The organism is Arthrobacter sp. 05T45 (genome assembly GCF_056395875.1).
Genome location: NZ_JBFTKI010000012.1, coordinates 1 through 55,968, shown reverse-complemented (window position 1 = coordinate 55,968; position 55,968 = coordinate 1). Strand labels below are relative to the sequence as shown.

The window sequence follows — 55,968 nt, the reverse complement described above, 5'->3', positions numbered from 1 at the left end:
CGCGCGTCGGGCCGGTGCTGGCGCAGCGGATCGTGGATTGGCGCCAGCAGCACGGGCGGTTCAAGACAGTGCAGGAGCTCGACGCCGTCGACGGGATCGGTCCGAAGTTGCTCGAGGCCCTGCTCCCGTTGGTGGGTATCTGACGTGGCAAATCCTGAGATGGAAAAGCCTGACACTGCACAGCCTGGCACTGCACGGCGTGGCGTGGACCGGACCGGCCCGCTGGGTTCTGTGGCGGTCCCGCAGAGTCGCTGGCAGCGCTACGTCGATGCGGCCGTCGATTCCCCGGCGCGTGCGGAGCACGAGGATCCGGTGGCCTCCGGCCGGATCCGCGGATCCGGTAAACCCGCGCGAGACACCGCCGCGCGTCGGCGCCCGATCGAACGGACACGACGGACGGACCTTCGTCTGGTGCTCCCGGCACTTCTTGTCTGGGGGACCGCCGTTGCCGGAAACTGGCTGTCCCCTGCAGGGCTGGCCGGTCTCTGCACGGCGCTGGCGGCGGCCGGAGGCATGCTCTTCCTGGCCGGTCGCGTCATCCTCGGCCGTTCTGGGCTCCGCCCGGCGAGGGAGCGGGGCGCCAGGATTGGGCGGGGTGGCCACGGGCGCGGCCGCAGCGCCGGGCAGGCGGTTCCGCGCAGCATTCGCGCCACAGTGGCAGCGGCGCTGCTGTTGTCCTCCGCGGCAGGCTCACACGCCGCCGTCGAGGCCTCCCGGCGGCACGACGGCGCCATCGCAGAAGCTGTGGCCGCCCGCGCGGCCGTCGTCGCGGAACTGGAAATTGCAGGCGCCCCACGGCCGCTCAGGATTCCCGGTGCCGGTGGCCTGCCGGACCGCTGGGCAGTTCCCGTGATCCTGACGGCGATGACCTTCGGCGGCCACAGGGTCGCCGGGGACGCACGGATCGTGGTCATGGGCGGGGCCACCTGGGGAGACGCCGTTCCGGGCCAGCTCCTGCGCGCCACAGGCAAACTCCGTCCCGCCGCGCCAGGGGAGTCGGAGGTCGGACTCCTGGCAGCGACGTCTGCGCCAACCCTGCTGCGGGGACCCGGGCCCTGGCAGCAGGGTCCCGGGGAGCTTCGCCGCGCCTTCACCGCCGCGGCGGCAAGGTTCGGGGGCGACGCCGGCGGGCTGCTGCCCGGCATGGTCACCGGCGACACCAGCGCCCTGGACCCCGAGTTGGAAGCCGCCATGAAGACCGTCGGGATGACGCACCTGACCGCCGTCAGCGGGGCCAACTGCAGCCTGATCCTCGGGACGCTGCTGCTCGCCGCCCGCACGCTCCGCCTTCCGCGCGCGGCCGCCGCCGCGGCCAGCCTCGCGGGGCTGGCGCTGTTCGTCCTCATGGTGGGACCGGATCCGAGTGTGCTGCGGGCCGCACTCATGGGCAGCATCGGCCTCGCGTCCGTAGCTCTTGGCCGGGCGGGGCGCGGACTCAGCCTGCTCTGTGTTGCTGTCATCGGCCTGCTGCTGGCGCAGCCGGTCCTGGCTGCCAGCTTCGGATTCCTGCTCTCGGTCCTGGCCACGCTGGGAATCGTGGTCGCCGGACGCCGCATCATGGACTGGCTGCCGCCTTCGGTTCCGCGCTGGGCGGCAGCCGGCGTCGCCGTACCCCTGTCTGCCCAGCTCTTCTGCGCCCCGGCGATCGTGTTGTTGCAGCCGCAGTTCGGCGCCTACGCCCTGCCCGCGAATGTGGCCGCCGCAGCGCTCGTGGCGCCAGTTACACTCCTCGGCACGGCCGCCGTGGTGCTCCTGCCCGCTCTCCCGGCCGCAGCGGGCCTCCTCATGGCCGCCGCTGCTGCCTTCGCAGGTGCGGTGGCGGGGGTCGCCCGGTTCTTCGCGGCACTCCCGGGCGCCGCCCTGCCGTGGCCGGAAGGAGTCTTTGGTGCAGCCACCATGGGAATCTTTTCCGCGGCTGTGCTGGCGGCGGCGTGGCTCGCCCTGCACCCTGCCGCGGCCGCCCGTGGCGTCCTCGCGGCACACGCACGGGTGGTCGCCGTCCTCGACGGACGCTCGCATGCGGCGGCACGGTCAGCCGTCCGGCGGGCCGTCAGCCGCGGCTTGGAGCACCGGTCCGGGCGTGGGACGCTTAGAGTCCGCAAACCAACTTCCGGGAGGAATCGAGAGTGGCTGCTGCCCAGACCCAACGGCCCAGGACCTCGGCGTCGAACACCGCCACCTGGCGCGATGTGACACCTGCTGCCGTCGTCCTGGTGGGCGGTCCGGAAGACTACATAGGTGCCCGGGCCATGGACCGTATCCGCGCGCAGGTCCGCGCGGTGGCGCCCGACGTCGAAATTACGCGGCTCAATGCCGGCAGCTACACGGCCGGGTCCCTGGCCATGAACGTCAGCCCTTCACTGTTCGGCGAACAAAAGCTCATCGAGGTCGACGGGCTCGAGGCGATGAACGATGCCTTCCTCGCCGATGCCCTGAAGTATGTGGTCCAGCCCGAACCGGAGGCCTTCCTGGTGCTCCGCCACGGCGGGGGAGTCCGCGGCAAGAAGCTGCTGGACGCCATCAAGGCCGCGGGCTGGCCCGTTGTCGACTGCCAGCCGCTCAAGAAAGACGCCGAGAAGATCGCCTTCGTCACGGCCGAGTTCCGGGCGGCCTCCCGGCGTATCGACCCCGACGCCGTGCACGCCCTGGTCAATGCGGTTGGCGCGCAGCTCGCGGAACTCGCCGCCGCCTGCAGCCAGCTGATCGCTGACGCCACCACCGGCGTGGACGCGGCCATGGTGGACAAGTACTACGGCGGCCGGGTCGAGGCAACAGGTTTCAAGGTCGCCGACGCCGCGATGGCCGGCAACGGCCCGCTGGCCCTCTCCACACTTCGCCACGCCCTGGCCACCGGCGCGGACCCGGTGCCGATCGTGGCTGCCCTGGCGTCGAAGTTGCGTTCCCTGGCCAAGGTGGCCGGCGCGCAGGGGTCGTCCTCGCAGATCGCCAAGCAACTGGGTATGCAGCCCTGGCTCGTCGAACAGGCCCAGCGGGAAGTCCGGCGCTGGACGCCCGAGGGGCTGGTCCGCTCGATCCAGGTCACCGCCGAGGCCGACGCCCAGGTCAAGGGCCTCTCCCGGGATCCTGTCTATGCCGTGGAACATGCGGTAACGGTGATTGCCACCTCGGCCAGGAGTTCCTGACACCCGCGTTCGAACCCAGGGGCCCGGCGTGTCGGCCCTGCGAGTCCGGCCGGACCGGGGCCCGGCGTGTTGGCCCTGCGAGTCCGGCCGGACCAGGTGCGGCGTGTCGGCCCTGCTGGCGCGGACCCGGCAGCGGGCAGCCGGCGGGGTACCGGAGTAGTACGAGAACGGGTGCGGAGTCGGCCCCTTGCGGAACCGGTTTAACTGGATGTGGCCGGCACCCCAGGGGGTGCCGGCCACAATCATCAGTTCAAGTGAACTGGAAACCTTAGAGCGCGTTGACCTTCTTGGAGATGGCCGACTTGCGGTTTGCAGCGTTGTTCTTGTGGAGAACACCCTTGCTGACGGCCTTGTCCAGCTTGCGGCTGGCAGAAAGCAGTGCAACAGCCGCAGCATCCTTGTCGGTGGACTCAACGGCGGTGTTGACGGCGCGGATGGCCGTCTTCAGCTCAGACTTGACTGCGTTGTTGCGCAGGCGAGCCTTTTCGTTGGTCAGGATGCGCTTCTTCTGGGACTTGATATTAGCCACGTGTGAACTCTCTTTTTCAATGCGGAAAATGGTCTAGAGGGCTTTCAGATTGGCCATTGACTGAGCGGCGTGGGGATACCTATGGCGACCAACCATCTGTGGCCGTCGACCTGCACGGACACACAGCTGTAAATAATAGCAGAGATCAACGTACAGGCACGAGTGCGCGTGGCGATCCGCCGTCGCGCACGGTGTCCGCCGGGTCAGCTCCAGCCGTGCCGCTGCCGCAGCGCGGCCGCGATGTGGTTGAAGCGGCCTGCGTCCAGGATCGCTCCTTCGCGCCGGATGTCCTTCGCGTTGATCTGCAGAACCCGGTCCAGCTTCGCTTCGCTGGGCCGCCACTGGCGGTCCCAGGGTCCAGTGCCGATGTCCACGTAGTCATCCGACCGGCGGGAGTCGCCGTCGTGGTCCTTGCTCGTCAGCATCAGGCCCAACAAATACCGGCCGCTGGTGCCCACCAGCAGCACCGGACGGTCCTTGCCCTGGGAGTAGTCCTCTTCGTAGGGCACCCAGGTCCAGACGATTTCGCCGGGCTCGGGCAGGCCGTTGGGTGCGGGGGCATAGCGGACGGCGGCCCGCCCCCGGAAGTCGCCGGGATATGTCCCGGTCAGTCCGGCGGCCGGGGCGCCGCCTGTGGAGCGGGCCGGGGTGCCGGGACGCGCCTGGCCCGGACGCCGCTTCGCCGCAGGCTTTCGGGCGGGTTTTGCCGCAGGACCAGGGGTGGTTCCCGGTGCGGAGCCGCCAAGTTTATCCAGGAAGCGCAGGGCATCGCGGACCGCGCCGCTGATCGATCGTAAGTTCCAAGCCATGGGGAAACCATACCGGCAACCCCTGCAGAGAACCGGGGCAGGGAATGAGCGGGGGAGAGGTGGGGCAGAGGGTGGCCGCAGTCGGCTGGCGGCCAGGCAGGGGCGGACCCAGTCGCGGCGCAGCACGCAGCCAGATCCGCGGGCCAACCGCAGCCGAGCCGAGGCCAGATCCGCGGGCGGAATCCCGCCGAGAGTCCACCGGACCCAGGAGAGTCCGCAACGCAACGCAGGGATGCACTGCCACTGGCCCGGACGTGGGAGACTATAGGGACAGAAACGCGCCACGTCGCAGGATGGCATACGAGCATCCGCACCGAGCCGTGGAAAAGCCAACCGTAATGCCAACAGTAAGGACCCTGCGTGTCTCCCATGGCCCGCACCGCCCCGGTGCCCGCCGCAACAGATCCGGCCATCATCCGGAACTTCTGCATCATTGCGCACATTGACCACGGCAAATCCACACTGGCCGACCGGATGCTCCAGTTCACCGGTGTTGTCCAGTCCCGTGACATGAAGGCCCAGTACCTGGACCGCATGGACATTGAGCGCGAACGCGGCATCACCATCAAATCCCAGGCCGTCCGCATGCCCTGGGAACTCGGCGGCACCAGCTACGCGCTGAACATGATCGACACCCCCGGGCACGTCGACTTCACGTACGAGGTCTCCCGCTCGCTCGCGGCCTGTGAAGGCGCGATCCTGCTGGTGGACGCGGCCCAGGGCATCGAGGCCCAGACTCTCGCCAACCTCTACCTGGCGATGGAAAACAACCTCACCATCATCCCGGTCCTGAACAAGATCGACCTCCCGGCAGCCCAGCCCGAGAAATACGCGGCGGAACTCGCCAACCTGATCGGCGGCGACCCCGACGACGTGCTCCGCGTCTCCGGCAAGACCGGCATGGGCGTCGAAGTCCTGCTGGACAAGATCGTCCGCGACCTGCCGGCACCGGTGGGCGACCCGAACGCCCCCGCCCGGGCCATGATCTTCGACTCGGTCTACGACACCTACCGCGGTGTGGTCACCTACGTCCGCGTCGTCGACGGCATGCTGCACCCGCGTGAACGCATCCAGATGATGTCCACCCGTGCCACGCACGAGCTCCTTGAGATTGGTGTGAGCTCCCCGGAACCCACCCCCTCCAAGGGCCTTGGCGTCGGCGAGGTCGGCTACCTCATCACCGGTGTGAAGGACGTCCGCCTGTCCAAGGTGGGCGACACCGTCACCAACCTGGCCAAGCCTGCCACGGAGTCCCTCCCCGGCTACGCGGACGCCAAGCCGATGGTCTTCTCCGGCCTGTATCCGCTCGATGGCACGGACTATCCGGTGCTCCGCGATGCGCTGGAGAAGCTGATGCTCAACGACGCCGCACTGGTGTACGAGCCCGAAACGTCCGCCGCGCTGGGCTTCGGCTTCCGGGTGGGATTCCTGGGCCTGCTGCACCTGGAAATCACCCGCGAGCGGCTCGAACGCGAATACAACCTGGACCTCATTTCCACCGCGCCCAACGTGGAATACGAGGTCACGCTGGAGGACAAGAAGGTCGTCCACGTCACCAACCCCAGCGAATACCCCACCGGCAAGATCGCTGAGGTCCGTGAGCCGATGGTGTCCGCCACCATCCTTGCGCCGAACGAGTTTGTCGGCGCCATCATGGAGCTGTGCCAGAGCCGGCGCGGCGTCATGGGCGGCATGGACTATCTCTCCGAGGACCGGGTGGAAATCCGCTACCGCCTGCCGCTGGCCGAAATCGTCTTCGATTTCTTCGACATCCTCAAATCCAAGACCCGCGGCTACGGGTCACTGGACTGGAAGGCCGACGGCGAGCAGGTGGCCGACCTGGTCAAGGTGGACATCATGCTCCAGGGCGAACAGGTTGATGCGTTCTCCGCCATCACCCACCGCGACAAGGCCTACGCCTACGGCGTGATGATGACCGGCAAGCTGCGCGAACTCATCCCGCGCCAGCAGTTCGAGGTGCCCATCCAGGCCGCCATTGGCTCCAGGATCATCGCCCGCGAAAGCATCCGCGCCATCCGCAAGGACGTCCTTGCCAAGTGCTACGGCGGTGACATCACCCGAAAGCGCAAGCTGCTGGAAAAGCAGAAGGAAGGCAAGAAGCGCATGAAGATGGTGGGCCGCGTCGAGGTGCCGCAGGAGGCTTTCATCGCCGCGCTGACAACGGACGAGTCCAAGGACAAGGCCAAGAAGTAACGGTGCAGGTAATGATTGTTGCTGCAGTATCGGCAGGCCGGGCCCGTGCCTAGCGTTCTTCCCCTCGGCGACCCGGCGCCGGCGGACGGGCTGCTGCCCGCCCAGGCGGGCGAGGGCGCCGATCAGCGAGCATTCGGGCTGTACGTGCACATCCCGTTCTGCGCGGTCCGCTGCGGGTACTGCGACTTCAACACCTACACCGCCACGGAGCTGGGCGGCGGGGCCTCCCAGGACGCCTACGCCGCCACCGCGATCGCGGAAGTGGAGTTCGCCGCCGCGGCCCTGAAGGGCAGCGGCCTGCCCGGCCGCCCCCTCAGCACGGTCTTCTTCGGCGGCGGCACTCCCACCCTGCTGCCGGCGGAGGACCTGGCGCGCATCCTCAGCGCCGCGATCGACGCCTGGGGACTGCAGCCCGGCGCCGAGGTGACCACCGAGGCGAACCCCGATTCCGTCACGCCCGCATCCCTGCAGCTGCTGGCCGACGCCGGGTTCACCCGCGTTTCGTTCGGCATGCAGTCGGCCGTGCCGCACGTCCTGAAGGTCCTGGACCGCACCCACACGCCCAGCCGGGTGCCCGAGGCGGTGCAGTGGGCGCGTAATGCCGGGCTCTCGGTCAGCCTCGACCTCATTTACGGGACGCCGGGGGAGTCGTTGGCGGACTGGCGCTACTCGCTCGAGACCGCACTGTCCTACGCCCCCGACCACATCAGCGCCTATGCCCTGATCGTTGAAGACGGCACCAAGCTTGCCGCGCAGATCCGCCGTGGCGAAGTGCCGGAAATCGACGACGACGACCACGCCGCCAAATACGAACTCGCCGACGAACTGATTTCCGCCGCCGGGCTCAACTGGTACGAGGTCAGCAACTGGTCCCGCACCCCCGAACAGGCCTGCCGGCACAACCTCGCTTACTGGCGTGGGGACGACTGGTGGGGCATCGGGCCGGGGGCGCACTCGCACGTGGGCGGTGTCCGCTGGTGGAACGTCAAGCACCCCACCGCCTACGCCAACCGCCTCGGCGCCGGCGCCTCACCCGCCGCCGGACGCGAAACGCTGGACTCTGAAACCCGTAACGTGGAACGGGTCATGCTCGAGGCCCGGCTCAATTCCGGGCTCGACATCCCAAGCCTCGGCGGCCTGGGGGACACCGGCAGGCACGCTGTGGCGGGGCTGATCGCGGACGGCCTCGTGGACCCCGCGGCGGCTTTCAAAGGCAGGCTCATTCTCACCCTTAAGGGCCGGCTGCTGGCCGACGCCGTCGTCCGCAGGATCCTGCCGGACTAGTCTGCCGGCAAAACTTCCACGACTTGGCTGCCCGCATCAGCGGCCACAACACCCTGCCGCACAAAAGAGAGCCGGCCGCTGCCCCTGACGGGCGGCGGCCGGCTCTCGTGCTTGGGTCCGGGCCGGCTATTTGATCCAGCGCAGGTTGAACTCGTAGCGGTGCGGCTGGCCGCGGTTGACGTGGATGCCTGCCGCCACCGAGAAGCACGTCACGGCGATCCAGATCACCGTGGCGAGCACGGCGAAGAGGTTGCCCACCACCGGGATGAAGACCAGCAGATTGGCCAGTACCGCGGCCAGGGTCGGCGGCAGGGTGAAATTGAGGGCTTCCTTGGATTCCTGTGCCGTGAACGGGCCGCGGTCCTTGAAGATGAGGTAGATCAGCAGCGACGGCACGCAGCCCAGGATGCCGCCGAAGTGCGCGAGCGTGGCCCACTGGCGGTCCTCGCTGGCCGTCAGCGGCAGCGCGTTTGCCGGAACGCCATGGTACGGGGGCTGGCCATGGCCAGCCTGATTGCCCGTGTGTTCGCGTGCGTTATCTGCCACGGTGTAGCCCTTCGGATTGCGGTGATGCGTTGCTGCCTGGGTTGTGCCTGAAATAGCCGGGACCGCACTGGAAGCGCGGCCGCCGTTTCAAGAATACTTGCTCGGGCAAGGAAATGGAGATCAGGGGCGGCCGCCGCGGCGGACTAGGGCACGGTGAGGAAGTCAATGACCTCTTCCACGCGGCCAAGCAGCGACGCCTCCAGATCAGCGTAGCTGCGGACAGCCCCCAGGAGTTTCTGCCAGCCGAGGCCGATGTCCTCCTTCGTGGAGTGGGGCCACCCGAAAGCCATCAGGATCCCGGTCTTCCAGTCCGTGCCGCGGGGGATCACGGGCCACTGCTCGATCCCCAGGACCGAGGGCCGGATGGCCTGCCACACGTCCACGTAGGGGTGCCCCACAATCAGGACGTTGCCTGCGGCGCCCGGTGAGGCCATGACGGCGTCGGCGATCCGCGACTCCTTGGAGTCGGCCACCAAGTGGTCTACGAGCACGCCGAGGCGCCGGCCGGGGCCCGGGCCGAAGTCCGCCACGGCGGCCGCGAGGTCGTCAATGCCGTGCAGGGGCTCGACGACGATGCCCTCCACCCGGAGGTCATCGCCCCAGACCTTCTCCACCAGCTCGGCGTCGTGCTTTCCTTCCACCCAGATGCGGCTGGCCTTGGCCACCTGTGCGCGCTGCCCCGCCACCCGCACCGAGCCCGACGCCGTGCGGCCGGCACCGGCGGCCGGTGCCGTCTTCTTCGGGGCCGGCGGCATCAGGCGGATGGGCTGGCCGTCCAAGAGGAAGCCGAAGCCGAGGCGGAAGGACCGCGACTTGCCCCGCCGGTCCTCCAGCGCCACCACGTGCATGCCGCCGGACTTCTCCACCCGGGTTACGGCGCCCACCCAGCCGGACTGGACCTCCTCGAGGACCATCCCGCGTTTCACCGGGACTTCCGGCAACTGGGTCTTGGCGGGGGCGGACAGGTCCTGGGGTCCCCAGTTCTGGTACGACATCTCTTCACGCTTACTTTGCACTCGGAATGTACGGCGGTCGGTGGAACTCTCCGGGGGCCGGAACCGGACCGCGACGGCGCGGCAACGGCAGCATCTGCCACGGTCTCGGCGCCGGCGTGACGGGAATCGCGTTCCCGCGGGCCACGCCTGGAGCGAATCCAATGCTAACAACGCGGCGACTCATATTAGACTGGTTAGCACTTAGGCATGTCGAGTGCTAACCCTTGTCCTGTGGCGGGCCGTCCGTGCACCACTGGTGTACCCGGACCGGACGCGGGGGGTGGCACCGGCTGCGGGACAGTCGATTGGAGGTGGAGCGTGAGCGAACCGCGCAAACTCGAAGTGCTGCGCGCCATCGTGGAGGACTACGTCCATTCGCGTGAGCCCGTTGGTTCCAAAGCGCTCGTTGAACGGCACCATCTCGGCGTCTCGAGCGCCACGATCCGAAATGACATGGCGGCGCTGGAAGACGAGGGCCTGATCACGGCACCGCACACGAGTGCAGGCCGGATCCCCACTGACAAGGGCTACCGGTTGTTCGTCGACCAGATCTCAGCGGTGAAGCCGTTGTCCCAGGCCGAGCGCCGGGCCATTCAGGCGCTGCTGGAAGGATCCGAGGACCTTGACGACATCCTTGACCGGACCGTGAGGCTCCTCTCGCACCTGACCAACCAGGTCGCCGTCGTGCAGTATCCGCTGCTCAGCCGCGCCCGGGTGCGGCACATTGAGTTCGTGCTGCTGGCGCCCAGGAAAGTGCTGGCTGTTCTGATCGCTGACACCGGCAAGGTGGAGCAGCGCGTGATCGACGTCGGGCAGGACATTCCCGACGACGCGCTGTCGGAATTGCGGAGCAGCTTTCTGGCCAGCCTCTCCGGTACGCCGCTGAGCCTGATGCCGCAGCTGCTGCCCGCCGTCGTTGCCGGTGGCCCGCCCGCGCGGCGCGGAGCAGCCCAGGCGCTGGCCCGCGGCCTTGAGGCCCTGGCCACGAGCAGCCGTGAAGAGCGCATGGTCATGGCCGGCACCGCCAACCTGGCCCGCTCCAATGTGGACTTCCCGCTCAGCATCGGACCCGTGCTGGAGGCCCTCGAGGAACAGGTGGTCATGCTCCGCCTGCTCAGCGAAATGGCCGAAGACCCGCGCGGCGTGACCGTCAGCATCGGCCGGGAAAACCCCTACGACGGTCTCGCCGAGGCCTCGGTCGTGGCCACCGCCTACGGGCCGGACGCCACGGCCAAGGTCGGAGTGCTTGGGCCCACCCGGATGGACTATCCCACCACCATGGCCGCCGTCCGAGCGGTGGCCCGCTATCTTTCGAGGATCCTGGGGCCCTGACGGGTCCGGGACCGAATACGACTTCTTGCCCCACAGGCAGTGCCCCACAGGCAGTACAACAAGGAAGAGATACACACTTTGAGCAGCCACTACGACGTTCTTGGAGTCTCCCGCGACGCATCGGGGGAGGAGATCAAGAAGGCCTACCGGAAACTGGCCCGGACCCTGCACCCGGACGTGAACCCCGGGGAGGACGCCTCGGACAGGTTCAAGGCCGTCACGCACGCCTACGAGGTCCTCTCCGATCCGCAGAAGCGCCGGGTCTATGACACCACCGGCAACGAGAACGGCACCGACAACGGGTTCGGCGGCGGCAGCTACTCGGGCCAGGGCTTCGCCTTCCAGGACATCTTCGAGACCTTCTTCGGCGCCGGTGGCGGCCAGGGCGGCCCGGCGTCCCGGGTCCGCCGCGGCCAGGACGCGCTGATCAGCGTCCGGATCGACCTCCGCGATGCGGTGTTCGGCGTGAACAAAAAGCTCGAGGTCGACACGGCCGTCATCTGCCCCACCTGCGAGGGGTCCTGCTGCCGGGAGGGCACCCACCCGGTCCGCTGCGACATCTGTGGCGGCAGCGGTCAGGTCCAGCGCGCCGTGCGGTCCATCCTGGGCCAGGTCATGACGTCCGCCCCCTGCGGGTCTTGCGAGGGCTTCGGCACCGTCATCAAGGACCCGTGCAACGAGTGCAGCGGCCAGGGCCGGATCCGCAGCCGCCGCTCGCTGACCGTCAAGGTCCCGGCCGGCGTGGCCACCGGCACCCGCATCCAGCTGTCCGGCCAGGGCGAGGCCGGCCCTGCCGGCGGCCCCGCCGGGGACCTGTACGTGGAGATCAGGGTCAACAACGACGCCACTTACGTGCGCGAGGGCGATGACCTGCACGCGAGCCTCAACATTCCCATGACGGCGGCCGCCCTCGGCACCGAAATATCCCTCGACACCTTCGACGGACAGCAGGAGATCGACGTCAAGGCCGGCACCCAGTCCGGCGAGATCATCACCCTTCGCGGTCTCGGCGTCACGCACCTGCGCGGCCACGGCCGCGGCGATCTGAAGGTGCACCTGCAGGTGGAAACACCGGTCAAGCTCGATCACGTCCAGGAGGAACTTCTCCGCCAGCTGGCCAAGCACCGTGGCGAGCACCTCACGGAAGGAAAGCTTGCGGCCAGCGGCGGCGTCTTCGCCAAACTGCGGGACCGGCTCGGTAACCTGTAGCGGTGAGTAACCCGGTCTTCTTCACCGCCCCAGGCACCCTGGACCAGCAGGTCCCCGGCTCGGCCTTCGTCCTCGAGGGAACCGAGGCCCGACACGCCGTCACCGTCAAACGGATCGGCGTCGGCGAAGCGGTCGACATCGCGGACGGCGCAGGCAAGCGCCTGACCGGCACCGTGACAGCCGTCGCTGCCGGGGAGCTGAGCGTCGAATGCGTGGACCTGGCTGAGGAACCACGGCCAGGAACACGGCTGGTCCTGGTCCAGGCCCTGGCCAAGGGCGACCGCGATGAACTGGCGGCCGAGACCGCGACCGAGTTGGGCATCGACGCAGTCATTCCCTGGCAGGCCGAGCGGTCCATTGTGCGCTGGAAGGCTGAGCGGGCCGCGAAGGCGCATGCCAAGTGGCAGTCGGTGGTGACGGCAGCCGCCAAACAGGCGCGCCGGGCATGGATTCCCGAGGTCCGGGCCGCCGTCGACGGCGCCGGGCTGCAGGCGGCCGTAACGGCGGCAGACCTCGCCGTCATCCTGCACGAAGACGCCGTGCGCCCGCTGCGGCAGGTACTCGAGGCCTGGCTGGAAAGTGTTGGGCCCGGCGATGTTGTGGCAGATGATGCCGGATCCCGTGAGGTCCTGCTGATCGTGGGTCCGGAAGGCGGCATCAGCCCGCGGGAGGTGACCCGGCTTTGCGACGCCGGTGCAGTTACGGCCCTTTTGGGGCACCATGTGCTGCGTTCGTCCACGGCCGGGCCCGCCGCCACTGTGCTGGCCAGCGACATCCTCGGCCGCTGGTGACCTGCGGCAGCCGCCGCCGCAAGTGACGTGATGCCTTGTTGAGGTGACGGCTACTTGACCGTGAACCCGCGGGTGTCCTGGAATACTTCCTTGGCGCTGTCGGATGCGTCCACCTGGGACACCCGGACCTCGTAATTGCCCGGGCCGAGGTTCACGGACAAGGTGAACAGCCCGGGCCGGGCTGCATCGGCGGAGGCGGTGGCGCTGCCGTTGAGATACGCGGTCTTGGCGTTGTCGCCGTCGCCGTCGACCTTGAGGATCGCCCAGCGGAGCTTCCCGCCCTGGACGGTGCTGCGGCCGCTGATCTTGACCGAACCGTCGGCCACGGACGTGCCCTCCTGCGGATCAATGATCCACACTGGTGCCACCATCCCGGCGCTGCGGGAGGTCGGCTCGCCCAGGCGGACATGGTTGAAGGCGACGTAGTCGGTGTGACCGTCCACCAGCACAACCACCTGGACCTGCTGTCCGGCATCGATGAGGCCGGCGCTGGCCGCGGCAGCTGTCGCCGTGTAGACGAGCTGCTGGATGGCGCGCTCGGCCATGGCCGCATCCACGTTGCTGTTGAAGGCATCAGCGGAGACATCCACCGTGATGACGTTCTTGCCGGAAATCGACGTCGCCAGCTTCTTCGGATTTTGCCAGGGCGTGAAAAAATCCGGGTCCAATGGCTTCTGCGACATCATGACCCGCAGGGCGCGGGTGACGGGATTGTCCTGATCCGGAACGTCGCGGAACTCGCGGTAGAGAAACGCGTTGTCATTGCCACGGCCGATCCAATACACCGGAGCCTTGTTCGACGTCTGGGCAGTCTCCAGCGGTGCGCTCGTGGTGGGGGCGCCCGACGCCGGGGCGGGAATGAGCTCTGATGGGCTGCTGGAATTTGTGATGCCGCTCTGCGGCGTCGCCACGCAGCCGGACAGGACGAGCACGGCAGGCAGCGCCAACGCCAACGCGACGCGGCGGACGCGCCCCGCCGATGGCTGCTGAACTCCACGCTTCCTGATGCCGCTGTCCCTTCGTCGTACGCCCCGCGCTCCGCGGTGATGATCCGTTTGTAGCCGTCGTCGGCCGTAGACGGCCGCCCCATCCCTCACCGGCCGGAGACCGGCCCGGCGATCCCGGGACAGCCGGATTCCAGCATGGCACACGGGCGCGGCGCGGCAGCCGGGTTTGGGCCCTGGCGCCGGAACTGCAACGGGAACGATATGAGGCCGATACAAAGTTGATACCTAATGGCGTCCGCTTGTGGTTCCTGGCACTGACATGGTCCGGCCGCGTCTCCATGCCTGCTGTGCCAGGAGCCCGACGGTGAACTGGCACGGCAGGCACTATCCTGCGATGAGTTCCTTGACAGGCCCCTCGTGCAGGGCCAGGTAGACGTCGTCCCGGATCCGATTCGCCTCCGGGTCTGTCATGGTCCGGGCGAGGGGACGCAGCACCAGGCGTATCAGTGCATTGGCCTGCCCATCGCTGAGGCGGAGTCGTTTCCTCGCCGCTGCGGGGAGGTCAGCGTAGGGCGTCAGGGCCAGGAGTTCGACACTTTCCAGATCGTCGGCCTTTGCGCCCAACGCTGTTCGCACCCGGTCTCCAAGCACTTCGGTATCCAGATCAGCGGGCACGGGAGGGCACGTCGACGACGGCGAGTCCGGCCAGGCGTGGTGGAGAGCCGATGCTTGCAAGGGATGTTTAGGGCACACTGGTGGCGTGAGCGGAATCCCATGGGTGCTGCACGTCGATCTCGACCAGTTCATCGCGGCGGTTGAAGTGCTCCGGCGGCCGGAGCTTGCTGGCAAGCCGATCATTGTCGGCGGTCGGGGCGACCCCACGGAACGCGCCGTGGTGTCGACGGCATCCTACGAAGCGAGGGCATTCGGCGTGGGTTCCGGAATGCCCTTACGCATTGCGGCCCGGAAAGTGCCCGATGCTGTGATCCTGCCCGTCGATCAGGAGGCTTACCTCGCGGCGTCCGAAACGGTCATGGCTACCCTGCGCGCGCAGCCCGGCGCCACAGTGCAGGTGCTGGGGTGGGATGAAGCTTTTGTAGGCACCGAGACAGAGAATCCGGAAGCCTACGCCCGGCAGGTGCAGGCCGCTGTCCTGGAGCGAACGCAGCTGCACTGCAGCGTGGGCATCGGCGACACCCTGGTACGAGCCAAGGTCGCCACCGGTTTCGGCAAACCGGCCGGCGTCTTCCGTCTCACTGCCGCGAACTGGCTCGACGTCATGGGCAGTCGGCCCACCAAGGAGCTCTGGGGCGTCGGAACCAAGGTGTCGGGCAGGCTGGCCAAACTCGGCATCAACACAGTGGCCGAGCTAGCCGCGTCCGACCCCCGGGACCTGGTCCCGGAGTTCGGCCCCAGGATGGGACCTTGGTACGCGGAGCTCGGACGCGGGGACGGCGCCAGCGTTGTGGACGACACCCCGTGGGTTGCCCGCGGGCATAGCCGGGAGACCACCTTCCAGCGCGACCTGACTGAACCCGCCCAGATCGACGACGCCGTGAGGGAGCTGACAGCGCGCGTCCTGGAGGATGTTGTGGCCGAAGGTCGGCCCGTGGTTGGGCTGACCCTCAAGGTCCGGTACGCGCCGTTCGTCACCAAGACCCACGCGAGGAAGCTTCCCGAGACATTCGACCGGAACGAAATCCTCGCGCAGGCGTTGGACCTCGCAGCCGGAATCGAAGCAGACCGTCCGATCCGGCTCCTGGGCCTGCGGGCCGAAATGGCAATGCCCGACGATGCCCGAAAGGGACATACGCCGACACGCGGCGGCTGGTGACGGCGTCGCTTCCTCCCCGGTGCGGCGTTCCGCCGGCCGGCCGCAAAATGACCCTGGGAAGCCCTCAAGTCAAAGTTAGGCTGGGACGATGGAATATCAGATCCGCCAGGCCGCGGTCGAGGACGCTGATGCCGTGGTTAGGATGCACACCCTGGCCCATGAGGAATGCTACGGGCACCTATTGTCCCCGGCGTTCTTCGATGCCCGCCGTGCCAGCATGCCGCTGCGCGTGGAAAAACGCCGGCCGTATCTGGACAGCGCCCAGCCGCGAATCATCGCCATGGACGAGAGCAATGAAATAGTTGGATTTGCCGACGCAGGCACGGGGCGTGACGATGACCTGCCCGGCGAACTTGAGCTTTACTCCATTTACACTCTGAGGCGCACCCATGGCACTGGGCTCGGGGTCGCCCTGTTGAAAGCCGCCCTCGGCGATTTACCCGCCTACCTGTGGGTCCTTGAGGCCAACGTGCGCGCTCAGGCCTTTTACGTCAAGAACGGTTTTCAGCCCGATGGGACGCGTAAGTTGCTTTCACCCGAGTGGGAGGAACTACCTGAAATACGGATGGTCCGCTCCGACATTTAGCCGGGCAGGGGCCACGCTAAACGTCGGCTGAGGTCACCCTTCGTTTCGTGCGTTATCAGGTGGTGCTGACCGACGAAAAGACGAGCGAATCCTGCCACTGTCCACGAATGAGTTTGTCCGCCCTCCGCACTCCTACCGGGACCAATCCGATCTTTTCCAGCACCCTCGCAGAAGCGGTGTTTTCAGGTCTGCAGGTTGCGGTAATGTCCTGCAGTTTGAGAGTTCCTTGGCCGAACCTGAGGAGGGCGGCTGCGGCCTCAGTGGCATATCCGCGCCCCCAGTGGTCAGCATCAATCACGCACCCCAGCTCGCCCCGGCCACGATCAATGCCGAGTCCGACAGAACCAAAGGCTTCGCCCCTGGGAAAAGTGACAGCAAGAGTGAAGTTTGTCCGGTTCGAACCGCGTTGCGCCGCCGAGCACATTTTAAGGAATTCCAGCGTTTCGCCGGTTGTATTCGGTCCCCAGTCCACGTATTCGGCGATCCTCAAGTCGGAAGCGAATGAATGTACCGCAGCGAAATCATCCAGGGTGTACTCGCGCAGCAGGAGACGATCAGTCTGCAATTCCATGTGTCCATCATGCCGGAGCCGGCGCAGCGGCCTGGCGGGCCGTGGGTCAAAACCTGAGAATGTTCAATTCCGCGGCCGGTTCGAAACCAAGCCGTGCATAAAAGCCGCGTGATGCATCGGAGGGGGAAAGCACCATCCGTACGGCCTTGATGCCTTGCGCGAACTGGATCGATGCCTCCACGAGCCGGCCTCCGATTCCGGCGTTCCGAAACTCCGGGAGCACGTAGGCGTTGCCCAGATAGACCCACCGGGACGATTCCGTTCCGGGTTTGGGCATCCGCTCGAAAATCATCAGGTTGAGCATCCCGACGAGTTCGCCGCCGTAGTCGGCCACAAAGAACTTTCGGGGACTGGCATTCATCCACTCCATGAAGACGGCGTCGAAGGTGGGATCGTCCATGGGCGCGGGGTCCTGTTCCGCCGCCCACGTGGCCCTTAGCGTCGCAAGGCCGGGCACATCGTCTGGGCGCCCTTCGCGAATGATGAACATGGAAGTACCCTACTTTGGCGGGGCGCCCGCCTCCCACTGAAGGTCCGCAGGGCGACCTCGAAGAAGCGGCACGACGCTGAGCCTGACATCGACACAAACCAGGTCGGCCTCATGATCGCGGATCAGTTTCCGGGGTGGGCCGGGCTCCGTCTGAAGCCGGTGTCATCCAGCGGGACGGACAACGTCATGCTCACGCTCGGTGACCGGCTCGTCGTCCGGCTTCCCCGCACGGCCGCCGCGGTTCCCGCGCTCTCCAAGGAGTGGAAATACCCGAGGCTTCTTGGTCCCGGCATCGCCTTCGCCTGACGCACCCGTCCGTTAGAGTCGGACAAATGAAACGGGCTGTGATCCTTGGAGGCACTGGCGTTCTCGGCCGCGCGATTGCGTGGCGGCTGATCCGTGCCGGCTGGGCCGTGGACGTGACGGGCCGGGACCGGACCAAGATGCCGGCTGACCTGGCTGCCGCCGGTGCCCGATTTATCGCCGCCGAACGTCGTGACGAAGCCGCACTGGCCGGGGTGATGGCCGGTGGTGCCGATCTCCTCGTGGACGCGGTGTGCTACACCGAGGCCGACGCCCGGCAACTCCTGCCGCACCTGGCCGCGGTGACCTCTGCCGTCATGCTCTCGAGCAAGGCTGTGTACGTTGACGCCGCCGGCAACCACGTCAATTCCGAGGTAGCGCCCCGCTTTGATGCGCCGATCCTCGAGAACAATCCGACCATGCGGCCGGGAACCGGGGACTACCAATCCCGGGAAGGCTATGGCGCCAACAAGGTGGCTGCAGAGAACACCCTCCTGGGCAGCGGCCATCCCGTGACGGTGATCCGGGCGTCCAAGGTACATGGTGAGGGCGCGGCCCTGCCCCGGGAATGGATGTTCGTCAAACGGGTGCTCGACCGGCGCCGGGCCGTGTTCCTGGCCCATGCTGGGCAGGGCGCGGACCACACGACGGCAGCGGTGAACACGGCGGCCCTCGTGGAACGGGTTGCCGCCGTGCCCGCGGCACGAATCCTCAACAGCGCCGATCCAGATGCGCCGAATGCCCGGCAGATCGCCGCAGCAATTGCCCGCTACCTGGGCCACCACTGGGAAGAGGTGCTTCTGGATGACAGCGCACCCACGGGCCTCGGTGACCATCCGTGGGATTTCCGGCCTCCGCTGGTACTGAGCACCAAGGCCTCCCTTGACCTCGCCTATGAACCTGTTGGGACATACGCTCAGACCATCCCGCATCAGGTGGACTGGCTGGTGAAGGCGGCAGCGGCCGGAGCCATGCCGGGAACCGGCGATCCGTCCCTCAAGCACTATCTCGACTACTCCCGTGAAGAGCAGTTCACCGCTGGTTCGACCCTGCGAACACGCCAACGTCCGCTCTGAGGGACTAAGTGTTGAAGACACGAAGGGTTTGTCGACGAGGATGGCGGCCTGTGGATGTTTTTCCTTGGCCCTCGGTGAACGCACCAACTGGGCGCGCATCACAAAGCCTTGTTCGGTGAACCGGAGCGCCACCTCTTCGGGTGCGTGCAGTTCCGCCCGGAGCTGGACGTCGTGTCCGTAGGCACGGTCAATCGTGCGGTGGCCGCTGCCGGCGTGGAAGGCGACGAGCGCCGAACCGCCAGGGCGGAGCGCCCTCCAGAACTCGCGCGCGATCGCCGGCAGCGCCGTCGGGGGAGAGTGGATGATCGAATACCAGGCGAGGACGCCGTCCGCAGCTGCGTCCGCTTGGGGCAGGTCCGTCAGCTCTCCCAGCTCGAACGACAGCCCGGGATGCAGTTGTTGCGCGATCCGGACCATTTCGGGCGACAGGTCGACTCCGCTGACGTTCAGCCCCGCCTGGCCGAGATAACTGCTCATTCGTCCGGCACCGCATCCGACGTCGATCACCTTCCGGTCCGCCGTGCCGCGCATGTGGGCGATGAAGTGGTCCATCATGGCCATATCCAGCGGGGCCTCGAAACTGGTATCCGGGATAACCGCTGAATAGGTCTCGGCCACTGTGTCGTACGCGGATCTGACGTCCATCAAATTTTCCTGGTTTGCCATCAACCGAGCCTAACGGCCATGGCCGGGGAACTCCCGGTGCCGAATTCTTACGTCATGCAACGGGTCCGTGACGCGTTGTGTCGTTGCGCGACTGTGCGTTGCGGCCGGGCTTGGGAACCCGCGTCTACGGTGGTTGATTGGGGCTACCAGCGCTCGAAAGGACCCGCCATGACGGAACATTCTGACCCCAGCCCGAAGGCACTCCGCCACATTCTCGGACACTTCGCCACCGGCCTGACGGTGATCACCGCAGCAACCCAGCACGGGCCGGCCGGTTTCACATGCCAGTCCTTCGCCTCCCTGTCCCTGGAGCCGGCCCTGGTCACTTTCAGCCCCGCACGGACATCGAGCACCTGGCCGCTGCTGCGTGCGGCGGGACGGTTTACCGTGAACATCCTGGCCGCAGAGCACCAGCATCTGGCGGGGCAGTTCGCGCGCTCGGGGACGGACAAGTTCGCCGGCGTCGGCCATTCGCCCTCGCCGCTGGGCAACCCCGTCCTGGATAACGCCCTGGCCTGGGTGGATTGCGAACTCCACCAGGAGTACGACGGCGGCGACCACACGATCGTCGTCGGCGCCGTCCGCGCCCTGGGCGCCCGCCCCGACGCTGAGCCCCTGCTCTTCTACAAGGGACGCTACGCCGGCGTCGGGTCCCGCGCCGGCGCGCTGGAGAGCGCGGCCTGACCGTGTCGGAACCGAAGGCGGAACCGAAGCCGGAGCGGGAGCCGAAGCCGGAGCGGGAACCCGGCAAAGCGGAACAGCCGTGCCCGGCAACAGGTGCCCACTGGCTGGAGGGGTGGGTCGTCTTCGGAAACGCCTACCCGTAACAGCCGGCGCCGGATCCCCTCCGGCGTCGGCCGCGCCGCGCTGGCGTAAGATGGAAGCACCCGTAGACCCTGGCCGCGGGCGGTGCGAACCGCCGTCGGCACGGATCACGGCGACAGACCATATTCATACTGGAGGGGACCAGAGGCCCGCGGGCCAACACCATGACTGAAGCAGCGAACGGCAAGGCCCGGTTCAGCGCCCGAGAACGCACCGCAGGGGAATTTCCCCACTCCCTACCAGGGCTGCGGACGGAGGTGGTCTTGTTCGACGACTCAGAGCAGATGGTCCAGTCGCTGGGCAGCCATGACGAAGCCTTAAGGTTCATCGAAAACCAGTTCCCCGCCGTCGATTTCCACGTCCGGGGCAACGAGCTCGCGATCAGCGGTCCTGCCGCCGACGTGCCGCGCATCATGCGGCTGCTCAACGAGGTGCGCGGGCTGGTGGCCCGAGGCACCGTCATCACCCCGGCCGTGCTGCAGCAGCTCGTCTCCCTGCTGCGCAGCCAGTCGCTGCAGAACCCCGTGGAAGTGCTGACCACCAACATCCTCTCCACCCGCGGGAAGACCATCCGGCCCAAGACGCTGAACCAGAAGAACTATGTGGACGCGATCGACGCCAACACCGTGATCTTCGGGATCGGTCCCGCCGGTACCGGCAAGACCTACCTGGCAATGGCCAAGGCCGTCCAGGCCCTGCAGCAGAAGGAAGTCAGCCGCATCATCCTGACCCGTCCCGCTGTCGAGGCGGGGGAGCGGCTCGGCTTCCTGCCGGGCACCCTGAGCGACAAGATCGACCCCTATCTGCGGCCCCTGTACGACGCCCTGCACGACATGATGGACCCCGAATCCATTCCCCGCCTCATGGCCGCCGGCACCATCGAGGTCGCCCCGCTGGCCTACATGCGGGGCCGCACGCTTAACGATGCCTTCATCATCCTCGATGAGGCGCAGAACACCACGCCCGAACAGATGAAGATGTTCCTGACCCGTCTGGGCTTCGGCTCCAAGATGGTGGTCACCGGCGACATCACCCAGGTGGACCTGCCCTTCGGCACCCGCTCGGGGCTCAGGATCGTCGAGGAGATCCTGCAGGGGATCGAGGACGTCAACTTCTCGATCCTGGATGCCTCCGACGTCGTCCGGCACCGCCTGGTGGGGGATATCGTCAACGCCTACAGCATCTGGGACGAAGTCCAAAGGAACCGGGTCAAGCACTCCGTTGCCCGGGAAACGCGGGGAGAACACGCATGAGCATTGAGGTCAACAACGAATCCGGCGTCGTCGTGGACGAGGCCGGGCTCGTGGCGCTGTCGCGTTTCATCTTCGAAAGCCTTTACATCCACCCGCAGGCGGAGCTGTCCATCCTGCTCGTGGACGAACCGGCCATGGAAAAGCTGCACCTCGAACTGATGGACGAGCCAGGCTCCACCGACGTCCTCTCCGTCCCCATGGACGAGCTGACCCCGGGCACGCCGGACAAGCCGACGCCGCAGGGCATGCTCGGCGACATCGCCATCTGCCCCCAGGTAGCCGAGGTCCAGGCCCGCAACGCCGGCCACTCCACCCAGGACGAGATGCTGCTGCTGACCACGCACGGCATCCTTCACCTGCTGGGTTATGACCACGCCGAGCCGGAAGAGAAGGAAGAGATGTTCGGGCTGCAGCGCGAACTCCTGACCGCCTTCACCGGCAAAGCGGCCCCGTCCGAGACGGTTCAGTGACCCCACTGATCCTTGCCGGCATGGCGCTGGTGTTCCTTAGCTTTGCCGCAGTGCTGACCGCTGCCGAGTCCGCGTTCAACTTCCTGCCCCGGCACGACGCCGAGCAGGCGGTCCTGAACAGCAGAGGCACCTCGCTCAAACGCATCCTGGCCCAGCCCGTGGGGCACATGCGCGCCCTGCGGTTCTGGCGGGTCTGGTTCGAGATGGCCGCCGCCGTCGCCGTGACCGTGCTCCTTTACAGCATGCTGGACAACGTCTGGCTGGCCGGGCTGGCGGCCACCGGCATCATGGCGCTGCTCGGCTTCGTGATCGTGGGGGTGTCCCCTCGGCAGCTCGGCCGGGTCCACTCCGCCGCCCTGGTCCGGTTCAGCGCCCCGCTCGTCCGGTCCCTCTACGCCGTGCTCGGCCCGATTCCGGGCTGGCTGGTGCGGCTCGGCAGCGTCGTAGCGCCCGGCGCGCCGGCCGACAGCGAGGCGTTCTTCAGCGAGGAAGAATTCCGCGAACTCGTGGACCGGGCCACCGAGTCCGACGTGATCGAGGACAACGAGGCCGAGCTGATCCAGTCGGTCTTCGACTTCGGGGACACCCTGGTCCGCTCCGTTATGGTGCCCAGGACCGACATCCTCACGATCGACTCCGGATCCAGCCTGCACCGGGCGATGTCGCTGTTCCTGCGCTCCGGGTACTCGCGGATTCCGGTCATCGGCGAAAACACGGACCAGATCCTGGGCATTGTGTACCTGAAGGACGTTGCCGCCTCGCTCCACAACCTCGGCCCGCACGAGGAACCGCCGGTGGTGGACGAGGTGGCCCGCGAGGTCCGCTACGTGCCGGACTCGAAGCTCGTCAGCGACCTGCTCCGCGAACTCCAGAAGGAATCCACGCACGTTGCGATCGTCATCGACGAATACGGCGGAACGGCGGGGCTGGTCACGCTCGAGGACCTCATCGAGGAGATCGTCGGCGAAATCGTGGACGAATACGACACCGAAAGCGCCGAGGCCGTGGCACTGGGGGACGGAAGCTACCGGGTCAGCGCCCGCATGAGCATCGATGACCTCGGCGAACTCTTCGACCTCGAGCTCGACGACGACGAAGTAGACACCGTGGGCGGCCTGCTGGCCAAGGCCCTCGGGCGGGTGCCGATTGTCGGCAGCACCGTCCAGGTCCACGGACTGTCCCTCCGCGCCGACAGGCTGGAGGGCCGGCGGAACCGCGTCAGCCACATCATTGCGGCCGCCGTAGCAAAAGAACAAACTGACCTTGAAGACCTTCTCGACGAGGCCGCACCAATCCAACAGGGAGTCTCACGTGAGCAAGCAGAATAAGTCCGACGGCGACGCAGCCTACGGCGGCTACCGCGCCGGTTTCTCGGTGCTGGTCGGACGGCCCAATGCGGGCAAGTCCACCCTCACCAACGCCCTGGTCGGCCAAAAAGTCGCGATCACCTCGGCCAAGCCCCAGACCACGCGCCACACAATCCGGGGCATCGTGCACCGGGACGACGCCCAGTTGATCCTCGTTGACACCCCGGGCCTCCACCGCCCGCGCACGCTGCTGGGGAAGCGGCTGAACGAACTGGTCGCCGATACCCTCGCCGAGGTCGACGCGATCGGCTTCTGCCTGCCGGCCAACGAGAAAATCGGCCCGGGGGACAAGTTCATTGCCGCCCAGCTCGCCGCCATCCCCAACAAGCCCATCATCGCGATCGTGACCAAGGCCGACACCGTCGACCGGCAGGCCCTCACCGAGCAGTTGCTCGCCGTCGCCGCCCTGGGCCGCGAGGTCCTTGGCGAGGACGGCTGGAAGGACATCGTCCCGGTCTCCGCCACGGACGGCTTCCAGGTCGACACCCTTGCCGACGTCCTGATCGGTCACATGCCGGCGTCGCCGCCGCTGTATCCGGACGGTCACCTGACGGACGAGCCGGAAGCGGTGATGATCGCCGAACTCATCCGGGAAGCAGCCCTCGAAGGCGTCCGCGACGAATTGCCGCACTCCCTGGCCGTCGTCGTCGATGAAATCGTTCCGCGGGAAGGCCGGCCCGAGGACCGCCCGTTCCTGGACGTCCGCGTCAACCTGTACGTCGAGCGGCCCTCCCAGAAGGCCATCATCATCGGCAAGGGCGGCGCCCGGCTCCGCGATGTCGGCACCAACGCGCGCAAGGCGATCGAGGCGCTGCTCGGTGCCCGGATCTACCTTGACCTGCACGTCAAGGTCGCCAAGGACTGGCAGCGCGACCCGAAGCAGCTCGTCAAACTGGGCTTCTGAGACGCGCTGTTCTTAGGCCGCTATTTTGACCGTTGGCCCTTTCCCGCCGCTCCCAAGAGAGGGCCATCGGCGTTTTCTCAGATTCGGACTCTAAAATGGGCTGACTCCCCGTTCGTTTAGGAAGGCTCAACAAGTGGTTCGACCCCGTGACAACCGTGCCGACGGATCCGCCCCGCCGGCCCGGTCAACAGCCGCTGCCCGGCACACGGCCGATCCCGCCGTTGGCCCGGCCCGCCACCTCGGCTCCGCCCGCCGGACCCCCACCTGGCTGAAAATCTTCACGGGCGTGGTGGCCGTGCTCTTGGTCGGCGTGATCGCTTTTGGCGCCTACTGGACCATCCGGCTCCAGGGCAACCTCACCAAGGCCCCACTGAGCGCCGGCAGCATCAAGACCGAGGGTGCCGTGAACGATTCGACGGACCGGATGCAGATCCTGATCCTCGGCTCGGACACGCGCGACGGGAAGAACTCGCAGTACGGCACCAGCGATGACGCGACCGGATATGGGCACTCGGACGTGATGATGCTGATGGACATCTCCGCGGACAACAAGCGGGTCAACGTCGTCAGCTTCCCCCGCGACCTGCTGGTCGACATCCCCAAGTGCAAGGACCCGAAAACCAACAAGGAGTACCCGGCCCAGACCGGCGTCATGATTAACTCGGCGATGTCCGAGGCCGGCATCGGCTGCGCCGTGGACACCGTCAACAAGCTCACTGGCCTGGAGATCGACCACTTCATGATGGCCGACTTCAACGCCGTCAAGGAACTCTCCAACGCCGTGGGCGGCGTGTCAGTGTGTGTCAGCGACGCCGTGTATGACCCCGACTCTAAGCTGCGCCTGCCCAAGGGCACCTCCACTGTCCAGGGCGAGCAGGCATTGTCGTTCGTGCGCACCCGGCACGCCTTCGGCGACGGCGGCGACCTCGGCCGGATCAAGGCCCAGCAGGGCTTCCTGTCCGCGCTGACCCGGAAAATCAAGGACGACGGCACCCTTACCAACCCGGCCCGGATGCTCGGCATCGCGGACGCGATCACCAAGAACCTGACCATCGACGACGGCCTGGCCTCGGTGCCGACGCTGCTGACCGTGGGCAACCGGCTCAAGAACATCGACGTCGGCAAGGTAGCTTTCGTGGCCACGCCGACAGTCCCGGCCGAAACGGACATCAACCGGCTGCAGCTGGCCGAGCCCGCGGCATCCCAGCTGTTCGCCGCCATGCGCAACGACGTGGACCTGACGGATCCGACCGCGAAGCCGAGCGCTTCCCCGAGCGCCAGCGCCACGCCGACGCCCAGCCCCACTGCCCCGGCCTATGACAAGACCCTGCAGCCCGTCACTGTGGCCAACGGCTCTGGTGTTCCGGCCCGGACCCAGGAGATCATGCAGGCCATCAAGGGCGCCGGCTTCACCCAGGTGGGCCAGTTGACTGCTCCGCCCGTCGCCGCGACGGCGGTCTACTACGGTGCGGATTACGCTGACGTGGCCGGGGACGTCGCGGCCCTGGTCGGTGTGGCGCCGGACCGGGTGCTCCCGGCCGCCGGAGTTGCCGGTGTCCAGGTCTACCTGGGCAGTGACTTCGCGAACGGGACGCCGACCGCCGCCGCCGCTGCCCCGCAGCTGCCCAAGGACATCGTCAACCAGACAGCCGGCGACACCGTTTGCCAGCAGGCCAACCCGGCACTGATCACCCGCTGACCCGCCAGCCAGGAAGGCCCCCGTTCAGATTTTCCTGAACGGGGGCCTTCTTTTGTCATGGATGTTGGACGGCGGCCTTTGGAGGCTCTTCCACGTCCTGCTGGGTCGTGGCACACGGCGAGGACCTCAACGGCGCACCCGATAGCGCAGGTGAAGCACCCGGTTGCCCTGAATCACCACGTCGGGATCCTCCAGCAGGTGCTGTGCGTGGACCGACCCGAAGTAGCGCTTGCCGGACCCGAACACGACGGGTACGACGTCCATGCGCACCTCGTCGACCAGGCCCGCGGCAAGCATCTGGCCACCGACATCACCAGCGGCGACCTCGACGATGCGGTCACCCGCAAGCTCTTGCGCCTTGGCCATGGCTGCCTCGACGCCGTCGACGAAGTGAAACGGCGCCTCGGGGTCCCAGCCCTCGGGCTGCGGCCGGTGCGTCACGACGACCACGTGATCGATCCCGCTCGGGGGTTTCCCGTCCCAGCCGTCCGTCAGGTCGAAGACGTGGCGGCCGACGAGGGTCGCCCCGATCTGGTCCCAGTACGGCCGGGTGTAGTCGTAGGAGGCCTGGGACACCTTCACCCCGCCGCTCTCGTCCAACGGGACGTCACCGTTGGACAACCAGTCGAACAGCGGTCCGGGCTGGTCATTCTCGTCCGCGATGAAGCCGTCCACCGACACCGAGCTGTACATGACCACCTTGCCCACGGGGCACTCCTCTGCTTTGGGGTGCCCCCACATTAGCGTGCCGCGAGCTGTCGCTCCAGTAAGAAATCAAGCGGCCGGCAGCGGCGACGAGCTCCTTGAACCGCTGTGCCAGATGAGTGCTGCTGACACCGCGGCTTCCGCAACCGGAAGCACTACCGACTACGCATGCTGCTCATCGGCGGCGGACTGTCCCACCCCCACCTCGGGTAGGAAGAGCGCCTTTGGAGGTGCTGAATCGGCACCGCATCCGTCACAGCGGGCCGGCTCCGTGGCCGTCGGAAGGGTGTCTGCCGCCGTGTGGGGGACCGTGCAGCAGATGTCGCCGCGCCAGGCGTTGATGCCCTCCCGGAGGGCGATCGCGGCGATGACCAGCGCAGCGCCGGCATCGGCCCACCACCAGCCAAGGGTGCTGTTCAGCACCAAACCCGCGAGCAGGACTGCCGACAGATACGTGCAGAGCAGGGTCTGCTTGGAGTCAGCCACCGCCGTGCGTGATCCGAGCTCCCGGCCGGCCCGGCGCTGGAGCCAGGACAGGACCGGCATGATCACCAGGCTCAGTGCGGCAATCACGATGCCCGGGGTCGAGTGCTGTGCCTCGCCGGCGCCGAGAAGTGACCTGATTGCCTCGGCGGAGACAAAGGCCGCCAGCGCGAAGAATGAGACAGCGATAATCCGCAAGGTGAGGTGTTCACGCCGTTCAGGGTCCTTGGTGGAAAACTGCCACGACAGGGCCAGCGCCGACGCGACCTCAATGATGGAATCCAGGCCAAAGCCGAGGAGCGCCGACGAGTCCGCCGTACCCCCGGCCCACAAAGCCACAACGGCCTCGATGAGGTTATAGCTGATGGTGGCCGCCGCGAACAAGCGGATCCGGCGGCTGAGGACGGCGCGGCGGGCCGGGCCCGGCGACAGTTGGAGGGAAGCCATCACAGCGTGCACGTCCCGTCGGGTGCGCAGCAGGCCGGGTCCACCGCCAGCACGACGCCCAGAAGGTCTTTCAGGGCATGGCCGAGGCGCTGATCGGCGAGCTCATAGCGGGTCCGCCGCCCCTCCGGCACGGCAACGACCAGCCCGCATCCCCGCAGGCACGCCAGGTGGTTCGACATGCTCTGCCGGGATACCCCGAGGGAATCCGCCAGCTCCGAGGGATAGGACGGCGCAGCCGTGAGGGCAAGCAGGATTTCTGCCCGTGTCGGGTCTGACACGGCATAACCGAACCGTGCCAGCACCGGGGCATGCGTAAGAGTCTCCATCAATCGAAAGTACAGCTGTCGATGTATTCACGCAAGCGTGTAAGCACAGCCCTCCCCGGCTGGGTCGGTGCCAGTGACCGGGCCCCGGGTCACCAGATGCTGACGCGCTCCTGCGGTGCCATCCACATGCCGTCCCGGTCCGTGACGCCGAATGCCGCATGGAAGGCGTCGAGGTTCTTGGCGATGGCGTTCGTGCGGAACTCATTTGGGGAGTGCGGATCCGTCGCCAGCCGGCGGATGGCCTCTTCGGTCCGGATGACCTGCCGCCACCCCGCGGCCCAGGACGCGAAGAAACGCTGCACCCCGGTCAGGCCATCGAGCACCGGCGGTTCCTGCCCGTCGAGGCTGATCAGGTAGGCCTTGTAGCCGATGGTGAGCCCGCCCAGGTCGCCGATGTTCTCGCCCAAGGTCAGCTTGCCGTTGACCGTGTGGCCGGGGGCTGCCGTGGGGGAAAGGGCATCGAACTGCGCCACGAGCCGGGCGGCCAGCGCCTCGAACGCGGTGCGGTCATCCTCCGTCCACCAGTTGCGCAGCAGGCCGCTGCCGTCGTACTGCGAGCCCTGGTCATCGAAGCCGTGGCCGATTTCATGGCCGATCACGGCACCGATGCCGCCGTAGTTGACGGCGTCATCGGCGTCGGCAGTGAAGAACGGGGGCTGCAGCATGGCCGCAGGGAACACGATCTCGTTCAGGAGCGGATGGTAGTAGGCGTTGACTGTCTGGGGCGTCATCAGCCACTTCTCGCGGTCCACGGGCTTGCCGACCTCGTCGAGGTGGCGGTCGACGTCGGCGCTGTGCGCGCGCTCCACATTCCCCAGCAGATCGGCGGGGTCGATCTCCACCGCGGAGTAGTCGATCCACTTGTCCGGGAAGCCGATCTTGGCGCGGAAGGAGTCCAGCTTTTTCAGGGCCTCGAGCTTGGTTGCCTCGCCCATCCAGGTCAGCCCGGTGATGGACTCGCGGTACGCCTCGATCAAGTTGGCCACGAGGGTCTGCATGCGCGCCTTGTGCCCCTCCGGGAAGTGTCCGGCCACGTAGATCTGCCCGACCGCCTCACCCAGGGCCGCCTCGACCACCGCGACGCCGCGCTTCCAGCGGTCCTTGATCCGCGGCGTACCGCTCAGGGTGGTGCCATAGAACGCGAAGTTCGCGTCCACGAACTCGGAAGACAGGTACGGGGCGGCCGCGCTGACCACGCGCATGGCGAGCCATTCCTGCCAGATCGCCAGCGGTTCGGAATCCAGCAGCGAGGCCGCGCCGGAGAAGAAGTCGGGGGTGCTCACCACCAGCTCGGCGCGCTTCTCCGGCTCGATGCCGGCCGCGTCGAACCAGTCCGCCAGCAGGGGGAACAGCTCCGCGGCTTCTTTGGCGGACTTCAAGTTGTACGTCTTTTGCGGATTCCGCAATGTCACGTTGTCCCAGTGGTGCGAAGCCAGCGCAGTTTCCAGAGCCACCACGCGTCCGGCAGCCCCCTCAGGGTCGGCAACCTCCGCGAGGCCCAGCATGGCCCCCACGTGTGCACGGTAGGCCTGGACCATCGGGGCGAACTTCGCTTCCCGGTAATAAGACTCATCCGGCAGGCCGAGGCCGCCCTGGCCCGTGTAGAGCAGGACCCGGTCCGGGTTTCCGGCATCCGGGGCGGGGTAAATATAAAAGAGCCCGGACACATCGGCGCGGAACAGCCGTCCGGCCAGCGCCACGAGTTCGGGCACCGACGTCGTCGCGAACACCTGCGCCAGCCGCGCCCGGAGCGGGTCCAGGCCCTTGGCCTCGACCGCCGCTTCGTCCATGAAGCTGTTGTACAGGTCCCCGATCTTGCGCTCGATGCCGGTCGCCTTCGCACCGCGTGCGGCGGCCTGCTCGATGATCTCCTTCACCGCGAGCTCCGACGCGTCGCGCAAGGCGGTGAAGGTGCCCTCCAGCGGCCGGTCGTCCGGGATGACCGTAGTGTTGAGCCAGCCGCCATTCACATGCTGGTACAGGTCATCCTGCGGGCGGACGCTGGCGTCGATGGTGGACAGATCGATCCCCGAAAGTGGCACGGATGCTCCTTTGAGAGGCAGTCCGGCCCGGAGCGTTTGCCGGCGCACGGTCTGCATGGTGGACGTTACGGTGGTCTGGCTCCTTCATCTTACGCACCCGTGTTACTGTGAAAAGGTGCGCGCAGAACTGCTCCTTCTTAGCTGCCGCGGCGAGGCCTCAGACGCGATCTAGCGCAAGGCCCACCCTCGCTGCGGAGTTTGTGTTGCCCGGCCACCCTTTCACCAAGAATCACAGAAAAGGCCCCGATTGTAATGCGAAACGCACAGAAGCCCTCAGGAATGCCGGTCCACCGTTACATCCCGTTCCAGGACCAGATCACCGTTGAACTGCCGGACCGCACCTGGCCGGACAAAGTCATCACCAAGGCCCCGCGCTGGTGCGCCGTGGACCTGCGCGACGGCAACCAGGCCCTCATCGATCCCATGAGCCCGGCCCGCAAGCTGAAGATGTTCGACCTGCTGGTCCGGATGGGCTACAAGGAGATCGAGGTCGGGTTCCCCTCGGCATCGCAGACGGACTTCGACTTCGTCCGGCAGCTGATCGAGGGCAACCACATCCCCGACGACGTCACGATCCAGGTGCTGACCCAGGCCCGCGAACACCTGATCGAGCGGACCTATGAGTCCCTGGTCGGGGCGAAGCAGGCAATCGTCCACCTCTACAACTCCACGTCCGTCCTGCAGCGCCGCGTGGTCTTCAACCAGGACGAGGACGGCATCCTCGACATCGCCCTGCAGGGTGCGCGGTTGTGCAAGAAGTACGAGGAAACCCTCGCCGATACGCACATCACCTACGAATACTCGCCCGAGTCCTTCACCGGCACCGAGCTGGAGTACGCCATCAGGGTCTGCAACGCGATCGCCGACGTCTTCGAGGCCTCGGCGGACCGTCAGGTCATCATCAACCTGCCTGCCACCGTGGAAATGGCCACCCCCAATGTCTACGCCGACTCCATCGAGTGGATGAGCCGGAATCTGCACCCGCGCGAAGGCATCATCCTGTCCCTGCACCCGCATAACGACCGCGGCACCGGCGTCGCCGCCGCCGAGCTGGGCTACCTGGCCGGGGCAGACCGGATCGAGGGCTGTCTCTTCGGCAACGGCGAGCGGACCGGCAACGTGGACCTGGTGACCCTGGGCCTGAACATGTTCGTCCAGGGCATCGACCCGATGATCGACTTCTCCGACATCGACGAAATCCGCCGCACGGTGGAGTACTGCAACCAGCTGCCGGTGGCCGAGCGGTCCCCGTACGGCGGAGACCTCGTCTTCACGGCGTTCTCCGGTTCGCACCAGGACGCGATCAAGAAGGGCCTGGAGGCCCTCGAAAAGGACGCGGCCGCGGCGGGCAAGGACGTGGCCGACTACACGTGGCAAGTCCCGTACCTGCCGGTGGACCCGAAGGACCTCGGCCGGAGCTACGAGGCGGTCATCCGCGTCAACTCGCAGTCCGGCAAGGGCGGCGTCGCCTACCTGCTCAAGAACGAGCACAGCCTGGACCTGCCGCGCCGCGCCCAGATCGAGTTCTCCGGCGTCATCCAGAAACGGACCGACACGGTCGGCGGAGAAGTCAGCGGACCCCAGCTGTGGCAGGTCTTCCAGGACGAATACCTGCCCTCGGGCTCTGCCGACACGCAGTGGGGCCGCTACGCCCTCGGTTCGATCAGCACGGAGACGGACGAAGACGGCGACATGACGCTGACCGCCGCCCTGAAGATCGACGGGACCCAGGTCCGCCGGACCGGGACCGGGAACGGCCCCATCGCGGCCCTGCTGAGCATCCTGCGCGAGGACGGCGTGGACGTCCGGGTCCTGGACTACAGCGAACACGCACTCTCCGAGGGTGGCAGTGCCCTGGCCGCCGCGTATGTCGAATGCGCCGTGGGGGAGCGCGTGCTCTGGGGCGTGGGGATCGATGCCAACACGAGCACGTCAGCCCTCAAGGCCGTCATCTCGGCCGTGAACCGCGCCATCCGGGACGCCCGCGCCTGATCCGTCGCTGCTTGATTCGTCCGCGCCTGATCCGTCCGCGCCTGATCCGTCCCCGGACGGGCAGGCACTGGCGAACCAATGCATGACTGCGCCGCCGGAACACTCCGGCGGCGCAGTATTTTGCCTCAGTCTTTTATCTCAGTCTTTTACCGTTCTGCCTCGGCGGCGCTGCCCATGCCGTGATTCCGTAAAGACAGTGCGAAGATTAACTGTGGTCCAACAATCCTTTGCAGCGCGTGCCTACCGTGATGACGCCGTCGTGCTGCGCACCCATAAGCTGGGCGAAGCCGACCGGATCATCACCCTGTTGACCAAGCACCACGGCCAGGTGCGGGCGGTGGCCAAGGGGGTCCGGCGCACCAGCAGCCGGTTCGGCGCCAGGCTGGAACCGTTCATGGTGGCCGATCTCCAGCTGATTTCCGGGCGCACCCTGGACGTCGTCACGCAGGCCGTGGCCAAGGGCGCCTACGGCGGGAACATCGCCGCGGACTATGGCCGGTACACGGTAGCGGCCGCCATGACCGAAACGGCGGAGAAGCTCACCGACGTCGACGGCGAAGCCGGCACCGCCCAGTACAACCTGCTGGTGGGGGCCCTCGCCTCCCTGAGCCGGGGCGACCACGCCCCCGAACTCATCCTGGATTCCTACCTGCTCCGCGCCCTCGCGACCGGCGGCTGGGCGCCCAGCTTCACCGACTGCGCCCGGTGCGGTGCGCCCGGGCCCCACACCGCCTTTTCCGCGCCGCTCGGCGGCATGGTCTGCCACGGGTGCCGGCCGCCGGGATCGCCCGCGCCGGCCCCGGAGACGGTGCTCCTCATGGGTGCCCTGCTCACCGGAAACTGGATGACGGCGGATGCCTCCGCGTCCGTCCACCGCCGGGAAGCGGCCGGCCTGGTAGCCAGCTACCTCCAGTGGCACCTGGAACGAGTCCTGAAATCCCTCAAACATGTGGAGCGAACGTAAAAGTGGCATTGGGAAGAAGCCTGGGAAAGAACCTGGAGAAAAGCCAGACGAAACAGTCCAACGGTCCGCGGCGGACCACCCCGGTGGTGGCTCCCTACCCGCACCCGTCCGGCGCTGTTCCGCCCGCGATTCCCGCGGAGTTCATCCCGCGGCATGTGGCGATCGTCATGGACGGCAACGGGCGCTGGGCGAACCAGCGCGGCCTGCCCCGGATCGAGGGCCACAAAGCAGGGGAGCCTGCCCTGCTGGACGTCATGGCCGGCGCGATCGAGCTGGGGATCGAATACGTCAGTGTGTACGCCTTCTCCACCGAGAACTGGCGGCGGTCCCCTGGGGAGGTGCGCTTCCTGATGGGCTTCAACAAGGACGTCCTGCGCCGGCAGCGGAACCAGCTCGATGAATGGGGTGTCCGGATCCGCTGGTCCGGGCGGCGCCCGAAGCTGTGGGGCTCGGTGATCCGCGAACTCGAAGAGGCCGAGGACTACACCCGGGGCAACAGCACCTGCACCTTGAACATGTGCGTCAACTACGGCGGACGGGCCGAGATCGCCGACGCCGTCTCCGCGATCGCGGAGGAAGTGGCCCAGGGCCGGCTGAAGCCGGGGGCCATCACCGAGCGGACCATCCAGAAGTTCCTCGACGAGCCCGACCTGCCCGACGTGGACCTGTTCCTGCGCAGTTCCGGGGAACAGCGGCTCTCCAACTTCATGCTCTGGCAGTCGGCCTATGCCGAGTTCGTGTTCATGGACACCCTGTGGCCGGACGTGGACCGGCGGACACTTTGGGACGCCGTCGAGATCTATGCACAGCGGGACCGCCGCTACGGTGGAGCCATCGACGCCGCTCCCGCCGCGGGCGGCCAGGTCAGCTGATCCGCGTCAGTCGTAGACGTACGCCCTGATCCACCGGGACAGCCGGGCATAGGCGTCCGCGCGGACCCGCGGGGCGGAGAGGAAGACGTCATGCAGGGCGCCGTCAATCCGCTCCAGCGTCACGGTGCGGCCCAGACTGAGCGCGCGGAGGGCGATTGTGTTCACGTCCAGGACCGCGTCCGTGCGGCGCATGGACTCCTTCCAGAACATCCCGTTGGCGCTGGCGCCCGAGATGAGCACCAGGATGGGCACATCGATGTTCAGCCCACGCGCCACCTTGGACTGCCCGGCGAGCACGGCGCTGAGCCAGCCGGCGCGGACCGGAAAGGCGTGCGGCGGACGGTAGGCATCGTCCAGGGCCCATTCGCCTTCCGCGGCGCTGCTGATGCTGCGCCAGTAGAAGGCCCGCTCAGGCAGCCGGATCACCGACTCCGGCCAGAACCGGGCGAACGGCTCCACCATGGTCCGCGCGGCCCGGCGCAGGGCGGGGCTGCCGTGGACTTCCAGCCATGGGCTGTCCAGGACCAGCTGTGACACCATCCCCGGATGCCGGTCGGCCCACAGCGCCGCGATCAGGCCGCCGGTGGAGTGTCCCATCAGCGTCACCGGCGGCGCCGCACCGTCCGGCCTGAGCGAACCGATGATCCCGAGCGCTGCAGTGATCTCGGCGTCGTAGTTGTCCAGGTCCGCGACGTAGCCGCCGTGGGTGCCCGGACGCAGGCTGCGGCCATGGTTGTGCATGTCGAGGGCGAAAAACTCAAACCCCTGCCCCGCCCAGAATTCCGCGAGCTCCTCATTGAAGAAGTAGTCACTCCAGCCGTGCAGGAACAGCACCGCCCGGGCCGGCAGCGCCGATGGTGCCGGCGGGAGCGGGGTATGGCGGACCAGGGTGGCAGTGCGCAGCACACCGTCAGGGCTGACGGCCTCAAAGGTGCACGCCTGGAAATCATCCCCGAGAATGTCGGTCCGCCACTGCATCGACTTTCCTCCTGTGTTGCTGAGAGCCTGCCCGGACTAGGCCGCGGACGCAGCGGCCCGGCCCGCGGAACGTCCGGAGAAGAGGCATCCGCCCAGGAACGTTCCCTCGAGGGCCCGGTAGCCGTGGATTCCGCCGCCGCCAAACCCTGCGGCTTCACCGGCCGCGAACAGCCCGGGCACGGGCTGCCCGGCGGCATCCAGGACCCGCGACTGCAGGTCCGTCTGCACCCCGCCAAGGCTCTTGCGCGTCAGGACCGAGAGCCGGACGGCGAGCAGGGGACCGTGCCGCGGATCCAGCAGCCGGTGCGGCGGGGCGACCCTCATGATCTTGTCGGTGGCGAAACGCCGCGCTGCCCGGATCGCCGCCAGCTGCGGATCCTTGCCCATCCCGCTGGCAAACTGCCGGTCCCGGTCGCGGATCAGCTGCTCCAGGGCAGCGGGGTCGATGAGCTGCCCGCCCGTCAGATCGTTCATCTGCCCGGCGAGCCCGGCGGGGTCCGCTGCCTGCAGGAAGTCGACCCCGCGGTCCAGGAACCGCTGCAGCGGTGTATCGCTGCCGGGCTTCAGCCGTGAGACCAGCCGACGGACGTCCTTGCCCGTGAGATCCGGGTTCTGCTCGGATCCTGACAGCGCGAACTCCTTCAGCGCGATGCTGCGGTTCAAGACGAACCATGAATGGGCATGTCCCGTGGCCAGGATGTGGCGGAGGGCGCCGAGCGAATCGAAACCCGGAAACAGGGGAGGCGGGAGCATCCGCCCCGTCGCGTCCAGCCACAGGGCCGACGGTCCGGGCAGGATCCGGATGCCGTGCCGCGGCCAGACCGGGGCATGGTTGTGGATACCCTCCGGGTAATGCCACATCCGGTCCCCGTTGATGAGGTGTCCGCCGGCGCGGCCCACGGCCGGGAGGAAGTCCCCGTCCACGGATGCCGGAACGCCACTCAACATCCGCTCCGGCGCCGCGCCGCCGGGCCATTGCTTGCGGACCACATCGTGGTTGCCGCCGATGCCGCCGCTTGTCACCACCACGGCCGCGGCCGCAGCCTCGAAAGTACCGTCCGGGCGTCGGGAAGAGCTTTCGCCCCGGCCTGCGCCACTGGCTTCGAGCAGTTCGCCGCGCACGCCGCTCACCCGGCCCGCGGTTTTCACGAGCCCGGTGGCGCGGTGGCGGAAATGGAAGGACACGCGGCCGGCGGCTTCGCCTTCGCGCAGTTTGGCAAGGAAGGGGGCCACCAGCGCAGGTCCCGTGCCCCACGCGACATGGAAGCGCGGGACAGTGTTGCCGTGGCCGTCCGGGCCGTAGCCGCCGCGTTCGGCCCACTGCACCAGGGGAAACAGCCCGACGCCCAGCGAGGCGAGCCAGGCTCGCTTCTCACCGGCGGCGAAGTTCACGTACGCCGCCGCCCACTCCTTCGCCAGGGCGTCCTGCGGCCGGTCGAATCCCGCGGACGCATGCCAGTCGGCGAGGGCCAGCTCTTCGCTGTCCCGCACCCCGAGCCGCCGCTGTTCCGGAGTGTTGACCATGAAGAGGCCGCCGAAGGACCAGTGCGCCTGGCCGCCGACGGAGGCCTCGGGTTCCTGATCGAGCACCGCCACCCGGCGGCCGGCCGCATAGGCCTGGGCCGCGGCCACGAGCCCTGCCAGGCCGGCGCCGACCACCACAACGTCGGCCTCGATCCCGCGACCCGAAGCCCCACGGCCGCCCGTTCCGACACCCTCATTGCTGGTCATGGCTTCATGCTAACTCGCGTCGGAGCACTTCCGCCGCCGGGCCCGGGGCGCGGGGCGCCGCAGTCACAACCGCAGTCACAACGGGCAGTCACAACGGCAGTCACATCGGCAGTCACAACCGTGCCGGCGCGTGCGCTGGTTTGGTCTGCGCGGCCCGAACCGCAAAACTAGAGGCATGCGCGTATATCCCACATTTTTCCGGCTGGCCTTCTCATGGATGGACGCCGAACGCGCCCATAAGATCGGGTTCAAGGCCATTCGTCTCGCCCACAGCTGCGGTGCCGGGCGGTTGCTGCAGAAGTTCACCGCCCCCGCGGCGTCGCTGCAGATCCAGGCGTTTGGCCTGACCTTCCCGTCCCCGTTCGGCCTTGCGGCCGGCTTCGACAAGGAAGGCCACGGCATCGAGGCGCTGGCGGAACTCGGCTTCGGCCATGTGGAGGTCGGCACCATCACCGGCCAGGCCCAGCCCGGGAACCCGGCGCCGCGGCTGTTCCGCCTCGTGGAGGACAGGGCCGTCATCAACCGCATGGGATTCAACAACGACGGCGCCGCGGCGGTGGCCCCGCGCCTGAAGTCCGCCCGCGCCGCCCTGCAGCGCCAGCACCCCGGCGTCCGGCCGGTGATCGGGGTGAACATCGGCAAGAGCAAGGTGGTCGGGCTCGAGGATGCGGTGTCCGATTACCTGATCAGCGCGCGCAGCCTGGCCCCCGCAGCGGATTATCTCGTGGTGAACGTCAGCTCGCCCAACACCCCCGGGCTTCGGCTGCTGCAGGACGTGGAGACCCTGCGTCCGCTGCTGGCCGCAGTGGGGGAGGAGGCGGACAAGGCCGCCGGCCGCCACATTCCGCTCCTGGTCAAGATCGCGCCCGACCTCAGTGATGAGGACATCGACGACGTCGCGCGCCTGGCGCTTGACCTGAAGCTGGACGGCATCATCGCCACCAACACCACGATCGCCCGCACCGGGCTCGCCTCCAGCCCCGACAACGTCGAGGCGTGCGGAGCAGGAGGTCTTTCCGGGGCGCCCCTGAAGAAACGGTCCCTGGAGGTCCTGGCCCGGCTCAAGTCCGTCACCGGCGGGGCGCTGACCCTGGTCTCGGTGGGCGGCGTCGAAACGGCACAGGATGTGCAGGAACGGCTGGACGCCGGCGCCACCCTCGTCCAGGGCTACACGGCGTTCCTTTACGAGGGGCCTTTCTGGGCCGCCCGCATCAACCGGCTGCTGGCCACCCACCCGAGCCGGCGCTAGACCTTACGCTGCGATCGGGCCCGGACCGGTCGCCGCAACCAAGAAGCCCCCGGCAGGTGACTGCCGGGGGCTTCTTGGTTGAAGAATCGTGGAAGGGAAGGTCAGGCGGGGAACTCGCCGCGCCGGACCTGGGGCTTGGGCAGGCGCAGGCGGCGGAACTGCAGGGAGCGCATGGAGCCGTACCAGACCGTGCCGCGCTCGACGTCGCCGAACTTTTCGCCGAGCCGTTTCTTGAGCTTGCGGGAGAGGATGAAGACGTCCACGAAGACCGCGAGGAACATGACCCAGAAGGCGCCCAGGACGTAGACCATCTGTGCGCTGGAGGCCGGCACGAGCAAGGAGATGATGACAAACAGCAGGGCGCCGAACATGAGGAACTCGCCAAGGCTGAAGCGGGCATCGACGAAATCGCGGGCGAACCGCTTCTGCGGACCCTTGTCCCGCAGCGGCAGGAACTTCTCGTCACCGGTGTCCATGGCCTGCCGCATCTTGAGCCGCTGCTCCGTGACGGCGGCGCGCTCGGCCGCCTTGGAAGCCTTGCGGTCCTCCGGCACGAGGGGCCGCTTGCGGGCCGCCTCCTGGGCGCTGCGCTTGGGCGTGGGTGCGCCCTTGCCGGTCACGGCGCTACGGGCTGCTGCCTCGGATGCCTGCTGGTCAACTACGTCCTGCGCCGATGGCGCTTCCTTTTTACGTCCAAACACCCCTAAAGAATACCCCGCAGACACAGGCCCGAGACCCAGCCCACACGGCGCAGGCCCGGGCGTGACGCTGTTTGTAGTGATTCAGAGCACGGGTAGTGTTTTGGCCATGACTTCATCTACCGCGGGGAACCCGCAGACCACCATGGACCACGAGGGCACCATCGATGCCGAGGCCCTCCGCCAGGCCGTTGCCGAATCGTTCGACGAGACGATCGGCCACCTGACGGACCTTGTCGCCATTCCGGGCATCGCCTGGCCCAGCTTTGATCCTGCCCCGTTGAACCGCAGCGCCGACGCCGTCGCCAGCCTCGTGCGGGCCAGCGGCTTCGACGACGTCCGGATCCTCCGCTGCGACAAGGAAGACGGGACGCCCGGCGGGCCCGCCGTCGTCGCCCGCCGCCCGGCCGCGGAGGGCAAGCCGACAGTCCTGCTGTACGCCCACCACGACGTCCAGCCCACTGGCGACCTGGCACTGTGGGAAACCGACCCCTTTACCGCCGTCGAGCGCGACGGCAGGCTCTTCGGCCGCGGTGCCGCCGATGACAAGGCCGGCATCCTGGCGCACATCGCCGCCTACTCTGCGGTCACGCGGGTGCTCGGTGACGAACTGGGCCTGGGCGTGACGTTCTTCTTCGAGGGCGAAGAGGAAGCCGGCTCGCCAACGTTCCGGCAGTTCCTGGAAACCCACCGCGAACTGCTCCGCGCCGACGTGATCGTCGTGGCGGACTCCAGCAACTGGAAGGTCGGCATTCCGGCCCTCACCACCAGCCTGCGCGGCCTGGTGGACGGCACCATCGAGGTCAAGGTCCTGGACCACGCCGTGCATTCGGGCATGTTCGGCGGCCCCGTGCTCGACGCCCCGACCCTGCTGTCCCGCCTGATCGCGACCCTCCACGACGACGAGGGCAGCGTTGCGATCAAGGGCCTGGTGAGCCGCGATGACGTGGTTGTCGACCTCACCGAGGAGGAGTACCGCGCCGACGCCTCCGTGCTCGACGGCGTGAAGCTCGCCGGGACCGGCAGCATTGCCTCACGCATGTGGACCAAGCCCGCCCTGTCCATCATCGGCTTTGACGCCCCGGCCGTGGACGTAGCTTCCAACACTCTGCTGCCGCGGGCCCGGGCCAAGTTCAGCCTGCGCCTGGCCCCGGGGCAGGACCCGGCAGCCGCCATGGAGGCTGTCCGCCAGCACGTCGAAACCCACGCCCCGTTCGGCGCTGACGTGGTGTTCACCCCGGGGGAGAGCGGCAACTCATTCCTGACGGACACGAGCTCGAAGGCCGCGTCCGTGGCCATGTGGGCCCTGGGCGAGGCCTGGGGCGTGCCCGCCGTCGAAATGGGAATCGGCGGATCGATCCCCTTCATCGCGGACCTCACCGAGCTCTACCCGGACGTGCAGATCCTGGTCACCGGCGTCGAGGATCCCGATTCCCGAGCCCACAGCGCCAACGAATCGCTGCACCTGGGCGACTTCCGGAACGCAATTGTCGCCGAGGCCCTGCTGCTCGCGCGCCTGAACAACGAAGGCGCGCTCTAGCCCCCCCGCCCGGCGGGTCCCGGGGAACATCCAGCCGTCTCCCACGGTTACGTCAGAAGTTAGAGCTACAGGGCTGCGCGAAGTAGCATGTAGCTATAGCCCATACCGTTTAAGTAGGGGCGGGCACCGTGCGAGCGGGGCCGCCACCACCGTTGCAAGAAGGTAGGCCATGAGCACTACAACCAATGAAAACAGCGCCGGCAACTCTGCCGCCGAGGCCGGCGAGCTGGCCACGCACGAGGTCATGCTGACCGACGTCGCGGCTGGAAAGGTCCGCAGCCTGCTGGAGCAGGAAGGCCGCACCGATCTGCGCCTCCGCGTTGCCGTGCAGCCCGGCGGTTGCTCCGGCCTGATTTACCAGCTCTACTTCGACGAGCGGCTGCTCGACGGGGATGCAGTGCGAGACTACGACGGGGTCGAAGTCGTCGTCGACAAGATGAGCGTTCCTTACCTCAGCGGTGCCAGCATCGATTTCGAGGACACAATCGCCAAGCAGGGCTTCACGATCGATAACCCGAATGCCGGCGGGTCCTGCGCCTGCGGAGATTCTTTCCACTAATTCCTTCCACTAAGGCCGGGCATTTTGCCCGGCCTTAGTGCCGCAGGATCCTCAACGAGCGGCGCCTACAAAAAGCTCCCGACGCACGGTGTGGACATGTGGGCGAAAACTCCCGGGGAGCGGTAAGCTCTACACCGAGTAGTAAAACTTTTCGTTTGCCCTGCCCGTAATTTGCGGGGCAACAGCAACAAGTAGGAAGGGCCGTCTGTGAGTTCGCAGAACCGAACCGGCAGCCGACGCAAACAGATCACTACGATCACTGGCTTGGCACTAGCCGGCGCGTTGGCTTTGACTGGATGTTCACCAGAGGTACAGAAGGGCTGGTTGCCCACCGAGCGTGGCACCACCAATCACACTGACCTCATCATGGACCTCTGGGTCAACTCATGGATTGCCGCGCTGGTCGTCGGCATCATCACCTGGGGCCTTATGATCTGGTGCATCGTCGCTTACCGGCGCCGCAAGGGCACCGTGGGCTTCCCGCGCCAGAACAGCTTCAACCTTCCGCTTGAAGTGTTCTACCTGACGATCCCGCTGTTCATGGTCCTGGTGTTCTTCTACTTCACCGACCGCGACCAGCAGTCGATCGATGACCGCTCAACGCCGGCCGACGTCGTCGTCGACGTCCGCGGCAAGCAGTGGGCGTGGGACTTCAACTACTTGAAGGGCAACGTCGTCACCGAGGACGTTCACGAAGCGGGCGTCCAGGCGCACCTGACCGGTAACGACGTGGACAAGAACAAGCTGCCCACCCTGTACCTGCCGGTCAACAAGTCGGTTGACCTCGAGCTCAACGCGCGCGACGTCATCCACTCCTTCTGGGTTCCTGCCTTCCTGCAGAAGCGCGACATGATTCCCGGCAAGACCAACTACATCCGGTTGACGCCCACCAGGGAAGGCACCTACGACGGTAAGTGCGCCGAACTCTGTGGCGAGTACCACTCCGAAATGCTGTTCCGCGTGAAGGTTGTCTCCGAGTCGGAGTTCCAGGCGCACATGAACCAGCTGCGCCAGGACGGGAACACCGGCCTGCTCGGTGAAGAGTACGACCGCAACCCGGCCCCGGCCGAAACCAAGTAAGGGGAGCGACGTGGCAACTTACACTCAATCCGCCGGGATCCTCGAGGCTCCCGTAGTACCGAAGTCCAAGGGACGCATCGTCGTCAACTGGATCACCTCGACCGACCACAAAACGATCGGGTACATGTACCTGATCGCGTCGTTCATCTTCTTCTGCTTCGGCGGCATCATGGCGCTGCTGATCCGTGCCGAGCTCTTCGAGCCCGGCATGCAGATCCTGCAGACCAAAGAGCAGTACAACCAGCTCTTCACCATGCACGGCACCGTTATGCTCCTGATGTTCGCGACGCCGCTGTTCGCCGGCTTCACCAACGTCATCATGCCGCTGCAGATCGGTGCCCCCGACGTCGCCTTCCCGCGACTGAACGCGCTGGCCTTCTGGTTCTTCCTCTTCGGCTCCACGATCGCCGTCTCCGGGTTCATCACCCCGCAGGGTGCCGCGTCGTTCGGCTGGTTCGCGTACGCGCCGCTGTCCAACACGACGTTCAGCCCCGGCGTGGGCGGTGACCTCTGGGTCTTCGGCCTGGCGCTCTCCGGCTTCGGCACCATCCTCGGCGCCGTCAACTTCATCACCACCATCATCTGCATGCGCGCCCCGGGCATGACCATGTGGCGGATGCCGATCTTCACCTGGAACGCCCTCGTGACCTCCATCCTGGTCCTGATGGCCTTCCCGCCGCTGGCCGCCGCGCTGTTTGCCCTCGGCGCCGACCGCCGGTTCGGTGCGCACATCTTCGATCCCGAGAACGGCGGCGCCGTCCTCTGGCAGCACCTGTTCTGGTTCTTCGGCCACCCTGAGGTGTACATCATCGCGCTGCCGTTCTTCGGCATCGTCTCGGAGATCTTCCCGGTCTTCAGCCGCAAGCCGATCTTCGGCTACAAGGGCCTGGTCTACGCGACCATCTCCATCGCCGCCCTGTCCGTGACTGTGTGGGCCCACCACATGTACGTCACCGGCTCGGTCCTGCTGCCGTTCTTCTCCTTCATGACGATGCTCATCGCCGTTCCGACCGGTGTGAAGTTCTTCAACTGGATCGGCACCATGTGGCGCGGTTCCATCACGTTCGAGACCCCCATGCTGTGGAGCATCGGCTTCCTGGCGACGTTCCTCTTCGGCGGCCTCACCGGCATCATCCTGGCCTCGCCGCCGCTGGACTTCCACGTCTCGGACTCCTACTTCGTTGTGGCGCACTTCCACTACGTGGTCTTCGGCACCGTCGTGTTCGCCATGTTCGCCGGGTTCTACTTCTGGTGGCCTAAGTGGACCGGCAAGATGCTCAACGAGCGCCTCGGCAAGATCCACTTCTGGATGCTGTTCCTGGGCTTCCACGGCACCTTCCTGATCCAGCACTGGCTCGGCGTCGAGGGCATGCCCCGCCGTTACGCCGACTACATGCCGCAGGACAACTTCACGTGGATGAACCAGTTCTCCACCATCGCCTCGTTCGTCCTCGGCGCCTCGCTGATTCCGTTCTTCTGGAACGTCTACATCACCTGGCGCAGCAACGAGCGTGTGGAAGTTGACGACCCGTGGGGCTTCGGTGCCTCGCTGGAATGGGCCACGTCCTGCCCGCCGCCGCGCCACAACTTCACCTCCCTGCCCCGCATCCGCTCCGAGCGTCCTGCCCTGGACCTGCACCACCCGGAGCTCTCCCAGTCCTACACCGCGGATTCGCCTGCTCCGGCAGCAGCGGCTCTCGGTAACGCCGACCAGAAGGACACCGCCAAGTGAAAATCGAATCAAGGATCTTTGGCTTCGGCGTCTTCTTCTTCGTGCCCGTTGCATTCATCTACGGATACCTGACCAACTGGACTGAATGGGTGGGCGCACTGGCCATCCTGCTGGTTGGCGGACTCGCCGGCATGATCGGCGCTTACCTCGGCTTCACCGGCCGCCGCGTGGGCATGCGCCCCGAGGACCGCAACGACGCCGAGATCCACGAAGGCGCCGGCGAGCAGGGACACTTCAGCCCCTGGAGCTGGTGGCCGCTGATGCTGGGCCTGTCCTGCGCCGCAGGGTTCCTCGGCCTGGCCGTGGGCTGGTGGATCGTCTTCATCGCCGGCGGGATGGCAGTGGTCGCACTGGTCGGCTGGGTTTACGAGTACAGCCGCGGTGACCACGCGCACTAGCGCCCACCCGGACTAAAAGTTCAGAACGCACGACGGCGGGCCCCACCATTGGTGGGGCCCGCCGTCGTTGTGTCTCGGTTCTTGAGTTCCTGCCGGCCGCGTGCGGCGCGTCCCTGCACGCCCAGCCCGCCTGCGCAGCGTCCCTCCTGGAGGGCGGCACCGCACTGCGGGCCGCCGAATGGGCGCGGGGAGGCCCTCAGGCGGCGGCTGCCGATTCCAAGAGGATCCGGAGTTGCTCCAGCGCACCCTCTGCCTCTGCGGGGCTGCAGGAGGCCGGGAGGGCGTCCGCAGCGACGGCCAGCTCCACCTCACAGCCGCACTCGAAGTCCTCGGTCATGACCTCCAGCAGCGAGCGGGCGTCGACGCCTGGCCTGCCGTCCTTGCTGATGGTCACCGGGAGGCCGGTCGCCGTGACAGCCCGGACAAATACTGCCGCGGGCCGGGCGTGGAGGCCGATGGCGGCCGTGACGATTGCCTTGCGAACTGGCAACGGGACTCCCTCATGCTGGTGTTGTGCTGTACGTGTTGCTGCTGCACGGGCTGGCCACGCGAGCGGTGACCCAGGTGGAGGGCGTCCGGCAGGCAGTCCGTCAGGCCGGGCGGGCGGCATTGCCCCGGCTCCGGCCTGTACCTACAAGGGTAGCGGCGGGGGAGTACCCGGCACGACTTGAGTCGGCGGCGTGGTCTAGACCTGCCGGGTCACGGGCTTACCCTTGAGATATGAGTGTATTTCCCGCGCCGGGCCGCAACCGGAGGCTGAACCATGGCGTCCACTAACGCGTCCAAGATGATTGGCGAGATCGACCGTCAGAGCGGGGTGCCAATCTACGTGCAGTTGCGCGAGATCCTCCGCGCCCACATCGCCGCCGCGTGCCCGCCTGGATCCGCGCTGCCCTCCGAACGGGACCTCGCCCAGCGCTTCGGCCTCGCCCGGATGACCGTGCGCCAAGCCATCGATGCCCTCGTGGGTGAGGAAGTAATTGAACGCGTCGTGGGCCTGGGCACGTTTGTACGCAAACCCAAACTGGATCTCCAGGTAAAGCTGACTTCCTACAGCGAAGAGATGCAGCGCCGCGGCATGGTCCCGGCCGCCAAGGTCCTGAGCTTCGAACAAATTGGCGCCAGCGCGTTCCTGGCCCGTGAGCTGCAGTTGGAGGAGGGGACACCCCTTGTCAGGTTCCGGCGCCTCCTGCTGGCCGACAACGAACCGATGAGCGTGGACGAAAACTTCATCCCGGCCCACCGGGTTCCCGGCCTGCTGGACGGCGAACCGCCCACATCGCTCTACAACGTGCTGAGCGAACGCTACGGGCTGGTGATGGAATGGGGCGAGGACATGATCGAGGCGACGGCTGCGTCGCCGTCCACGGCCCGTCTCCTGAACGTCGAGGTCGGAACCCCGCTGCTCAAGATCCAGCGCCACGCGTTCGTGGCCCGCGCCATGGTGGACTACTCCGTGTCCTACTACCGGGCTGACCGCTACAAGCTCTGGGTGCCCCTGCAGCGGCCTGGCGTCCGGCCCACCCGGAACTACGCCTCGGGGTACCGCCCCTAAACACAGCAACGCGGGGTCACGTCGCGTCCATCCCGAAGGGGTTGATGGGCGCGAGGTGACCCCGCGTTGCCTGTTGTTTCTGCAGCTTCGGGGGGACGCAGGAAGGCCCGGTCCCAAGGGACCGGGCCTTCCTTTGTATTGCTTGGTGCCGCCTAGTGGCTCAGCGACTTCGACTCAGCGGTTTCGATCGCTTCGTGGGCGCCGTGGTGGCCGTGAGCGGCCTCCAGCTCTGCCGGGGTGGCCGGGGCAACCCGGTCCTCGAAGAACCAGCGGGACAGCTTCGCGCGGCGCTTTTCCTTGCGGTCAACGACGCCGTGCTCGTTCGGCACCGCTGGCAGCGGGGCCGGTGACTCGAAGCCGACCAGCTTGTAGCGCTTGTATTCATCCAGCGGGGCGTGGACCTCGATGAACTCGCCGTGCGGCAGGCGCACGATGCGGCCGGTTTCACGGCCGTGCAGGGCGATCTCGCGGTCCTTGCGCTGGAGCGCCAGGGCGACGCGCTTGGTGACGATGAACGCGATGACCGGGCCGATGAAGAACAGTGCGCGCAGCCAGTAGGTGACATCGTTCAGGGCCACGTGGAAGTGGGTGGCGATGAGGTCCGAGCCGGCCGCTGCCCACATCACGCAGTACCAGACGAAACCGGCCATGCCGATTGCCGTACGGGTAGGAGCGTTGCGGGGGCGGTCCAGGACGTGGTGCTCGCGGTTGTCCTTGGTGATCCAGCGTTCAATCCACGGGTAGGCGAACATGACCGTGAAGAGGATGCCCGCCGGGACGAGTGCCGGCAGCAGCACGTTGAACGTGAACATGTGGCCGAACCAGATCTGCTCGACCTTCCAGTCGCCGACCGTGCCCGGCATCAGGCGGAGGGCGCCGTCAACGAAGCCGATGTACCAGTCAGGCTGGGTGCCCGCAGAAACCGGGGAGGGGTCGTACGGGCCGTAGTTCCAGATCGGGTTGATGGTGAAGAACGCCGCCATGATGGCAACGACACCGAACACGATGAAGAAGAAGCCGCCGGCCTTTGCCGCGTAAACCGGTCCCAGGGGGTAGCCGACGACGTTGCCGTCGTTGCGGCCCGGGCCGGGGTACTGCGTGTGCTTGTGCACAACCACCATGAAGAGGTGCATCACGATCATCAGCAGGATGAGCGCGGGAACCAGGAGGATGTGGAGCATGTACAGGCGGCTGATGATCATCGTGCCCGGGAACTCGCCGCCGAAGAGGAAGAACGAGGTGTAGGTGCCGATGACCGGGATGGACTTGATGACGCCGTCGATGATGCGCAGGCCGTTGCCGGAGAGCAGGTCATCGGGGAGCGAGTAGCCGGTGAAGCCTGCGGCCATGGACAGGATGAGCAGAACGCTGCCCACCACCCAGTTCAGTTCGCGGGGCTTGCGGAATGCGCCGGTGAAGAACACGCGGAGCATGTGCACGGAGACAGATGCGACGAACAGCAGGGCAGCCCAGTGGTGTACCTGGCGCATGAACAAGCCGCCGCGGACATCGAAGGAGATGTTCAGGGAGGAGCTGTAGGCCACCGACATTTCAACGTTCTTCAGCGGCGTGTACGAGCCCGCATAATGCGTCTCCGCCATGGACGGATCGAAGAAGAACGTCAGGAACGTGCCCGAGAGCAGCAGGATGACGAAGGAGTACAGCGCCACTTCGCCGAACATGAACGACCAGTGGTCCGGGAAGACCTTCCGGCCGAATTCACGGAGGATTCCGGAGCCGCCAACACGCTGGTCGACGAAGTCGGTGATGCGGCCGCCTGTGGTTTTGGCGACGAAAACAGGGGCATCAGGCGTTGTTGTTGAGGACATGCTGCTCACGCTCCCAGTAGGTCGGTCCAACGGGTTCATGGAAGTCGCTCGTGGCGACGAGGTAGCCCTCAGCGTCGACTGCGATAGGCAGCTGGGGGAGGGGGCGGCTGGCCGGGCCGAAGATAACCTTGCACTGCTGGGTCAGGTCGAAGGTTGACTGGTGGCACGGGCACAGAAGGTGGTGGGTCTGCTGTTCGTACAGGGCAACAGGGCAGCCAACGTGGGTGCAGATCTTGGAGTATGCAACGATTCCGTTGTAGGCCCAATCTGCGCGCTCGGGGGAGGGGTTGAGCAGTGCCGGGTCCAGGCGCATGAGCAGAACGACCGATTTGGCCTTCTCGTTCAGCTTTCCTTCGCTCAGTTCGTTCAGCCCTTCGGGGATGACGTGGAACGCGGAGCCCATGGTGACGTCCGCGGCCTTGATGGGGGTGCCATCCGGGTCGCGGGCCAGCCGCTTGAGCCTGCCGTCCGGGGCCGGGGCCCACAGAGTGTGGGCCAGCTTGTCGTCCGGACGGGGACCGAGGTCACCGAAGATGGCCAGGGCCGGCAGGGGGGCGAGGGCGACGGCGCCGAGCAGGGTGTTGCGGATCAGCGGCCGGCGCTTAATGCCGGTTTCCTCGACGATGTCATCGACGATGCGCACGGCAGCCTGGCGGTCTTCCTCAGTGCGGATCGCGTGGCGCTCTTCCGAGACCTCGTGGTCCGGCATAAGGGCCTTGGCCCAGTGGACGATACCGGTGCCGATGCCCAGCATCGCGAAAGCGGTGCCGATGCCCAGCAGGGCATTCTGGAGGCGGATCGTGGCGATCGCGGAGTCTTGCCCCAGATCGATCGCGAAATACGCCACCAGGAATATCAAGGTGCCAACGACCGAGATGCCGAACAGAAGGGCTACCTGCCGTTCTGCCTTTTTTGCGGCCTTCGGGTCCGTGTCAGCCAGGCGCAAACGGTGCGGGGGAATTCCAGGATCCTGGAACTTCTCCACCTCATTCTGACCAGCCGTAGCTACGGTGCCCGAGTCGTTCGGACCGCCGTCACTATGGTTGCCCATAATTCGCCTCATCCTTCTCTCGTCTCGGCGAGTGCCGAGTTAGGTTTCAATTCAAACTGCTGACGGGTCAGCAGAAAATTCTTACAGGTGCAAGGTCCGCTTATGAAGTGCGGGAAGTCAGCCAAATGGTGAACGCGATGATGACGCCCAGCCCGGCGATCCAGACAAAGAGACCTTCGGAGACCGGTCCCAAAGCACCAAGATCGGCGCCGCCGGGTGAACCGTTGGCCTCAATCTGCTTCAGGTAGGTGATGATGTCGCGCTTCCCCTCGGGGGAGATGTTCGCGTCACTGAAAACCGGCATGTTCTGGGGGCCGGTGACCATTGCTTCGTAGATGTGCTGCCCGGAGACACCCGCGAGGGCAGGGGCAAACTTGCCCCGGGTCAGTGCGCCGCCTGCAGCGGCGGCGTTGTGGCACATGGCGCAGTTGGTGCGGAACAGCTCTCCACCGTTGGCGGCGTCGCCCTTCTCATCGAGCACGCCTGCCTCGGGGATGGCCGGGCCGGGGCCGAGGGAGGCAACATAAGCAGCCAGCTGCTTGGTCTGTTCCTCGTTGAACTGGGCGGGCTTCTTGTAGGCCTGCGGGCCATTCATCTGCATGGGCATGCGGCCGGTGCCGACCTGGAAGTCAACAGCGGCGGCGCCGACGCCCACAAGGGACGGTCCGGCCTGCGAACCGCTGGCACCCATGCCGTGGCAGGTGGCGCAGTTGGCGGCAAAGAGCTTGCCGCCCTCCTTTACGTCGCTTGCGCTATAGGTGGTGGTGTCGGCCTTGGCCTGGTTGACGGTGGTGGCAACGGCGTACAGCCCACCCGTGACCAAGAGGCCCATCAGCAGCAGTGCAATTGCTGCCAGTGGGTGACGTCGCTTCTGCGAGAGTGCCTTCACGTGGTGGTTCCTTTATTCGATGCTGCGGTGGCTCCGGGAGCCGCTTCTTGAAATTCTGCCTCTTGTAGAAAAAGAGTCAAGCTGACTACTTGAGGACGTAGATGACCAGGAAGAGGCCAATCCAGACGACGTCCACGAAGTGCCAGTAGTACGAGGTGACGATCGCTGAAGTTGCCTCAAAGTGTCCGAACTTCTTCGCGGCGAAGGAGCGGCCCATGATGAGCAGGAAGGCAATCAGACCGCCGATGACGTGCAGGCCGTGGAAGCCCGTCGTTATGTAGAAGGCCGAACCGTAGGCGTTGGAGGACAGCGAGACATGCTCGGAAACGAGCATGGCGTACTCGGTCGCCTGGCCGGCGACGAAGAAGGCACCCATGAGGAACGTCAGGATGAACCATCCGTTCATCCCCCACTGGGTGAAGCTGAAGCGTCCGCCGGTCCGGCGCGGCTGGAGCCGCTCGGCAGCGAAGACGCCCATCTGGCAAGTAAAGGAACTTGCCACGAGGACGATCGTGTTAACGAGCGCAAACGGGAAGTTGAGCTTGGCTGTCTCTTCGGCCCACATCAGTCCGGAAGTCGAACGGAGTGTGAAGTACATGGCGAAGAGACCGGCGAAGAACATCAACTCACTGGACAGCCACACAACGGTTCCAACAGAAACCATGTTCGGGCGGTTCAGCGTCGGGTGCGCCGGGGTACTGGGGGCATGGGTCGCAGATGTCACATAGACATTATGTCTATAAAAGTCCGTCCTGCCCAACGCAAACCGCGTTTTCGGAGGACTTTTTCTACAAAGACGCGAATTCGCGCGGAAAAGTTCCCGGCGGGGTTCACATTGGTCTTTGCGGGGCCGACCTCGATAGCATCGGGAGGTGACTTCACAGGCATCTGCACAGGCGGCAGGCAACACCTGGCCGCGGCTCATCAACGCACTCATCAGCGGCGCCGACCTCACAGCCGGGAGCACTGAGTGGGCCATGAATTCCATCATGTCCGGTGAGGCGACGCCGGCCCAGGTGGCGGGTTTCCTGGTGGCGCTGCGTGCCAAGGGCGAGACCGTGGATGAGCTGGCCGGCCTGGTGGAGGCGATGATCGCCAACGCCAACCCCATCGACATTGCCGGTGAGAAGCTGGACATCGTGGGCACGGGCGGCGACCAGCAGAACACTGTCAACATCTCCACGATGGCCGCCCTTATCGCCGCGGGAGCGGGCGCCCGGGTGGTCAAGCACGGCAACCGGGCGTCGTCGTCCTCGTCGGGATCCGCCGATGTCCTGGAGGCCCTCGGCGTCCGGCTTGATCTCCCCATTCCCCGCGTGGCACTCAACGCCGAAGAGGCGGGAATCACGTTTTGCTTCGCCCAGGTTTTCCACCCCTCCATGCGGCATGCCGCCGTCGCCCGCCGCGAACTCGGCGTTCCGACGGCGTTCAACTTCCTGGGCCCCATGATCAACCCGGCACATGTCCAGGCGTCGGCGGTGGGCGTCGCCAATGAGCAAATGGCCCCGCTGGTGGCCGGAGTGCTGGCCAAGCGAGGCAGCCGCGGCCTGGTTTTCCGCGGCAATGACGGCCTGGATGAGCTAACCACCACCGGCCCCTCGCGGGTGTGGGAGATCCGCAACGGTGAGGTAACTGAAGCGATGTTTGATCCGCGCGATCTGGGCATTCGGACAGCCACGCTGGAGGAGCTGCGCGGCGGGGACGCGGTGGCCAATGCCGCCGTCGTCCGGGCTGTCCTCGGCGGTGCGCCGGGGCCGGCCCGCGATGCGGCGCTGCTCAACGCCGCGGCCGGGCTGGTGGCGTTCGACCTCGACGCCGTGGGTCCGCTGGCGGAGCGCATGGCCGCCGCGTTCAACCGCGCCGAGCAGTCCATTGAATCCGGAGCCGCGGCCGCGGTGCTGGACAGGTGGGTCGCCCTGTCGCAGACCGCCTAAAGATCACAAAGGACGGGCCCGGCAGATTCTGCCGGGCCCGTCTCATGTGAGCTGTTCGTAATTCGGTTGTTCGCTACTGCTCGAATCCGAGGGCAAAGGCCGCATCGAGGTCGTGCTGGGAGTAAGCGCGGAATGCGATCTGCGTTGTGGTGTGCGCGACGCCGGGAACCTTCGAGAGCTTGTCCGCGATGACGTCCGCCAGGTCCTCGTGCTTGGCGACCCGGGCGATGGCGATCAGGTCCCATTCGCCCGTTACGGAATAGACCTCGCTGATGCCGGCGATGGCGGAGATTTCCTCGGCGGTCTCCGGGATGCGTGAAGCGTTTGTCTTGATCAGGACGAATGCGGTGACCACGTGTGAACCTTTCCGGATCGGTTGCGCCGTTTGCGGGCCTGTCGGCGGCCCTTGCACGGGCGCTGCCATCTCCTGCAAGCCTAGTGCATTAGGCCTGGTGGCGGCGTGAACGCAGCCGCCGAACGCCCGCGGCCACAAGGCGGTAGCCCAGGAGGAAAACGGCCAGGCTCAGCAGGGCCACGATGATGAAGGGCAGCACCACCGTCTGCCCGGTGAGGGCCCGCAGGATCATCCCCACGCCGACGGTTCCGAGCCAGACAGCGACGCCGGCGGGCCACACCCGCAGGGGGTCATGCCACAGCCGCAGGGCCAGCCATGCGAGTGCCGCGCCTGCCAGGAACGGCCACGCCGTCGCAAAGACGCCGGTGATAATTTCCCCGCGCTGGTGCGCGTCGCGCCCGATCGCCGCGAACAGCAGAATCAGGAGTGCATCCGCGCATGCTGCCAGGGCTGCTGTCTGCGCGGGCCGGAGGCCGGAATGGGGAGCGTCCTGGGCGGACGGGCGGGGGAGTTTGGGGGTTGGAGAAGGCATACATCCAAGCCTAGTCCCGTCAGGATGGGCTCCGGGCGGGGACCGTTGTGTGTGAAGTCACCTCCGGGCTAGGCTCGGCCCCATGCCGCTGATCGCCGCCGGAGTCTGCCGGCGGCGCGGCAAACGCAAGGGAGCGCTGTGAGCGAAAAGATCACCACCTGCCTGTGGTTCGACAGCCAGGCCGAGGAAGCCGCCGAGTACTACGTCTCCATCTTCGACGGCGGCAAAATCCTCGATGTCTCGCGGTATGGCGACGGCGGTCCCGGGCCTGCCGGCCAGGCCATCACCGTTCAGTTCCTGCTTGACGGGCGGACCTTCACGGCATTGAACGGGGGTCCGGCCTTCACTTTCAATGAGGCGGTGTCCTTTGTGATCGACTGCGCGTCGCAGGAAGAAGTGGACCGGTACTGGTCGGCCCTGACCGACGGCGGCCAGGAAAGCCAGTGCGGCTGGCTCAAGGACCGGTACGGGGTCTCGTGGCAGGTTGTGCCGGCCGTGCTGGGACAACTGATCGCCGGCCCCGACCCCGACGGCGCCCGGCGTGCCATGCAGGCAATGCTCGCCATGCGCAAGCTGGACATCGCCGCCTTGCAGGAGGCCTACGACGGCGCATGACGCCCCTGGTCCGCGTGGCGTCGGGTGCCCCTGTCCGTGACCCCGGTCGGCGTGGCCCCCCGGCCCAGGGACTGTCCGCACATATGATCGTGGCATGAGTAGCGACGCCGTTCCGGAGGCTGGTGTTCCGGTGCAGCTGGATCCTCAGCTGGACGGCCAGCTGAGCATTAACGACATCCTGCTCGAACTTGGCCAGGCTCCCGTGGTGCACCCCTCGCCGGACGCGGCCAGTGAGCTGCACTTCTTCTAGGCCCGCCGCTTCCGGTTCCGCCATCCCGCGCCTGCTCCACAGTTCCTTCTGGTGACCCCGCAGAGAGGCGCTCCCGCGCCGAATTCGGGCCCTTTGGTCCTAACGGGGCACGGCCCGGGGGGGCTAGTTTGGCGCTTAAGGATGCCAGCAGGGCCTCCTCAGAACGGAAGGATGGCTCCCGTGGAGCAATTCTGGAACTTCATTTGGCTGTTCTTTTGGTCATTCGCGTTCATCGCGTATCTTTTCGCGCTGTTTGCAGTTATCTCGGATATTTTCCGGGACCACGAACTCAGCGGTTGGCTCAAGGCTGTGTGGATCATCTTCCTGGTCTTTGTGCCGTTCCTCACGGTTCTCGTGTACCTGATCGCGCGGGGCCGCAGCATGGCCGAGCGCCAGGCCCGCAGTGCCCAGCAGTCCGAAGCCGCAACAACGGAATACATCCGCTCCGTGGCCAAGGCGTCCCCCTCCCAGGAAATCGCAAAGGCCAAGGAACTCCTCGACGCCGGCACCCTGACCCAGGCCGAATTCGACGCCGTCAAGGCCAAGGCGCTGAGCCAGGCCTGACCGTCCCGCTGCGTCCTATAGGTGCATTTCCCGCCCTCGGACCACCGGTCAGTTCGGCCGCCGGTAGCTGGCCAGGCCATGTTCGTAGGCGAAGATGACGGCGTGCACACGGTCGCGCAGCCCGAGTTTCATGAGGATGCGGCCCACATGGGTTTTGACTGTTGATTCCGCCACGGTCAGGCGTTCCCCGATCTCGGTGTTTGTGAGTCCCAGCGCAATGGCCGAGAGTATTTCCCGTTCCCTCTGTGTCAGTGATGCCACCGCTTCATCGCCCGCGGCCGGGGGACCGGAGGGAAGCCTTTGGCTGAAGAGGTCCAGCATCCGGCGGCTGACCCGGGAGGAAATGGCGGCGTCTCCTCCGGCGACGGCCCGAAGGGAAGCGAGCAACTCAGCTGGCCCCACATCCTTGAGCAGAAAACCACTGGCACCGGCCCGGAGGGCCGCGAAGGCATACTCGTCGAGATCGAACGTCGTGAGGACAATGACCCGTGAGTGCGGGCACTCCTCGACAATGCGCCGGGTCGCGGCAATCCCGTCGGTGCCGGGCATTCGCACATCCATCAGCACGACGTCCGGTGCCAGAGTTCGACACATGTCGACGCCACTGCTGCCGTCAGCGGCTTCACCGGCGACTTCCACGCCGTCCTGGGCTTCCAGGACCATGCGGAAGCCCGCCCGGACGAGTGTTTGGTCATCGACAAGCAGCACCCGGATCGGGCGCGTGGACGGGGCAGCTACGGCTTCCAAATGGCTCCTTCCGGCAGCGGGAACCGTGCGGTCACGGACCATCCACCGTTGGTCAGGGGTCCCGCGCGCAATGTACCGCCGTAGAGTGCGACGCGCTGGCGCATTCCCGCCACGCCGTGCCCAGCACGGTCGGCAGGGGCGTCCACGGGCTGGCCGTCGTCGGTCACCGAGACCATGATCTCCTGGCCGGTGAACTGCGAGCGAACCGTGACAGCTGTTGCGGCGCGCGCGTATTTGAGCGCGTTGGTGAGCCCTTCCTGGATGACCCGATATACAGCCAGCTGGATCCCGGGGTCAGCGGGAGCGACTCCGGCTGACTGCAGAACCACGGGAAGCCCCGCAGAGCGGAAAAGCTCTACCAGTGCGGGAACATCGCCCACCCCCGGCGATGGTGCTGCCGCGCCGGCCAATTCGCCGGTGTTGTCCTCGTTCAAGACTCCGAGCATCCGGCGCATGTCCGTCACCGCAACGCGGCCTGTCTCGGCGACCTGGCGCATGGCTTGGACGGCGCGGGCAGGGTCGGTCGGGGCGATTTCCGCCGAACCATGGGCCAAGGAAATCATCACCGCCAATCCATGAGCGACGATGTCGTGCATCTCCCGGGCGATCGCGTTGCGCTCGGCGGCGGCCGCAATGCTGGCCAGATACTTGCGTTCATGCATCAGCCGGTCGGCACGGTCCACCAGGGCGGACACGTAGTTGCGGCGCATGCGTACGTTCAGCCCGAGCAGGGTCGCGATCACTAGTACGGCAATCGCCTGGACGGCTTGGCCAAGGTCCACCATCGACCGGGGTTGCTGGGCCGCTGCGGCAAGGAGAATTGCGCTGATGGCCAGGAGGGCAAGGACGGCGTGCCGTGCGGACCGGTAAACGCCGACGGCGTAGAGCGCCATGGCTGTCGCCACCGCTGCGAAGCTGGCCGGAACCGAGAACGTAATGAGCATGATGCCGGCTGTGGCGGCCAAAGAAGACATCGGAGCCTGCCGGCGGAACAGCAGTGCGGTGCCGGAAACCACCGCCGCCATCAATGGCAGAACCAACGCTGGGCCGTCGGCAGTGGGAACGGCAACGGCTGCTGCCAGGGCCGGCCCTGTGTATGCGACGGCGGCCAGGACGTCTGTCATACGCGGACCAGGGCGCCATCCGCCCAGCCGAAGCGCTTCGTCCGACGAAACCGGCGACGTCAAGGCCACACCCGGCAGTGTTGCGGGGTGTGCAGTGTTCCTGCGTCGGTCATGCTCCGGACTGTACCGGTCGTGGAATGCATGAGGGTCCTTGGGTCATGGCGATGGTGGCGTTGTTGGCGTGCGGCCAGTACTGCCAGGTTGCCGCTCCTGGAGCTGCTGGCACGAGATCAGTGGAGTGCGAGGACCAGGTAGAGGGCTGCCAGGGCCATCGTGGTGGGGGTCATGACGAAGCGTTCGGGTTTGCTCCGGGAGATTGCGTTCATGAGGACTCCGAGCACGAAGTATGCCGTCAGCACCCACACGGTGATCGCAGTAAATGATTCGCTGACCAACAGCGGGACAAAGCCGGACTTGGCCAGCGCCGCATAAGCGAAGAGGGCGTACAGGGGTATGGATGCTGCGCTCCCGATTCTGAGTTTGGCCGGGAGGACGCGGTGTTGTCCGCCCCATGCCATTCTCCCCAGCGGTGCTCCCGCGATCAGCGCCACCTGGAAAACAGCCAGGCCGGCCAAGAGTGCGCAGGCGAGTATTGCGGAAAGCTGGTCCAACAGCATCTGGATCCATCCCCTTGTCGAGTCCTGGGCAGCAACGCGTGTTGCGCCGTGCGATGCACGCCGTCTTGTGGTGGCTGTGGAGAGCATATTCGTGAATCCGAGGCAATTACGGGACCCGCTAGCTGTACTGCCCAGGGAGGTTGGTTAAGCGGCTGATGGGCGGCTGGCCTCCGATTGCGGTGTGGGGCCTATGGTGATTGTAGTGGTGCAGCCATGCCGGGAGGGCGTTTCTGCGGGCTGATTCCGTGGCGTAGAAGCGTTGGAAGG

General features: G+C 66.7%; 58 protein-coding genes and 1 pseudogene (1 of these 59 only partly in view). 32 read left to right on the top strand and 27 right to left on the bottom strand.

Annotation, left to right across the window (positions count from 1 at the left end):
• The 3 genes in view from AC1DGD_RS13080 to holA are tightly spaced (at most 16 nt apart) and all read left to right on the top strand, a layout consistent with a single transcriptional unit that may run on beyond the window.
• On the top strand, positions 1-143 hold the final stretch of the coding sequence (locus AC1DGD_RS13080) for a ComEA family DNA-binding protein (RefSeq protein ID WP_476857061.1). It extends 529 nt beyond the left edge of the window; 143 of the gene's 672 nt are visible here — the last part of the coding sequence; its start codon lies beyond the left edge, outside the window; its stop codon occupies positions 141-143.
• 16 nt (positions 144-159) lie between these two features.
• Positions 160-2,193: a ComEC/Rec2 family competence protein gene (locus AC1DGD_RS13075; RefSeq protein WP_476857060.1), complete on the top strand. Its 2,034-nt coding sequence runs from the start codon at positions 160-162 to the stop codon at positions 2,191-2,193.
• Complete coding sequence (gene holA / locus AC1DGD_RS13070; protein ID WP_028276695.1) at positions 2,127-3,143, top strand: DNA polymerase III subunit delta; 1,017 nt, start codon at positions 2,127-2,129, stop codon at positions 3,141-3,143. The genes AC1DGD_RS13075 and holA overlap by 67 nt, the downstream gene beginning before the upstream one ends.
• Positions 3,144-3,411: 268 nt before the next feature.
• Here holA and rpsT read toward each other — a convergent pair whose 3' ends face one another.
• Both rpsT and AC1DGD_RS13060 read right to left on the bottom strand, forming a co-directional pair.
• The gene (rpsT, locus tag AC1DGD_RS13065) at positions 3,412-3,672 is read right to left on the bottom strand and encodes a 30S ribosomal protein S20 (protein ID WP_018773112.1); all 261 of its coding nucleotides are present in this window, start codon (positions 3,670-3,672) and stop codon (positions 3,412-3,414) included.
• 203 nt (positions 3,673-3,875) lie between these two features.
• Positions 3,876-4,481 carry a type II toxin-antitoxin system PemK/MazF family toxin gene (locus AC1DGD_RS13060; protein ID WP_476857059.1) on the bottom strand — a complete coding sequence of 202 codons (606 nt, stop codon included), beginning with the start codon at positions 4,479-4,481 and terminating at the stop codon, positions 3,876-3,878.
• Positions 4,482-4,841: 360 nt separating this feature from the next.
• On the opposite strand from AC1DGD_RS13060, the gene lepA reads away from it, so the two are divergent.
• Complete coding sequence (gene lepA, locus AC1DGD_RS13055; protein ID WP_476857058.1) at positions 4,842-6,695, top strand: translation elongation factor 4; 1,854 nt, start codon at positions 4,842-4,844, stop codon at positions 6,693-6,695.
• Positions 6,696-6,740: 45 nt separating this feature from the next.
• Positions 6,741-7,979, top strand: coding sequence for a radical SAM family heme chaperone HemW (gene hemW, locus AC1DGD_RS13050; protein ID WP_476857057.1), 1,239 nt, complete (start codon positions 6,741-6,743; stop codon positions 7,977-7,979).
• A 126-nt stretch (positions 7,980-8,105) separates the two neighbouring features.
• Here the strand turns inward: hemW and AC1DGD_RS13045 are convergent, their stop codons facing one another.
• Both AC1DGD_RS13045 and AC1DGD_RS13040 read right to left on the bottom strand, forming a co-directional pair.
• A complete protein-coding gene (locus AC1DGD_RS13045; protein WP_026537291.1) occupies positions 8,106-8,525 on the bottom strand; it encodes a DUF4870 domain-containing protein in 420 nt (139 codons plus the stop codon).
• 143 nt (positions 8,526-8,668) lie between these two features.
• Entirely contained in the window at positions 8,669-9,520 is an 852-nt protein-coding gene (locus tag AC1DGD_RS13040) for a DUF3097 domain-containing protein (RefSeq protein ID WP_476857056.1), read from the bottom strand.
• 318 nt (positions 9,521-9,838) lie between these two features.
• On the opposite strand from AC1DGD_RS13040, the gene hrcA reads away from it, so the two are divergent.
• The 3 genes from hrcA (at position 9,839) to AC1DGD_RS13025 (ending at position 12,852) form a co-directional block, all read left to right on the top strand.
• Positions 9,839-10,852: a heat-inducible transcriptional repressor HrcA gene (hrcA, locus tag AC1DGD_RS13035; protein ID WP_476849274.1), complete on the top strand. Its 1,014-nt coding sequence runs from the start codon at positions 9,839-9,841 to the stop codon at positions 10,850-10,852.
• A 78-nt stretch (positions 10,853-10,930) separates the two neighbouring features.
• Complete coding sequence (gene dnaJ, locus AC1DGD_RS13030) at positions 10,931-12,061, top strand: molecular chaperone DnaJ (RefSeq protein ID WP_028276700.1); 1,131 nt, start codon at positions 10,931-10,933, stop codon at positions 12,059-12,061.
• Between the two features lie 2 nt (positions 12,062-12,063).
• Positions 12,064-12,852, top strand: a complete 789-nt coding sequence (locus AC1DGD_RS13025) for a 16S rRNA (uracil(1498)-N(3))-methyltransferase (protein WP_476849273.1) — start codon at positions 12,064-12,066, stop codon at positions 12,850-12,852.
• Positions 12,853-12,902: 50 nt separating this feature from the next.
• Here AC1DGD_RS13025 and AC1DGD_RS13020 read toward each other — a convergent pair whose 3' ends face one another.
• Positions 12,903-13,784 carry a GerMN domain-containing protein gene (locus AC1DGD_RS13020; RefSeq protein ID WP_253906772.1) on the bottom strand — a complete coding sequence of 294 codons (882 nt, stop codon included), beginning with the start codon at positions 13,782-13,784 and terminating at the stop codon, positions 12,903-12,905.
• A gap of 399 nt (positions 13,785-14,183) precedes the next feature.
• Positions 14,184-14,435, bottom strand: coding sequence for a hypothetical protein (locus AC1DGD_RS13015; protein ID WP_476857055.1), 252 nt, complete (start codon positions 14,433-14,435; stop codon positions 14,184-14,186).
• Between the two features lie 124 nt (positions 14,436-14,559).
• Between AC1DGD_RS13015 and AC1DGD_RS13010 the strand changes: the two genes are divergently transcribed.
• Both AC1DGD_RS13010 and AC1DGD_RS13005 read left to right on the top strand, forming a co-directional pair.
• The gene (locus AC1DGD_RS13010) at positions 14,560-15,633 is read left to right on the top strand and encodes a DNA polymerase IV (RefSeq protein ID WP_476857054.1); all 1,074 of its coding nucleotides are present in this window, start codon (positions 14,560-14,562) and stop codon (positions 15,631-15,633) included.
• Positions 15,634-15,721: 88 nt separating this feature from the next.
• Positions 15,722-16,219: a GNAT family N-acetyltransferase gene (locus tag AC1DGD_RS13005; RefSeq protein ID WP_230009229.1), complete on the top strand. Its 498-nt coding sequence runs from the start codon at positions 15,722-15,724 to the stop codon at positions 16,217-16,219.
• A 55-nt stretch (positions 16,220-16,274) separates the two neighbouring features.
• On the opposite strand, the gene AC1DGD_RS13000 is transcribed toward AC1DGD_RS13005, so the two are convergent.
• Complete coding sequence (locus AC1DGD_RS13000; protein WP_476857053.1) at positions 16,275-16,790, bottom strand: GNAT family N-acetyltransferase; 516 nt, start codon at positions 16,788-16,790, stop codon at positions 16,275-16,277.
• A gap of 46 nt (positions 16,791-16,836) precedes the next feature.
• Positions 16,837-17,280 (bottom strand): N-acetyltransferase family protein, encoded by a 444-nt coding sequence (locus AC1DGD_RS12995; RefSeq protein ID WP_476857052.1) that lies wholly within the window; start codon positions 17,278-17,280, stop codon positions 16,837-16,839.
• 111 nt (positions 17,281-17,391) lie between these two features.
• On the opposite strand from AC1DGD_RS12995, the gene AC1DGD_RS12990 reads away from it, so the two are divergent.
• Both AC1DGD_RS12990 and AC1DGD_RS12985 read left to right on the top strand, forming a co-directional pair.
• A complete protein-coding gene (locus AC1DGD_RS12990) occupies positions 17,392-17,586 on the top strand; it encodes a hypothetical protein (RefSeq protein ID WP_476849267.1) in 195 nt (64 codons plus the stop codon).
• A 26-nt stretch (positions 17,587-17,612) separates the two neighbouring features.
• The gene (locus tag AC1DGD_RS12985) at positions 17,613-18,659 is read left to right on the top strand and encodes an NAD-dependent epimerase/dehydratase family protein (RefSeq protein ID WP_476857051.1); all 1,047 of its coding nucleotides are present in this window, start codon (positions 17,613-17,615) and stop codon (positions 18,657-18,659) included.
• 258 nt (positions 18,660-18,917) lie between these two features.
• On the opposite strand, the pseudogene AC1DGD_RS12980 reads toward AC1DGD_RS12985, so the two are convergent.
• Positions 18,918-19,136: pseudogene (locus AC1DGD_RS12980) on the bottom strand (class I SAM-dependent methyltransferase); the annotation flags it as partial.
• Positions 19,137-19,493: 357 nt separating this feature from the next.
• Here AC1DGD_RS12980 and AC1DGD_RS12975 point away from each other — a divergent pair.
• The 6 genes from AC1DGD_RS12975 (at position 19,494) to AC1DGD_RS12950 (ending at position 25,843) form a co-directional block, all read left to right on the top strand.
• On the top strand, positions 19,494-20,009 hold the full coding sequence (locus tag AC1DGD_RS12975) for a flavin reductase family protein (protein ID WP_476849264.1): 516 nt from the start codon (positions 19,494-19,496) through the stop codon (positions 20,007-20,009).
• Positions 20,010-20,314: 305 nt separating this feature from the next.
• A complete protein-coding gene (locus AC1DGD_RS12970; RefSeq protein WP_028276708.1) occupies positions 20,315-21,403 on the top strand; it encodes a PhoH family protein in 1,089 nt (362 codons plus the stop codon).
• Positions 21,400-21,873, top strand: a complete 474-nt coding sequence (ybeY, locus tag AC1DGD_RS12965) for an rRNA maturation RNase YbeY (protein WP_028276709.1) — start codon at positions 21,400-21,402, stop codon at positions 21,871-21,873. Before AC1DGD_RS12970 ends, ybeY begins: the two co-directional genes overlap by 4 nt.
• Positions 21,870-23,201 carry a hemolysin family protein gene (locus AC1DGD_RS12960; protein WP_223917363.1) on the top strand — a complete coding sequence of 444 codons (1,332 nt, stop codon included), beginning with the start codon at positions 21,870-21,872 and terminating at the stop codon, positions 23,199-23,201. Before ybeY ends, AC1DGD_RS12960 begins: the two co-directional genes overlap by 4 nt.
• Positions 23,185-24,144 (top strand): GTPase Era, encoded by a 960-nt coding sequence (gene era, locus AC1DGD_RS12955; RefSeq protein ID WP_476857050.1) that lies wholly within the window; start codon positions 23,185-23,187, stop codon positions 24,142-24,144. Before AC1DGD_RS12960 ends, era begins: the two co-directional genes overlap by 17 nt.
• 133 nt (positions 24,145-24,277) lie before the next feature.
• The gene (locus tag AC1DGD_RS12950; RefSeq protein WP_476857049.1) at positions 24,278-25,843 is read left to right on the top strand and encodes an LCP family protein; all 1,566 of its coding nucleotides are present in this window, start codon (positions 24,278-24,280) and stop codon (positions 25,841-25,843) included.
• Between the two features lie 126 nt (positions 25,844-25,969).
• Here AC1DGD_RS12950 and AC1DGD_RS12945 read toward each other — a convergent pair whose 3' ends face one another.
• The 4 genes from AC1DGD_RS12945 to AC1DGD_RS12930 form a co-directional block, all read right to left on the bottom strand.
• A complete protein-coding gene (locus AC1DGD_RS12945) occupies positions 25,970-26,551 on the bottom strand; it encodes a dihydrofolate reductase family protein (RefSeq protein WP_476857094.1) in 582 nt (193 codons plus the stop codon).
• 159 nt (positions 26,552-26,710) lie between these two features.
• Positions 26,711-27,478, bottom strand: coding sequence for a cation efflux transmembrane domain-containing protein (locus AC1DGD_RS12940; RefSeq protein ID WP_476857048.1), 768 nt, complete (start codon positions 27,476-27,478; stop codon positions 26,711-26,713).
• The gene (locus AC1DGD_RS12935) at positions 27,478-27,804 is read right to left on the bottom strand and encodes an ArsR/SmtB family transcription factor (protein ID WP_476857047.1); all 327 of its coding nucleotides are present in this window, start codon (positions 27,802-27,804) and stop codon (positions 27,478-27,480) included. Before AC1DGD_RS12935 ends, AC1DGD_RS12940 begins: the two co-directional genes overlap by 1 nt.
• Before the next feature lie 89 nt (positions 27,805-27,893).
• Positions 27,894-29,846 (bottom strand): M13 family metallopeptidase, encoded by a 1,953-nt coding sequence (locus AC1DGD_RS12930; RefSeq protein WP_476857046.1) that lies wholly within the window; start codon positions 29,844-29,846, stop codon positions 27,894-27,896.
• Positions 29,847-30,098: 252 nt separating this feature from the next.
• Between AC1DGD_RS12930 and leuA the strand changes: the two genes are divergently transcribed.
• From leuA to AC1DGD_RS12915, 3 genes are all read left to right on the top strand, one after another.
• The gene (gene leuA / locus AC1DGD_RS12925) at positions 30,099-31,838 is read left to right on the top strand and encodes a 2-isopropylmalate synthase (protein ID WP_028276716.1); all 1,740 of its coding nucleotides are present in this window, start codon (positions 30,099-30,101) and stop codon (positions 31,836-31,838) included.
• 211 nt (positions 31,839-32,049) lie between these two features.
• Positions 32,050-32,802 (top strand): DNA repair protein RecO, encoded by a 753-nt coding sequence (gene recO / locus AC1DGD_RS12920; protein WP_476857045.1) that lies wholly within the window; start codon positions 32,050-32,052, stop codon positions 32,800-32,802.
• A 20-nt stretch (positions 32,803-32,822) separates the two neighbouring features.
• Positions 32,823-33,674: an isoprenyl transferase gene (locus AC1DGD_RS12915; RefSeq protein ID WP_476857093.1), complete on the top strand. Its 852-nt coding sequence runs from the start codon at positions 32,823-32,825 to the stop codon at positions 33,672-33,674.
• A gap of 6 nt (positions 33,675-33,680) precedes the next feature.
• Here AC1DGD_RS12915 and AC1DGD_RS12910 read toward each other — a convergent pair whose 3' ends face one another.
• Both AC1DGD_RS12910 and AC1DGD_RS12905 read right to left on the bottom strand, forming a co-directional pair.
• The gene (locus AC1DGD_RS12910; RefSeq protein WP_476857044.1) at positions 33,681-34,652 is read right to left on the bottom strand and encodes an alpha/beta hydrolase; all 972 of its coding nucleotides are present in this window, start codon (positions 34,650-34,652) and stop codon (positions 33,681-33,683) included.
• A 36-nt stretch (positions 34,653-34,688) separates the two neighbouring features.
• The gene (locus tag AC1DGD_RS12905; protein ID WP_223917355.1) at positions 34,689-36,383 is read right to left on the bottom strand and encodes an FAD-binding dehydrogenase; all 1,695 of its coding nucleotides are present in this window, start codon (positions 36,381-36,383) and stop codon (positions 34,689-34,691) included.
• A gap of 175 nt (positions 36,384-36,558) precedes the next feature.
• On the opposite strand from AC1DGD_RS12905, the gene AC1DGD_RS12900 reads away from it, so the two are divergent.
• The gene (locus AC1DGD_RS12900) at positions 36,559-37,632 is read left to right on the top strand and encodes a quinone-dependent dihydroorotate dehydrogenase (protein ID WP_476857043.1); all 1,074 of its coding nucleotides are present in this window, start codon (positions 36,559-36,561) and stop codon (positions 37,630-37,632) included.
• Between the two features lie 101 nt (positions 37,633-37,733).
• Here AC1DGD_RS12900 and AC1DGD_RS12895 read toward each other — a convergent pair whose 3' ends face one another.
• Complete coding sequence (locus tag AC1DGD_RS12895; protein WP_223917351.1) at positions 37,734-38,333, bottom strand: DUF3043 domain-containing protein; 600 nt, start codon at positions 38,331-38,333, stop codon at positions 37,734-37,736.
• 106 nt (positions 38,334-38,439) lie between these two features.
• Here AC1DGD_RS12895 and AC1DGD_RS12890 point away from each other — a divergent pair, with 106 nt between their 5' ends.
• The 5 genes from AC1DGD_RS12890 to AC1DGD_RS12870 all read left to right on the top strand — a co-directional run bounded on the left by AC1DGD_RS12890 (position 38,440) and on the right by AC1DGD_RS12870 (position 43,639).
• Complete coding sequence (locus AC1DGD_RS12890; protein ID WP_476857042.1) at positions 38,440-39,870, top strand: M20/M25/M40 family metallo-hydrolase; 1,431 nt, start codon at positions 38,440-38,442, stop codon at positions 39,868-39,870.
• A gap of 169 nt (positions 39,871-40,039) precedes the next feature.
• Complete coding sequence (locus AC1DGD_RS12885; RefSeq protein ID WP_028276724.1) at positions 40,040-40,429, top strand: HesB/IscA family protein; 390 nt, start codon at positions 40,040-40,042, stop codon at positions 40,427-40,429.
• 207 nt (positions 40,430-40,636) lie between these two features.
• Positions 40,637-41,509, top strand: a complete 873-nt coding sequence (gene ctaC / locus AC1DGD_RS12880) for an aa3-type cytochrome oxidase subunit II (RefSeq protein WP_028276725.1) — start codon at positions 40,637-40,639, stop codon at positions 41,507-41,509.
• 10 nt (positions 41,510-41,519) lie between these two features.
• Positions 41,520-43,241 (top strand): aa3-type cytochrome oxidase subunit I, encoded by a 1,722-nt coding sequence (gene ctaD / locus AC1DGD_RS12875; protein ID WP_223917347.1) that lies wholly within the window; start codon positions 41,520-41,522, stop codon positions 43,239-43,241.
• Positions 43,238-43,639, top strand: a complete 402-nt coding sequence (locus AC1DGD_RS12870) for a cytochrome c oxidase subunit 4 (protein WP_018773077.1) — start codon at positions 43,238-43,240, stop codon at positions 43,637-43,639. Before ctaD ends, AC1DGD_RS12870 begins: the two co-directional genes overlap by 4 nt.
• A gap of 196 nt (positions 43,640-43,835) precedes the next feature.
• Here the strand turns inward: AC1DGD_RS12870 and AC1DGD_RS12865 are convergent, their stop codons facing one another.
• The gene (locus AC1DGD_RS12865) at positions 43,836-44,129 is read right to left on the bottom strand and encodes an HPr family phosphocarrier protein (protein WP_476857041.1); all 294 of its coding nucleotides are present in this window, start codon (positions 44,127-44,129) and stop codon (positions 43,836-43,838) included.
• Between the two features lie 273 nt (positions 44,130-44,402).
• Here AC1DGD_RS12865 and AC1DGD_RS12860 point away from each other — a divergent pair, with 273 nt between their 5' ends.
• A complete protein-coding gene (locus tag AC1DGD_RS12860; RefSeq protein WP_028276728.1) occupies positions 44,403-45,194 on the top strand; it encodes a GntR family transcriptional regulator in 792 nt (263 codons plus the stop codon).
• Between the two features lie 152 nt (positions 45,195-45,346).
• Here the strand turns inward: AC1DGD_RS12860 and qcrB are convergent, their stop codons facing one another.
• The 4 genes from qcrB to ctaE form a co-directional block, all read right to left on the bottom strand.
• Entirely contained in the window at positions 45,347-47,023 is a 1,677-nt protein-coding gene (gene qcrB / locus AC1DGD_RS12855; RefSeq protein ID WP_476857040.1) for a cytochrome bc1 complex cytochrome b subunit, read from the bottom strand.
• On the bottom strand, positions 47,001-48,074 hold the full coding sequence (gene qcrA / locus AC1DGD_RS12850; protein WP_028276730.1) for a cytochrome bc1 complex Rieske iron-sulfur subunit: 1,074 nt from the start codon (positions 48,072-48,074) through the stop codon (positions 47,001-47,003). The genes qcrB and qcrA overlap by 23 nt, the downstream gene beginning before the upstream one ends.
• Positions 48,075-48,174: 100 nt before the next feature.
• A complete protein-coding gene (gene qcrC, locus AC1DGD_RS12845) occupies positions 48,175-48,963 on the bottom strand; it encodes a cytochrome bc1 complex diheme cytochrome c subunit (RefSeq protein WP_476849256.1) in 789 nt (262 codons plus the stop codon).
• A gap of 85 nt (positions 48,964-49,048) precedes the next feature.
• Positions 49,049-49,687: an aa3-type cytochrome oxidase subunit III gene (ctaE, locus tag AC1DGD_RS12840; protein WP_230009034.1), complete on the bottom strand. Its 639-nt coding sequence runs from the start codon at positions 49,685-49,687 to the stop codon at positions 49,049-49,051.
• 148 nt (positions 49,688-49,835) lie between these two features.
• Between ctaE and trpD the strand changes: the two genes are divergently transcribed.
• The gene (gene trpD / locus AC1DGD_RS12835; protein ID WP_223917343.1) at positions 49,836-50,897 is read left to right on the top strand and encodes an anthranilate phosphoribosyltransferase; all 1,062 of its coding nucleotides are present in this window, start codon (positions 49,836-49,838) and stop codon (positions 50,895-50,897) included.
• Positions 50,898-50,970: 73 nt separating this feature from the next.
• Here trpD and AC1DGD_RS12830 read toward each other — a convergent pair whose 3' ends face one another.
• Entirely contained in the window at positions 50,971-51,252 is a 282-nt protein-coding gene (locus tag AC1DGD_RS12830; protein WP_028276733.1) for an Lrp/AsnC family transcriptional regulator, read from the bottom strand.
• An 88-nt stretch (positions 51,253-51,340) separates the two neighbouring features.
• Positions 51,341-51,784, bottom strand: coding sequence for a DUF3054 domain-containing protein (locus AC1DGD_RS12825; protein ID WP_476857039.1), 444 nt, complete (start codon positions 51,782-51,784; stop codon positions 51,341-51,343).
• Positions 51,785-51,922: 138 nt separating this feature from the next.
• On the opposite strand from AC1DGD_RS12825, the gene AC1DGD_RS12820 reads away from it, so the two are divergent.
• The 3 genes from AC1DGD_RS12820 (at position 51,923) to AC1DGD_RS12810 (ending at position 53,213) form a co-directional block, all read left to right on the top strand.
• A complete protein-coding gene (locus AC1DGD_RS12820; RefSeq protein ID WP_476857038.1) occupies positions 51,923-52,399 on the top strand; it encodes a VOC family protein in 477 nt (158 codons plus the stop codon).
• A gap of 94 nt (positions 52,400-52,493) precedes the next feature.
• The gene (locus tag AC1DGD_RS12815; RefSeq protein ID WP_156945122.1) at positions 52,494-52,649 is read left to right on the top strand and encodes a hypothetical protein; all 156 of its coding nucleotides are present in this window, start codon (positions 52,494-52,496) and stop codon (positions 52,647-52,649) included.
• 171 nt (positions 52,650-52,820) lie between these two features.
• Positions 52,821-53,213: an SHOCT domain-containing protein gene (locus AC1DGD_RS12810; RefSeq protein WP_476849251.1), complete on the top strand. Its 393-nt coding sequence runs from the start codon at positions 52,821-52,823 to the stop codon at positions 53,211-53,213.
• A 48-nt stretch (positions 53,214-53,261) separates the two neighbouring features.
• On the opposite strand, the gene AC1DGD_RS12805 is transcribed toward AC1DGD_RS12810, so the two are convergent.
• From AC1DGD_RS12805 to AC1DGD_RS12790, 4 genes are all read right to left on the bottom strand, one after another.
• Complete coding sequence (locus AC1DGD_RS12805; protein WP_476857092.1) at positions 53,262-53,876, bottom strand: response regulator; 615 nt, start codon at positions 53,874-53,876, stop codon at positions 53,262-53,264.
• A gap of 71 nt (positions 53,877-53,947) precedes the next feature.
• A complete protein-coding gene (locus tag AC1DGD_RS12800) occupies positions 53,948-55,084 on the bottom strand; it encodes a sensor histidine kinase (RefSeq protein ID WP_476857037.1) in 1,137 nt (378 codons plus the stop codon).
• Positions 55,085-55,314: 230 nt separating this feature from the next.
• Positions 55,315-55,701 carry a hypothetical protein gene (locus AC1DGD_RS12795; RefSeq protein WP_476857036.1) on the bottom strand — a complete coding sequence of 129 codons (387 nt, stop codon included), beginning with the start codon at positions 55,699-55,701 and terminating at the stop codon, positions 55,315-55,317.
• A 118-nt stretch (positions 55,702-55,819) separates the two neighbouring features.
• On the bottom strand, positions 55,820-55,968 hold a 149-nt coding region (locus AC1DGD_RS12790; RefSeq protein WP_476857091.1), incomplete at its 5' end, for an integrase core domain-containing protein.

Bases quoted from the DNA above. Each gene is read 5' to 3' on its own strand.
- AC1DGD_RS12815 (WP_156945122.1), top strand. From the start codon at position 52,494: ATGAGTAGCGACGCCGTTCCGGAGGCTGGTGTTCCGGTGCAGCTGGAT.
- AC1DGD_RS13000 (WP_476857053.1), bottom strand. From the start codon at position 16,790: ATGGAATTGCAGACTGATCGTCTCCTGCTGCGCGAGTACACCCTGGAT.
- AC1DGD_RS12975 (WP_476849264.1), top strand. From the start codon at position 19,494: ATGACGGAACATTCTGACCCCAGCCCGAAGGCACTCCGCCACATTCTC.
- AC1DGD_RS13040 (WP_476857056.1), bottom strand. From the start codon at position 9,520: ATGTCGTACCAGAACTGGGGACCCCAGGACCTGTCCGCCCCCGCCAAG.
- AC1DGD_RS12905 (WP_223917355.1), bottom strand. From the start codon at position 36,383: ATGACCAGCAATGAGGGTGTCGGAACGGGCGGCCGTGGGGCTTCGGGT.
- AC1DGD_RS12940 (WP_476857048.1), bottom strand. From the start codon at position 27,478: ATGGCTTCCCTCCAACTGTCGCCGGGCCCGGCCCGCCGCGCCGTCCTC.
- AC1DGD_RS12800 (WP_476857037.1), bottom strand. From the start codon at position 55,084: ATGACAGACGTCCTGGCCGCCGTCGCATACACAGGGCCGGCCCTGGCA.
- AC1DGD_RS12795 (WP_476857036.1), bottom strand. From the start codon at position 55,701: ATGCTGTTGGACCAGCTTTCCGCAATACTCGCCTGCGCACTCTTGGCC.
- AC1DGD_RS12810 (WP_476849251.1), top strand. From the start codon at position 52,821: ATGGCTCCCGTGGAGCAATTCTGGAACTTCATTTGGCTGTTCTTTTGG.
- qcrB (WP_476857040.1), bottom strand. From the start codon at position 47,023: ATGTCCTCAACAACAACGCCTGATGCCCCTGTTTTCGTCGCCAAAACC.
- AC1DGD_RS13060 (WP_476857059.1), bottom strand. From the start codon at position 4,481: ATGGCTTGGAACTTACGATCGATCAGCGGCGCGGTCCGCGATGCCCTG.
- AC1DGD_RS13075 (WP_476857060.1), top strand. From the start codon at position 160: ATGGAAAAGCCTGACACTGCACAGCCTGGCACTGCACGGCGTGGCGTG.
- AC1DGD_RS13005 (WP_230009229.1), top strand. From the start codon at position 15,722: ATGGAATATCAGATCCGCCAGGCCGCGGTCGAGGACGCTGATGCCGTG.
- AC1DGD_RS12900 (WP_476857043.1), top strand. From the start codon at position 36,559: ATGCGCGTATATCCCACATTTTTCCGGCTGGCCTTCTCATGGATGGAC.
- ybeY (WP_028276709.1), top strand. From the start codon at position 21,400: ATGAGCATTGAGGTCAACAACGAATCCGGCGTCGTCGTGGACGAGGCC.
- AC1DGD_RS12970 (WP_028276708.1), top strand. From the start codon at position 20,315: ATGACTGAAGCAGCGAACGGCAAGGCCCGGTTCAGCGCCCGAGAACGC.
- AC1DGD_RS12910 (WP_476857044.1), bottom strand. From the start codon at position 34,652: ATGCAGTGGCGGACCGACATTCTCGGGGATGATTTCCAGGCGTGCACC.
- AC1DGD_RS12985 (WP_476857051.1), top strand. From the start codon at position 17,613: ATGAAACGGGCTGTGATCCTTGGAGGCACTGGCGTTCTCGGCCGCGCG.
- leuA (WP_028276716.1), top strand. From the start codon at position 30,099: ATGCGAAACGCACAGAAGCCCTCAGGAATGCCGGTCCACCGTTACATC.
- AC1DGD_RS12860 (WP_028276728.1), top strand. From the start codon at position 44,403: ATGGCGTCCACTAACGCGTCCAAGATGATTGGCGAGATCGACCGTCAG.
- AC1DGD_RS12805 (WP_476857092.1), bottom strand. From the start codon at position 53,876: ATGGTCCTGGAAGCCCAGGACGGCGTGGAAGTCGCCGGTGAAGCCGCT.
- AC1DGD_RS12890 (WP_476857042.1), top strand. From the start codon at position 38,440: ATGACTTCATCTACCGCGGGGAACCCGCAGACCACCATGGACCACGAG.
- qcrA (WP_028276730.1), bottom strand. From the start codon at position 48,074: ATGGGCAACCATAGTGACGGCGGTCCGAACGACTCGGGCACCGTAGCT.
- AC1DGD_RS12825 (WP_476857039.1), bottom strand. From the start codon at position 51,784: ATGCCTTCTCCAACCCCCAAACTCCCCCGCCCGTCCGCCCAGGACGCT.
- AC1DGD_RS12990 (WP_476849267.1), top strand. From the start codon at position 17,392: ATGATCGCGGATCAGTTTCCGGGGTGGGCCGGGCTCCGTCTGAAGCCG.
- AC1DGD_RS12885 (WP_028276724.1), top strand. From the start codon at position 40,040: ATGAGCACTACAACCAATGAAAACAGCGCCGGCAACTCTGCCGCCGAG.
- AC1DGD_RS12935 (WP_476857047.1), bottom strand. From the start codon at position 27,804: ATGGAGACTCTTACGCATGCCCCGGTGCTGGCACGGTTCGGTTATGCC.
- AC1DGD_RS12995 (WP_476857052.1), bottom strand. From the start codon at position 17,280: ATGTTCATCATTCGCGAAGGGCGCCCAGACGATGTGCCCGGCCTTGCG.